The following is a 57671-nucleotide window of genomic DNA, read 5'->3' on the forward strand; positions in this document are numbered from 1 at the left end:
CAGCGCCCCTAAACGCAGCTTGCGCTTGTGCCGCGCATACTCCAGCACCTGGCAGCCTTCCAGTTGAAAGGCGCTCAGATCGGGCATCTCTTTGCCCGGCACGCGAGCGCATAACCACTGTTCCGTAACAGCATGTTTATCTTTTTGCCCAGCGAAGCTGACTTCACGGGCATGAATTTTCAGGAATTTCGCCAGTGCATCCGCCACAAAACGGGTATTGCAGCCGTTTTTGAGGATTCTAACCAGAATATGCTCACCTTCACCATCAGGCTCAAAGCCCAAATCTTCCACCACCACAAAGTCTTCCGGATTGGCTTTCAGCAGCCCGGTGCCTTGCGGTTTACCGTGGAGGTAAGTGAGATTATCAAACTCAATCATTTTGTTGCCTTAATGAGTAGCGCCACCGCTTCACAGGCAATCCCTTCCCCACGTCCGGTAAATCCCAGTTTTTCCGTAGTAGTGGCTTTCACGTTAACATCATCCATATGGCAGCCGAGATCTTCGGCAATAAACACGCGCATTTGTGGAATGTGCGGCAACATCCTCGGTGCCTGAGCGATGATAGTGACATCGACGTTGCCGAGGGCATAACCTTTCGCCTGAATACGACGCCAGGCTTCGCGCAACAGCTCGCGGCTGTCGGCACCTTTAAATGCCGGATCGGTATCCGGGAACAGCTTGCCTATATCTCCCAGCGCCGCCGCGCCAAGCAATGCATCGGTCAACGCATGGAGCGCCACGTCGCCATCAGAATGCGCCAGCAGCCCTTTTTCGTAAGGAATGCGTACGCCACCAATGATAATTGGGCCTTCACCGCCAAAGGCGTGTACGTCAAAACCGTGTCCAATTCGCATTATGTATTCTCCTGATGGATGGTTCGGGTGAGGTAAAATTCGGCCAGCGCCAAATCCTCCGGGCGCGTTACCTTGATGTTATCCGCGCGGCCTTCAACAAGTTGCGGATGAAAACCGCAATATTCCAGCGCCGAGGCCTCATCGGTAATGGTAGCGCCTTCATTTAGAGCGCGCGTCAGGCAGTCATGTAACAGCTCACGAGGGAAAAATTGCGGCGTCAGCGCGTGCCATAAGCCGTTGCGATCAACGGTATGAGCAATGGCATTTTTGCCCGGTTCGGCACGTTTCATCGTATCGCGCACCGTCGCAGCGAGGATCCCTCCCGTGCGGCTGGTTTCGCTCAACGCCAACAATCGCGCGAGGTCATCCTGATGCAGACAAGGACGAGCGGCGTCATGCACCAATACCCACTGCGCGTCGCCAGCGGCTTTCAGACCTGCCAGCACGGAATCGGCACGCTCTTCACCACCATCAACAACCGTGATTCGTGGATGATTCGCCAGAGGAAGTTGTGCAAAGCGGCTATCGCCAGGACTTATGGCAATGACGACACGTTTCACCCTGGGATGCGCCAGCAGCGCATGCACCGAGTGTTCAAGAATGGTTTGATTACCGATTGAGAGATATTGCTTAGGACATTCCGTTTGCATTCGGCGGCCAAATCCGGCCGCCGGAACCACGGCGCAAACATCCAAATGAGTGGTTGCCATGTTAATTCCCGGGCTGATTTATCGATTGTTTTGCCCCGCAGACTGTGCGCGCTTTGACGCGTCAGGCACCAGACGATAAAACGTTTCGCCCGGCCTGGTCATGCTGAGTTCATTACGCGCACGCTCTTCGAGCGCCTCCTGGCCGCCATTGAGATCGTCAATTTCGGCAAAAAGCTGATCGTTTCGCGCTTTAAGTTTCGCGTTTGTAGCTTGCTGTGCCGCCACATCATTATTGACGCGAGTATAGTCATGTATACCGTTCTTACCGAACCACAGCGAATACTGTAGCCAGACCAGAATAGCCAGCAACAGCAGCGTTAGTTTACCCATCCTGCCCCCTGAAAAACGGCATCTTCATCCCATGCATCCGAAGACGACTCTACATCCTCTGTTGGGGATACCGCGACAACGCGGGCAAATGTACCACATTTGTCCATTGTTACGTATACCCAGGGCGTGCAGAACATAATCTCATTATTAGTTACGGATTGAATTATGAACAGAATAGAGAGGAAAGAACAATTAACCCAGTAGCCACATAAACAGCGCACCAAACATAATGCCAACCGTCGCCAGAGTGAAAACAATACTGTAGCGTAGCTTTCCGTCCATCAATGAATGCAGTGCAATCCCCACCACCACTGCGACGGGCATCAGCGCCAGAAAGAAAGGCCAGGTGTAGATAAAAAAGAGCAGCGTGTTAGAGCCATAAATCAACATCGGAATTGCCAACGCGCACAGCCACGATAAAAAACCAACCACAGCGCCTGGCAGCGACCATGTGGTGTCTTCAACCTCAGTAAGGCCGTCGTTATTTGTTAATGTAATGTTGTGGCTGTTACGCATATCTGATCCTGTTACTTTGACGAACCGGGCATGAAAACCCGGTGGTGTCTCAGGATCTGATAATATCGTTCTGTCTCAACAGATCTAATAATTGCTGTACCAAATTTGTTACTAATTGTTCACCATTGAGATGAATTTCTGCCGATTCAGGCGCTTCGTAAACGGAATCTATTCCCGTAAAGTTGCGCAGTTCACCGGCACGCGCTTTCTTATATAAACCTTTTGGATCGCGGGCTTCGCAAATCGCCAGCGGCGTATCGACAAACACTTCGATAAAGCGCCCTTCTCCTACGCGTTCGCGAACCATCTGGCGTTCGGCGCGGTGTGGCGAGATAAATGCGGTCAGCACCACCAGTCCGGCTTCAACCATCAAATTCGCCACTTCACCGACGCGACGGATATTCTCTTTACGGTCGGCATCGCTAAAACCGAGATCGCTGCATAATCCGTGGCGAACGTTGTCGCCATCCAGCAGATACGTACTGACGCCAAGTTTATGTAACGCCTCCTCCAGCGCCCCCGCGACGGTTGATTTACCGGAACCAGAGAGGCCGGTAAACCACAGCACAACACCACGATGACCGTGGTGCTGTTCGCGTTGTTGCGGAGTTACTGGGTGGCTATGCCAGACGACGTTTTCGTCATGCAGAGCCATTATTTATCTCCCAGTAAATCGCGCGCACCCCAATGCGGGAAATGGCGGCGAACCAGGGCATTCAATTCCAGTTCGAATGCACTGAATTCAGATGGCGCAGCAGTTGCCTGGCTAACTGGTTCGTGCACCATACCGGCACCTACGGTCACATTACTCAGGCGATCGATAAAAATCAGCCCACCGGTAACCGGGTTTTGCTGATAACGATCTAACACCAGTGGCTCGTCAAAGGTGAGATCTACCAGGCCGATGCCGTTCAGCGGCAGGTTTTCAACTTCGCGTTGGGTAAGGTTATTGATATCAACCTGATAACGAATGCCATCAACACGAGCACGCGTCTTCTTACCGGCAATTTTGATGTCATAACTCTGGCCCGGGGAAAGCGGCTGTTCCGCCATCCATACCACATCCACCGACGCGCTCTGCACAGCCGGTAACGCTTCGTCTGCCGCCAGCAGCAGATCGCCACGGCTGATGTCGATCTCATCCGTCAGCACCAGGGTGATCGCTTCTCCGGCAAAGGCTTCTTCGCGATCGCCATCAAAAGTCACGATCCGCGCGACGTTTGATTCCACACCAGAGGGCAGCACTTTGACACGTTGCCCGACTTCCACGCGACCGGATGCCAGCGTTCCGGCGTAGCCACGAAAATCGAGATTCGGACGGTTAACGTACTGCACCGGGAAGCGCATTGGCTGAGCATCCACCACTCGCTGGATCTCCACGGTTTCCAGCACTTCCAGCAGTGTCGGACCGCTGTACCACGACATACTTTCACTTTGCGAAGCCACGTTGTCGCCTTCCAGTGCGGAGAGCGGCACAAAGCGGATATCCAGATTACCCGGCAGCTGCCCGGCAAAAGTCAGATAATCTTCACGAATACGGGTGAACGTCTCTTCACTGTAATCCACCAGATCCATTTTGTTGATCGCCACGACCAGATGTTTGATCCCCAACAGTGTGGAGATAAAACTATGACGACGGGTTTGATCGAGCACGCCTTTACGGGCATCGATCAGTAAGATCGCCAGTTCACATGTCGATGCGCCAGTCGCCATATTGCGGGTGTACTGCTCGTGCCCTGGGGTGTCGGCGATAATAAATTTACGCTTCTCGGTAGAGAAATAGCGGTAGGCCACATCAATAGTGATGCCCTGTTCGCGCTCAGCTTGCAGGCCGTCCACCAGCAGTGCCAGATCCAGCTTTTCGCCCTGGGTGCCGTGACGCTTACTGTCGTTATGCAGCGATGAGAGCTGATCTTCGTAGATTTGGCGGGTATCGTGTAGCAGGCGACCAATCAGGGTACTTTTGCCGTCATCGACGCTACCACAGGTCAGAAAACGCAGCAGGCTTTTATGTTGTTGCGCAATCATCCAGGCTTCGACGCCGCCTTCATTGGCGATTTGTTGTGCAAGTGCGGTGTTCATCTTAAAAATACCCCTGACGTTTTTTCAGCTCCATAGACCCCGCCTGGTCGCGGTCAATCACGCGGCCCTGACGTTCACTGGTGGTGGAAACCAGCATCTCTTCGATGATCTCCGGCAGTGTTTGCGCATTTGATTCCACCGCGCCGGTCAGCGGCCAACAGCCCAGTGTGCGGAAACGCACCATCCGTTTTTTAATCACTTCGCCCGGTTGCAGGTCGATACGGTTGTCATCAATCATCATCAACATACCGTCGCGTTCCAGAACCGGACGTTCCGCAGCAAGATACAGCGGAACAATGTCGATATTTTCCAGCCAGATGTATTGCCAGATATCCTGCTCGGTCCAGTTAGAGAGCGGGAAGACGCGGATGCTTTCGCCTTTGTTAATTTGCCCGTTGTAGTTGTGCCACAGCTCCGGGCGCTGATTTTTCGGATCCCAGCGATGGAAGCGGTCACGGAAAGAGTAGATTCGCTCTTTAGCGCGGGATTTCTCTTCGTCACGGCGCGCACCACCGAAGGCGGCATCAAAACCGTATTTGTTCAGCGCCTGTTTCAGGCCTTCAGTTTTCATAATATCGGTATGTTTCGCGCTGCCGTGTACGAATGGATTAATCCCCATCGCCACGCCTTCCGGGTTTTTATGCACCAGCAGCTCGCAGCCGTAGGCTTTCGCCGTACGATCGCGGAACTCATACATCTCGCGGAATTTCCAGCCGGTATCGACATGCAGCAACGGGAAAGGCAGCGTACCTGGATAAAACGCCTTGCGCGCCAGATGCAGCATGACGCTGGAATCTTTACCGATAGAGTAGAGCATCACCGGATTTGAGAATTCTGCAGCCACCTCGCGAATAATGTGGATGCTTTCCGCCTCCAGTTGCCGCAGGTGGGTAAGTCGTTTTTGATCCATAACCGTTCCTTTGCAATACCGCTATTTTCTTGCCATCAGATGTTTCGACTATAGGGAGCGTAAGAGAACGAATGAAATTACCAATTAGAATGAGTAGTTCCTTAACGGAATAACGATTTGGCAAAGCTAATATCAAAAAGTGCTTAAGGCACCGGATTTCGGGCGTTTAGGAAGATTTGAAATTGTTTTAGCGCAGCAGCAGTTTCATACTATGGCGGTAAAAAAATTTGCATGGTATTTAAGGACTCACTATGTTTTCCGCATTGCGCCACCGTACCGCTGCCCTGGCGCTCGGCGTATGCTTTATTCTCCCCGTACACGCCTCGTCACCTAAACCTGGCGATTTTGCTAATACCCAGGCACGACATATTGCTACTTTCTTTCCGGGACGCATGACCGGAACTCCTGCAGAAATGTTATCTGCCGATTATATTCGCCAACAGTTTCAGCAAATGGGTTATCGCAGTGATATTCGGACATTTAATAGTCGGTATATTTATACCGCCCGCGATAATCGCAAGAGCTGGCATAACGTGACGGGAAGTACGGTGATTGCCGCTCATGAAGGCAAAGCGCCGCAGCAGATCATCATTATGGCGCATCTGGATACTTACGCCCCGCTGAGCGATGCTGACGCCGATGCCAATCTCGGCGGGCTAACGTTACAAGGAATGGATGATAACGCCGCAGGTTTAGGTGTCATGCTGGAACTGGCTGAACGCCTGAAAAATACGCCTACCGAGTATGGTATTCGATTTGTGGCGACCAGCGGCGAAGAGGAAGGAAAATTAGGCGCTGAGAATTTACTCAAGCGGATGAGTGACACCGAAAAGAAAAATACGCTGCTGGTGATTAATCTCGATAACTTAATTGTTGGCGATAAGCTGTATTTCAACAGTGGCGTAAAAACACCTGAAGCAGTAAGGAAATTAACGCGCGACCGGGCGCTGGCAATTGCCCGCAGCCATGGAATTGCCGCCACCACAAATCCAGGTTTGAATAAAAACTATCCGAAAGGCACCGGGTGTTGTAATGACGCAGAAATATTCGACAAAGCCGGTATTGCTGTACTTTCGGTGGAAGCGACTAACTGGAATCTTGGCAATAAGGATGGTTATCAGCAACGCGCAAAAACAGCCGCATTCCCTGCAGGAAATAGCTGGCATGACGTAAGACTGGATAATCAACAGCATATTGATAAGGCACTTCCTGGAAGAATAGAACGCCGCTGCCGTGATGTTATGCGGATAATGCTACCGTTGGTGAAGGAGCTGGCGAAGGCATCTTAATGGGTTTGAAATGATTACTCCCTTGCCTGCAGGAAATCAATGCCACCAGAAACAGAGTATAAAAAAGGGTGCAGGAGACCAAACAATCACAATTCAGTACGCGGGGTTTTACCCCGCGTGGTGGCTACTTCTTCGATTCGTAAGCGAGAACTGCCTTAAACTCCATACCACGTTCTCTGATACTCAACTCACACAACGAGTCACCTACCATCAACGTGAATCCCAGTACTGTACAACACAGTACGATGATTGCCACAAGGGCATATTTTGTCAGCATGTCTTGCCTCCCTGCAAAGAAGAGACTAACATCCGAATTGCTACGTTCGAACGCGAGCCTCAGGTTGATAGAAATATCGCCTGGGGCTTTTGCCCATCTGGAACCTCGCGAATGCTTAACGCCAGACAGCCTCAAGCACCCAATGCCATTCTATACCTGTTAATTCTCCCTGCGACGTTCTCGTTTTAATGCCGGAATGCTGCTCGCAAAATAAAAACGCCCCCATCATTTCTGACAGAGGCGTTTAATTTATCCGGCAATATTTACCCTTCGTGTAATCCACATTCCCTTTTTAAGCCAAAGAAACGCGTTTCTTCTTCCGCCATGCCGGGTTCCCATTTACGGGTTGTATGGGTATCGCCCACCGATAAATATCCTTCATCCCATAATGGGTGATATTTCAGGCCATGTTTTTGCAGGTACTGATAAATAGTTCGGTTATCCCAGTCGATAATCGGCAGCACTTTAAATACGCCACGCTGAATTGCCAGCACCGGTAAATTGGCGCGGCTGCCGGATTGTTCACGGCGCAGGCCAGCAAACCAGGTTTGCGCATTCAGTTCTTTCAGCGCCCGGTTCATCGGTTCGACTTTGTTGATGTCATTGTACTTTTCAATGCCTTCAACGCCCTGCTCCCACAGTTTGCCGTAGCGTGCTTCCTGCCAGGCGGCGCTTTCGGTAGCACGGTACACTTTCAGGTTGAGCTTGAGTTTGTCCGTTAACTCGTCAATAAAGCGGTAGGTTTCCGGGAACAGATAGCCAGTATCGGTGAGGATCACTGGAATATCCGGGCGAATCTGATTCACCAGATGCAGACTCACCGCCGCCTGAATGCCAAAGCTGGAAGAAAGTACATATTCACCGGGCAGATTATCCAGCGCCCAGGCTACGCGGCCTTCAGCGTCCAGTTTTTCCAGTTGGGCGTTAGTTTCCGCCAGCGCCAGAATCCGGTCTACCTTTGGCAGTTCGTTCAGGGCGTTTAGATCGAGTTTGGACATAAGTTCCTCACTGTTTGCCTTGCCTGATGCAACGCTTACACATCTTATCAGGCCTACAAGACCGGGCTAATGGTTAATCCCACAAATCGCGCGCCGGATCGAGCACCGGGCGAATGATGCCCGCACGCACCGTAAAGTCGCCGAAGCCTTCACCCGCTTCGCGCTCTTTCGCCCAGCGCCCTATCAGTTCATCAAGCGACGCCAGGATTTCCGGCTCGGTGATGTTTTCTTTATACATCCGTGGGATACGTGTCCCAATGCGGTTGCCGCCAAGATGCAGGTTGTAGCGCCCCGGCGCTTTACCCACCAGGCCCACTTCCGCCAGCATCGCGCGACCACAACCGTTCGGGCAGCCTGTTACACGCATCACGATATGCTCATCGCTGACACCATGTTTCGCCATTAAATTATCGATGTTGTCGATAAAAGACGGCAGGAAACGCTCCGCTTCCGCCATCGCCAGCGGGCAAGTCGGGAATGACACGCAGGCCATTGAGTTTTCACGCTGCGGCGTGACGGCATTCATTAACCCGCTTTCTTTGGCGATCTTCTCGATCTTCGCTTTCTCGCTTTCCGGCACGCCGGCGATGATCAGATTCTGGTTCGCCGTAATGCGGAAATCACCTTTGTGGATCTTTGCGATCTCCAGCAAGCCGGTTTTCAGCGGCCGCCCCGGATAATCAAGAATTCGACCATTTTCGATAAACAGCGTCAGGTGCCAGTTATCATCAATGCCCTTAACCCAGCCAATACGATCGCCGCGTCCGGTAAACTCATACGGGCGAATCGGCTCGAATTTGATCCCCGCGCGACGTTCAACTTCCGCTTTAAATGTCTCAACCCCCACCCGCTCCAGCGTGTATTTGGTTTTGGCATTTTTACGATCGGTTCGGTTACCCCAGTCACGCTGAGTTGTCACGACGGCTTCCGCCACCGCCAGCGTATGCTCCAGCGGCAGATAGCCAAACTCACTCGCCGTGCGGGCGTAGGTTTTCTTGTTGCCGTGTTCAATGGAAAGCCCACCGCCCACCAGCAGGTTAAAGCCCACCAGCTTGCCGTTTTCGGCGATCGCCACGAAGTTCATGTCGTTGGCGTGCAGATCGATATCGTTCTGCGGCGGGATCACTACCGTGGTTTTGAACTTACGCGGCAGGTAGGTCTGACCAAGGATCGGCTCTTCATCAGTAGTGGCGACTTTTTCCTGATCGAGCCAGATCTCCGCATACGCGCGGGTACGAGGCAGCAGATGTTCAGAAATTTTCTTCGCCCATTCATATGCTTCCGCATGCAGCTGCGACTCGTAAGGGTTCGAGGTGCAGAGTACGTTACGGTTCATGTCGTTGGCGGTCGCCAGCGCATCAAGACCGACTGAGTGCAGCATCTGATGCACCGGTTTGACGTTCTTTTTCAGAATGCCGTGGAACTGGAATGTCTGGCGGTTGGTCAGGCGAATGCTGCCATAGATGGTGTTTTCACCGGCAAATTTGTCGATCGCCTGCCACTGTTTAGTGGTAATCACCCCACCCGGCAGACGACAGCGAAGCAGCATCGCGTGGCGCGGCTCCAGCTTCTGTTCAGCACGTTCGGCGCGAATGTCGCGGTCATCCTGCTGATACATGCCGTGGAAGCGGATCAGCAGGAAGTTATCGCCCTTAAAACCGCCGGTCAGACCGTCGTTTAAATCTTCCGCAATGGTGCCGCGCAGGTAGTTGCTTTCAAGCTTCATGCGCTCGGCGTCTGTCAGTTTTCCTTCGACCACTAAAGGCCCTGGATGTTTTTCGCTCATTAGTAGACATCTCGCTGATAACGGCGCTCTACGCGCAGCTCACTTAAAAATTCATCCGCCGCTTCGGTGTCCATGCCACCAAATTCGGCAATCACTTCCAGAAGTGCCTGCTCAACGTCTTTCGCCATGCGATTAGCGTCGCCGCAGACATAAATGTGGGCACCGTCATTGATCCAGCGCCACAGCTCTGCGCCCTGTTCGCGCAGTTTGTCTTGTACGTAAATTTTTTCTTTTTGATCGCGCGACCAGGCGAGATCGATGCGCGTCAGCACGCCTTCTTTGACGTAACGCTGCCATTCCACCTGGTAGAGGAAATCTTCCGTAAAGTGTGGGTTGCCAAAGAATAGCCAGTTATTACCCGGCACTTCGTCGGCAGCACGCTGCTGCATAAAGGCACGGAACGGCGCGATGCCGGTGCCAGGGCCAATCATGATCACCGGGGTTTCCGGATTGGTTGGCAGGCGGAAGTTGTCGTTATGTTCGATAAAGACGCGGACTTCACCCTCTTCTTCCACACGATCCGCGAGGAAGCTGGAGGCACCACCGGCACGGGCACGGCCTTCCACGTCGTAACGCACCACACCAACGGTAACGTGCACTTCGTTCTCGACTTCCGCCTGCGAGGAGGCGATGGAATACAGGCGCGGGGTCAGCGGGCGCAGCAGATTAATCAGCGCTTCGGCATCCAGTTGCGCCGGAGAGAAACGCACCATGTCGACAATCGGCGTCGTCGCGGCGTAATGCTGTAATTTCGCTTTATCGCCCACCAGCGGCAGCAGCGTTTCGCTGCGGGTAAGCGTGGCATAGTTCTCAACAATGTTGGCGGTGTTGACGGTCAGTTCGAAGTGCCACTGTAGCGCTTCGTTCAGAGGCAACGTTTTGCCCTCGACGGTGACAGGTTCATCGCCTTTCAGCCACAGCAGTTCGACAAGTTCTTTCACCAGTGCCGGATCGTTCTGATACCAGACGCCCAGCGCGTCACCCGGCTGGTAACGCAGGCCAGAGTCACCTAAGTCAATTTCAATGTGACGAACGTCTTTTTCAGAGTTACGCCCGGTAATTTTCTGGTTAACAGAGAGGCTCGCCACCAGCGGCGCGTCTTTGCTATACGGGCTGGTGTGGATTTCATTTACCGTGCCAGTAGCGACGGATTGCGAAGGTGCCGCGACAGGCGCACGCGATTTAAGCGCATCAACCACGCGGGCGCGCCACTCGCTGGCAGCAGCCTGGTATTCAACGTCGGCATCGACACGGTCGAGCAGGCGTTCACCGCCCAGTTCCGCCAGCTTACTGTCAAAATCTTTCCCGGACTGGCAGAAAAATTCATAAGAGCTATCGCCGAGGCTAAACACGGCAAACGCGGTGTTTTCCAGCTTTGGCGCTTTTTTGGAGAACAGGAACTTATGCAGCGCGACGGCTTCTTCCGGCGGTTCCCCTTCCCCTTGCGTTGACGTCACCACGATAAGCAGTTTTTCGCTGGCGATTTGTTTGAATTTATAGTCACCCGCGTTCACCAGCTTAACGTTCAGTTTTGCCGCTAATAAATCATCGCGTAATGCTTCAGCAACCCGGCGCGCATTGCCGGTTTGCGAGGCGGAGATAATAGTTATACCCGGCATTTCTGCGGCGGGCGCTGGCGTCGCTGCAAGCGCAGCAGGCTGCTGGTTGAGCACGCCCCAGAAATAGCCAGAAACCCAGGCAAGCTGGGTAGGAGTTAAATCGGTCGTGGCCGCCTGAAGGCGTGCCAGTTGCTCCGGGTTCAACGGAAGCAACGCGGAAGGTGGGACCTGTGTCGTCATGCGTCGTTATGTTCCAGTAAGCAAAGCTGTTTCTGCGCCCTGTCAGCGCCCATAAAACAGAAGAGAAGGTAAGGTTAACGGGGTGAACGGTGTGGATTAAAGACGGGATAGCGATAACTAATAACCAAATCGACTAACCTGTTTTAGCAATAGTCTTTAACAACAAAATAGATTAACCAACCCAATGAAAAACAAATGAATATTGCCCATCAATAAGATAAATCAGCGATTTTGCGCAACAAAGTCGTTTTAGATAATGCGAAAAAACAGCCTTTCCGGTACTCTACGGCGGTTTTATCGTCATGTAGAGAAATTATGATGTCCACCACGTTATTTAAAGATTTCACCTTCGAAGCCGCTCACCGCTTGCCGCACGTCCCACAAGGGCATAAATGTGGTCGCCTGCACGGGCATTCCTTTATGGTGCGACTGGAAATTACCGGGGAAGTCGATCCGCATACGGGCTGGATTATCGATTTCGCTGAACTGAAAGCGGCGTTTAAACCAACTTATGAGCGCCTCGATCACCATTATCTCAATGATATTCCAGGTCTGGAAAACCCAACCAGCGAAGTTTTAGCAAAATGGATTTGGGATCAGGTTAAACCCGTTGTGCCGCTGTTAAGTGCGGTGATGGTAAAAGAAACCTGCACCGCAGGTTGTATCTATCGCGGCGAATGATAAGAGTGTGTCGGCGGTCAATTTCCCTTAAGTAACGCTATGTTAGGGTGTTGTGTTCTGGATATCTGGGGCATGACATGGAAGACGACTGCGACATTATTATTATCGGTGCCGGAATTGCTGGCACCGCTTGCGCGTTACGCTGCGCGCGAGCGGGTTTATCCGTTTTGTTACTGGAACGAGCGGAGATTCCCGGCAGCAAAAATCTTTCCGGCGGGCGGCTATACACCCATGCGCTCGCGGAACTCCTCCCGCAATTTCACCTGACCGCGCCCCTTGAACGACGCATCACTCACGAAAGTCTTTCTCTGTTAACGCCAGATGGCGCAACGACGTTTTCCAGCTTACAGCCCGGCGGTGAATCCTGGAGTGTATTACGTGCACGATTCGATCCGTGGCTGGTTGCCGAAGCCGAAAAAGAAGGTGTCGAATGCATCCCCGGTGCGACGGTAGATGCACTGTATGAAGAAAACGGCAGGGTGTGTGGTGTCATTTGTGGTGACGATATTCTTCGCGCCCGTTATGTGGTGCTGGCAGAAGGTGCCAACAGCGTCCTGGCGGAACGCCACGGGTTAGTGACTCGTCCTGCTGGCGAAGCGATGGCATTGGGGATCAAAGAAGTGCTGACGCTGGAACCATCCGCTATTGAAGAACGTTTTCATCTGGAGAATAACGAAGGCGCAGCGTTGTTGTTCAGCGGCGGGATCTGTGATGACTTACCCGGCGGCGCATTTCTTTATACTAATCAACAAACGCTCTCGTTAGGGATTGTTTGCCCGCTCTCCTCCCTTACGCAAAGTCGTGTTCCGGCAAGCGAGCTGCTGGCTCGCTTTAAAACGCATCCGGCAGTGCGCCCGCTTATCAAAAACACGGAATCACTGGAGTATGGTGCGCATCTGGTGCCAGAAGGTGGCCTGCGCAGTATGCCGGTGCAATACGCCGGTAACGGCTGGCTGCTGGTGGGCGATGCGTTGCGCAGTTGCGTCAATACCGGAATTTCCGTGCGCGGTATGGATATGGCGCTAACTGGCGCGCAGGCGGCGGCACAAACGCTGATAAGCGCCTGCCAGCACCGCGAGCCGCAAAATCTGTTTCCGCTTTATCATCACAACGTAGAGCGCAGCCTGCTGTGGGATGTTCTACAGCGTTATCAGCATGTTCCGGCGCTTTTGCAACGCCCTGGCTGGTATCGGGTGTGGTCTGGGTTAATGCAGGATATTTCCCGTGATTTATGGGATCAGGGGAATACACCTGTTCCACCGCTGCGCCAGTTGCTCTGGCGTCATTTACGTCGTCACGGCTTGTGGCATCTGACGGGCGATGTTATCAGGAGTCTGCGATGTCTGTAGCCCGTAATCTCTGGCGCGCTGCCGATGCGCCGCACATTGTTCCAGCTGACTCCGTTGAGCGCCAGACGGCACAACGGTTGATTAACGCCTGTCCAGCAGGTCTTTTTTCGCTCACACCTGAAGGTGGCTTACGTGTTGATTATCACGGCTGCCTGGAGTGTGGCACCTGCCGTTTGCTGTGCGACGAATCAACACTACAACAGTGGCGCTATCCGCCTTCCGGATTCGGCATCACCTACCGCTTTGGATAAATAATAAGGATAATTTATGCCCCTCTTACACCTGCTCCGCCAGAATCCGGTGATTGCTGCCGTTAAAGATAATGCCAGCCTGCAACTGGCAATCGACTCTGAATGCCAGTTTATTTCCGTGTTGTACGGCAATATCTGCACCATTAGTAATATCGTTAAAAAGATTAAGAACGCCGGGAAATATGCTTTTATTCATGTTGATTTGCTGGAAGGCGCGTCAAATAAAGAAGTGGTGATTCAGTTTTTGAAACTGGTAACCGAGGCGGACGGAATTATCAGTACCAAAGCCTCAATGCTGAAAGCAGCAAGAGCGGAAGGTTTTTTCTGTATTCATCGACTGTTTATTGTTGATTCGATTTCGTTTCACAACATTGATAAGCAAGTTGCGCAATCGAATCCGGATTGTATTGAGATCCTGCCAGGCTGCATGCCTAAAGTGCTGGGCTGGGTGACGGAGAAAATCCGCCAACCGCTGATTGCTGGCGGGCTGGTGTGCGATGAAGAAGATGCGCGTAATGCGATTAACGCGGGTGTTGTGGCGCTTTCCACCACGAATACTGGGGTCTGGACGTTAGCGAAAAAATTGCTTTGACGGGATAATCGTAACAAGTTGAATTTGGTGTGATTTGTAGGCTGCACGCCACATCCGACATTCAGCGCCTGATGCGACGCTTGACGCGTCTTATCAGGCCTACAAGTCCCCAGCCCAGAACCATCGGCAGGATCATCCGGCAGCACGTTATTGGCAATCTGCGTGAATGTTTGTCACCAGTGCCTCCAGCACCACTTTCCAGTCATCAACCACGCCAACATCTGCCTGTGAAAATACCGCTGCACTGGCGTCATGATTAATCGCCACCACAAACTTGCTATTGCGTACGCCCGCCATTAACGCTGCTGCGCCGGAAGCGCCAACAACAATACACACCTCAGGTGCCAGCAGATGTCCGGAAATACCAATCACTTTTTCGGCATCAACGCCACCGTTCATCACTCGTGCCCGACTGTAGCCCACTTCGGCTCCCATCTTTTCTGCCAGCATAGCGATTTCCTGGTTATCTGCCTCTCCGCCCTGCCCCACCACCAGCACCCGTCTGGCCTCAGCTAATGGGTCACGGGTAACATTTTTCAGGTTTTCGACGCTGATAAGCCAGTCTGGAAGCGCGCCGGGAACAATGTTCAGTTGCTGCATCCCAGAGGGCAACGTGGCGTTTTTATCTGCTCCCGCCTGACGTGCCAGCGAAAGGCATAGCGGGCGTTTTTCTGTTTGCAGCGTCGCCGTCAACGCATTTCCCCAGTGGGATTTGCGCACGCTTACGGTTGGAATATCTAACGAAGTCACCTGGCAGATGCTTGCACCATGTAAACGCCAGGCCAGCCGGGTCGACAGTTCATCGCCAAACGCGCCCGGAGGAAAAAGGACAACCTCCGCAGGCGTTCGTTGCCACTGTTCCACCAGCGCATCCAGCACCTGTTCCGCAACCATCGGCTGTGGTTCTATTTGCCAATGCGTTAGTGTGCTGCCGCTGAAATCCTGCGCCGCCAGCCAGCCCGCCATTGCGGCATGTTCCTGATTTATTGTCACAATTGCGATATTCATGGCTGCATCCTTTGGCGTAAATAGTCCTGCCATAGCTTTTGCGCTTTTTCTGCAACCGTTTGCCCATCAATCAGCGCCGCTCTGCGTCGTTGCTCTGGCCTTGCCAGTTGCAGGCACTGTATCGCTGGCGCTTCCGCGGCAACAGTTTCGCGGGTAATCTCCGCTTTCCCCGCCGCCATTCGCTGGCGCATTCCCGGTACTGGCAAGGCCACTTCACCACACTGACGCACGGCAATCACCGCAGGCAAGCGAACCCGGCAACAGCGCACCCCATGTTCAGTACGCTGTTCGAGGGTGATAAACGGTGCGTCGAGAGTAAAGCGCTCCACCTGGGTGAAGCAGGGCCAGACCAGCATTTCCGCCAGCAAAAATGGCGTTTGCCCATTCTGCCCTTCGCTGCTTTGGCAGCCAGTAATTATCAGATCCAGCGGATTCTGGTACTGCCATTCGGCAATATGGCGAGCGACAAATTCCGGCGCAAAGCGCAGATCTGCCGCCGTCTCCAGCAATACAGCTTCCTCAAACCCAAGTGCCATGAGATAGCGCAGCCAGTGCAACGCCCGTTCATCCCCCATGCTCAACGCGGTTAAAGACATCGGCGTACCGTTTTTTCTCTGCGCCAACAGCAGCGCGGCAGCGGCCTGTTCATCAGCACCGAGTAAACTTCGCAGTAGCGAAACATCCGGTCCGCTATTACCCTGAGCCGCCGCCAGCCACTCTTTTTCCGCCAGCATCCCGGCATCCGGTTCGGCTTTAAACGCTAACAGTATGTTCATTCGCACCTCCTACATTTCCCGCCGCCACCAGCGGGAGTGCTTTGGTTTCTGGTGCCCATAGCCAGGTCACAACAAAACCAACCAACAACACTGCCGCCAGGAGCAATAAGGTGGCTTGCATTCCCCACTGTGCCAGCACCCACGGCAGCAGGCCAGTACTTACCGCCGCCCCCAACCGACTCATGGCGGTGGCAAAACCGACGCCCAGCGAGCGAATGTCAGTAGGAAAACTTTCCGCAGGCAAAATGCCCACCAGATTACTGACTGCCGAAATGGTGGTGCTGAAGAGAACAAAAAGCAGCAGCGTTAATGAACTGCCGGAAGGCAAACAGGCCATCACTACCAGCGTTGCCGCCAGCAGCAAAAAACTTCCCAGTAAAAATCTGCGATGCGCTAACAAGTGGGTCAACACTAACCCTAATAACGCGCCAACAATTAACAACGCATTAAGCATCAGGCTGGCAGTCAGCGCATCTTCCAGACCAATAGTTTGGGCGATGGTCGGCAGCCAGGTATAAATCACAAACCATGGGATTACGAGGCAGACAAAGAAGACGCTGTTAAACGCCGTGCGCCGCCAGTAGCGCGAAGAGAACAAGGTTTTGATGTGTTTATGGGTCGCCGTTGCCACTTCATCGCCCAGTAAAACATGCGGGCCAAAATAGCGATGAACGATAGCGTGAGCTTCTGCAAAACGCCCCTGGCGCAGTAGCCAGCGTGGCGATTCCGGCGTGCCCCAACGTAGCAGCGTAATCAGCAAGGCTGGTAACGCCGCTGATGCCAACAGCCAGCGCCAGGCCTCCGGGCTTTCGGAAATAAAGTGATGTCCGGCAATACTTGCCAGCACATAGCCTACGGTCCACACCACACTGAATGCGCCCAGCAAAATACCGCGATGGCGGCGCGGGGAAAATTCAGCCAGCAAGGTGTGACCGACTGAGTAATCGCCTCCCAGCCCAATGCCGATCAAAATGCGCAATCCAATAAGATGCTCTGGCGTGGTGGCAAAAAACTGTAAAAACGAAGCAAGCGTAATCAGCATAAAACTGAAGGTGAAGATTTTTTGCCGCCCGATATGGTCGGAGATCCACCCCAAAACCAGGCTGCCAAGAAACAAACCAAGTAACGCCGAGCCGCCGATCATTCCCGCCATAAACGGCGTCAGTTGCATGGCGGGCGTAAGCTGAATAATGGCGTAACCAATAACGCCGAGGACATAACCGTCGGTCAGGTGTGCGCCGAAAGTGAGCGCAGCAATTCGACAGTGAAAACGGTTAAGCGGTAAATCATCCATTCGCACCGGTGAAGTGTTCATCTTTACCCCTTCATTGTCCGGTAATAAGAACGGCTTCTCGCCTGAGAAGCCGAAAAGGCAACGCCCCGTCATCGCGGAACGCTGCCTGACACATTATTTTTCAATCGGATAGATAGTACCCGTGTTCATAATGCCATTAGGATCGAACTGCTTTTTCAGCCCTTCCAGCAACGCCCACGCGCTGCCGTGTTCCAGTTTGCTCCAGTGAACGCGATGTTTACCGATACCGTGGTGGTGCACCATCGAACCGCCGAGACGAATGGTTTCTTCGCAGATGATTTTGTTGAGCGGATTGTGGTATTTGTCGATTTCCTCTTCCGGCTTACAGTCAACGACGTTGTAGTCGTAGACGAAGTACATGTTGGTGCCGTTCTGATAGCTATGAGAGGAGTGACCGCCCAGCATGGTGATGTCGTCGGCGTGCGGGAACTCGGTACGAATACGGTTAATAACGCTTTCGTAGATTTCGTGAATGCAGCTCCAGCAGCCGGACACTTCAGTGGTAAAGCCCATGTTGCCGGTTTTGAGGATCTGCACACGTTCGGCAGCTACTTTATCCGGTCCCCAGTTCAGGTTGTTAAACCAGGTTTCGATCAGCTTGCTGTCCACGCGCTGGCATTGCGGGTAGCGGGCAACGATTTCCGCAATCCCTTCGCCCGTAGCCTGTGCGATGCGCGGATTGCCTTCAGCCATAAAGATCAGCACACATTTTCCGTCGGCAAAATGGGTGAAGTGCTGCGTACCATCTTCAGCGTCATACAGGCGAGCGATCGACGGACGATACCCTTCCACCATGATTTCACGCAGGATGTTGAAGCCGGTTTTCATGTCTTCCAGCACATAGCCATAGAAGAGATTGTTTTCCGGCGTAAATTTGAAGATTTTCACTGTGACTTCAGTGATATAGCATAGTGCACCTTCGTTGCCGATGATGATATGACGAATGTCCGGGCCAGCCGCGCGACGTGGCACGTTTTTAATGCGTGTGACGGTGCCATCTGCCAGCACCGCTTCCAGACCAACGACCATATCCTCGATTGCGCCGTAGAGTGTGGAAAACTGCCCGATACTGCGGGTCGCCACCAGGCCGCCCATCTGCGCCAGCGGCTTTGACTGCGGAGAATGCCCCGTGGTGTAACCTTTTTCACGCAACGCGTTTTCCAGCACCTCCAGCGGAACGCCACATTGCGCCGTGGCCTGCATATTCTCAATATCAATATTAATGATTTGATTCATGGCGGAGCCGTCGAGCACCACCGAGTTTTCCACAACGGTTTCCAGCCCACCTTCGGTGGCGGAAGCACCGGTACGTGGCACACCGTTAATTTTGTGCGCATTCATAAAATTCAGCACACGGGATACTTGTTCTGTAGAACCGAGTTTTACGACCGCTGCCGGAATTGGCAAAGTATAAATGCCATGAATATCCGGAAATTTACGAAAACGGTCAATACTGTTCTTCTTTAATACTGTTTCATCGGTAATTACGCGATCTGCACCAACAATTTCCTTTAGCTGGTCGACAATCGCTACGCGAGATAAAGACATAGTAATTCCTTCCTGATAATAAAAATGGAATATTCATTAATAAGAGAAAACAGAAACCACCGTTATGAATTAGCGCACTAAATAACCGCCATCAACCACTAATAAATGTCCGTTGACATAATTCGATGCCGGACTTGCGAGGAATACGGCTGCACCCATTAAATCCTGAGTATCACCCCAACGGTTTGCCGGAATATGATCAAGAACACGCTGGTTAGTTTCTGGATTACTACGGGTCGCCAGCGTAATATCGGTTGCATAATAACCAGGAGCAATACCATTCACCTGAATATTATATTGGCCTAATTCATCGCAATAGGCTTTGGTGAATCCGGCAAGAGCATGTTTAGTGGCAGAATAAGCAGGTGACCATTGACCACCTAAGTAAGAGAACAATGAACAGATATTAATGATTTTACCGCTTTTCTGCGGGATCATAATTTTTGCCGCTTCGTAGCTTAACTCGAATGCGGCGGTCAGGTTCACGTCAATCATCGGGTCCCAGTCGGCACGACCAAAGTCCAGCACCTTATTCAGCTTACAAATACCGGCATTGTTAACCAGAATATCTACGGTACCGAAGCGCTCACAGCAGGCAGCGATAATCTTCTGCGGCGCGCCTTCTGCGGTGATATCCACCTGCATAAAATCAACTTCGACACCCTGTTTTTCAATCATTTCCTTAGTTTCGCCGTTATCTTTGACGAAACTAGGAATAAAGACATTTGCGCCAGCTTTGGCCAACGCCATGGCAAATGCCTGGCCTAAACCGCTATTCCCGCCGGTAACAATTGCTGTTTTACCTTTCAGGGAGAAAAAATCCATTGAGAACGCATTGAGAGATTCGATTGACATAGTTAGCTCCAATTTCCGTAAGGCAAAAAAAAAGAAAGGTAACTTCCCCCGCGAGAGGGAAGTTACCTTTCTCATTATCTCTGGTAACTGGAGATAATTTTTAGCATAAGGACATAACTGCTAATGTGATCGTAATCACAGTGTGATGTTCGTATTGTCAAATAATTTAAAAAAGCAGAAGCGTGATTACTCTCACACAACACCTCTGCTTTCCATGTTATTTCTTATTGCAATTACTAGAGACCTGAGAAAAGTAATCCACCTGAAAGGGCGGCTTACTTTTCTCTTTTTTTTGTCTATTACAAATGGGAATACGATATGCAACACAACTCATATCGCCGTTGGATAACCCTCGCGATAATTAGTTTTAGCGGCGGCGTTAGTTTCGACCTGGCTTATTTACGTTATATTTATCAAATTCCCATGGCAAAATTTATGGGATTCAGCAATACCGAGATAGGTTTAATAATGAGTACCTTTGGTATTGCGGCTATTATTCTTTATGCCCCCAGCGGCGTTATTGCCGATAAATTTTCACACCGCAAAATGATTACTTCCGCGATGATCATTACCGGATTACTGGGTCTGTTAATGGCAACATATCCACCACTGTGGGTAATGCTCTGTATTCAGGTCGCCTTTGCGATAACGACGATTTTAATGCTGTGGTCGGTGTCGATTAAAGCCGCATCGTTGCTGGGCGATCATAGCGAGCAAGGGAAAATTATGGGCTGGATGGAAGGGCTGCGCGGCGTCGGTGTAATGTCGCTGGCGGTGTTTACCATGTGGGTCTTTTCTCGCTTTGCACCGGATGACAGCGCCAGCCTGAAAACGGTCATTATTATCTATAGTGTGGTTTACATTCTGCTGGGCATTTTGTGTTGGTTTTTTGTTAGCGATAACAACAATCTGCGCAGTGCCAATAACGAAGAAAAACAGTCATTCCAGCTTAGCGACATCCTGGCCGTTTTGCGCATCAGCACCACCTGGTATTGCAGCATGGTGATTTTTGGTGTCTTCACCATCTACGCCATTCTGAGTTACTCCACCAACTATCTGACCGAAATGTACGGCATGTCACTGGTGGCGGCGAGCTACATGGGGATTGTGATCAACAAAATCTTCCGCGCGTTATGCGGCCCACTTGGCGGCATTATCACCACCTACAGCAAAGTGAAATCCCCTACCCGCGTGGTCCAAATCCTTTCCATCATCGGTTTGCTGGCATTGACAGCCCTGCTCGTCACGAACTCTAACCCGCAATCGGTCGCTATGGGGATTGGCTTGATTTTATTACTGGGATTCACCTGTTACGCCTCACGCGGGCTGTATTGGGCCTGCCCTGGCGAAGCGAGAACACCGTCTTACATTATGGGCACCACGGTAGGTATTTGTTCGGTGATTGGATTTCTGCCGGATGTCTTCGTTTACCCGATTATCGGCTACTGGCAAGACACCCTGCCCGCTGCAGAAGCCTACCGCAACATGTGGCTAATGGGCATGGCGGCGCTTGGCATGGTGATCATCTTTACCTTTTTGCTGTTCCAAAAAATTCGTACTGCTGATAGCGCCCCCGCAATGGCTAGCAGCAAGTAAGCCAGGAAAATTACAGGAGAAAAATCATGTCGAAAAAATACATCATAGGGATTGATGGCGGAAGTCAGAGCACAAAAGTGGTGATGTACGATCTGGAAGGTAATGTGGTTTGCGAAGGCAAAGGCTTATTGCAGCCGATGCACACGCCAGATGCCGATACCGCAGAACATCCTGACGACGATTTATGGGCATCACTATGTTTTGCCAGTCACGATTTGATGAGCCAGTTTGCCGGAAATAAAGAAGATATTGTCGGCATTGGCCTGGGCTCAATCCGTTGCTGCCGTGCGTTATTGAAAGCCGATGGTACGCCAGCCGCGCCGTTGATTAGCTGGCAGGATGCACGCGTTACACGCCCTTACGAACACACTAATCCTGACGTGGCCTATGTCACCTCTTTTTCGGGTTATCTGACACATCGCTTAACCGGCGAGTTTAAAGACAATATCGCCAACTATTTTGGTCAGTGGCCGGTGGATTATAAGAGCTGGGCATGGAGTGAAAATGCCGCGGTAATGGAAAAGTTTAATATCCCCCGCCAGATGCTTTTTGACGTGCAAATGCCGGGCACTGTTCTTGGGCATATCACACCACAAGCTGCGCTGGCGACACATTTCCCGGCTGGGCTGCCGGTTGTTTGTACCACCAGTGATAAACCGGTAGAAGCTCTGGGAGCCGGGTTACTGGATGATGAAACGGCGGTAATTTCTCTTGGCACCTATATCGCGCTGATGATGAACGGCAAAGCACTACCGAAAGATCCGGTCGCGTACTGGCCGATTATGTCTTCTATTCCGCAAACATTGCTGTATGAAGGTTACGGTATCCGCAAAGGCATGTGGACAGTGAGCTGGCTGCGCGACATGTTAGGCGAGTCGTTAATTCAGGATGCCAAAGCACAGGATCTTTCACCGGAAGATTTGCTCAACAAAAAAGCGTCTTGCGTGCCACCTGGTTGTAATGGGCTGATGACGGTACTGGACTGGCTGACCAATCCGTGGGAACCGTACAAACGCGGGATTATGATCGGTTTTGATTCCAGCATGGATTACGCATGGATATATCGTTCGATACTGGAAAGCGTGGCGCTGACGCTGAAGAATAATTACGACAATATGTGTCATGAAATGAATCACTTTGCAAAGCATGTGATCATTACTGGCGGCGGTTCGAACAGCGATCTGTTTATGCAGATTTTTGCCGACGTGTTCAACCTTCCGGCACGCCGAAACGCCATTAACGGTTGTGCAAGTCTGGGGGCTGCGATCAATACGGCGGTAGGTCTGGGGCTATACCCGGATTACACAACGGCTGTCGATAAAATGGTTCGCGTGAAAGATATCTTCATACCGATTGAGAGCAATGCCAAACGCTACGACGCGATGAATAAAGGCATTTTCAAAGACCTAACCAAACATACTGATGTGATCCTGAAAAAATCGTATGAAGTGATGCATGGGGAATTGGGGAATGCGGATTCGATCCAGAGCTGGTCGAATGCGTAAGTGAGGAAGGCCGGGCGGGAAACTGTCCGGCCTGAACATACCTGAATGGTTATCCCCGCTGGTGCGGGGAACTCTCTAAACATAACCTATTATTAATTAATTATTTTTTAAGACAGTCACAATCTACCAACTTTACAGTATCACACAAACAACACATCCATTATGTTAAAGAGCACTTAATCCATTGATTAAAAAGATAAATATTTACAATGACTCTATTCAAACTAAAATCTACCAAACTTTACCGCAATAATTTTCACTCCAGCGAAAAATTAACGCCACAGAATTTGTAGAGAATGATAATGATTAGTCCAGAATGGGCAAAATGGAGGTTTTTCAGAGACGACAAAGAATATAAATGAGTAGAAGTCTTTACAGATTCCACCCATTTATAACGCTTATAAATGTTTAATCAGGCAATATTCAAATATTTATGTGTCTGCATCGACAAACGCCAGTTGCGCGCAATGCAGGTATCGATACATAAACGCGTAGCATCTTCCTTCTGGCTAATTGGCTGAAGTGCAATGACTCGCGGTTTATCATCGGTCAGCGTCGCCAGCAATTCATCCAGTGCTTCAATATCACGTACGCGTCCTACTGGGTGTTTGATTTCGTTGGCTCGCTCCAGGGCTTGTGACAACACTTCATAGCCACCGCGCATATTTAGCTTTGGTGATACGGTAACCCAGGTATTCGGTGTGCAGCGTACTTCATGAGTACCACTGGTTTCGATCTGGCAGCTAAAACCGTTCTTTTCGAGCAGGTCAGTCAGTGGCAGCAAATCATGAATGCAAGGCTCACCACCCGTAATCACCACATGACGCGCGGTGTATCCCTGACGGCCAATGACAGCCAGCAAATCTTCACTGCTCGCCGCCCCCCACTTATCACTCTCTTTGGTCTTCGCCAGAATGCTGAAAAGGGAGACTTCCCGATCCTCAAGCTTTTCCCAGGTGTGTTTGGTGTCGCACCAGGCACAGCCAACCGGACATCCCTGTAAACGAATAAAAATGGCGGGGACGCCGGTAAAGTAACCCTCACCTTGCAGGGTCTGGAACATCTCGTTAATCGGGTACTGCATAGCATTCTCTGTGAAGTGGATAATTGTTAATTATTGCAGATCCTGCCACAACAATCATGTCTTATTAACATTCTGTTACAGGCAGGTTTGATGCAAAAATTGGCTCAGATCATTAAGAATAAAATGAAGCGGCGTATTATGTTTTCAAGGATTAAATGAAAGGGATTTAAACATGTTTAGAATATTCATCGCGTTTATATTTATTTTCAATTTATCAGGTTGCGGTTATAACGATATTCAAACCTATGATGAACAGGTTAATGCCTCCTGGTCAGAAGTATTAAATCAATATCAACGTCGCACCGATCTTATTCCTAATCTTGTCGCTAGTATTAAAGGTTACTCCAGCCATGAACAAGAGGTACTAGAAGCCGTAACATTGGCACGTAGTCAGGCTAATCGCGCCAGTAGCGATCTTCAGAAAACTCCGGGAGATGAACAAAAATTACAAGCCTGGCAACAGGCGCAGGCGCAGGTGACTCGCACTCTCGGGCAGTTAACGATTATTAGTGAGCGTTACCCTCAGTTAAAGGCTCAAGAGCTCTATCAAAACTTAATGGTACAGCTCGAAGGAAGTGAAAATAGAATTGCCGTTGCGCGAGGAAGATATATTAAAGCCATTGAACAATATAATGTCACTATCCGCAAATTCCCCGCTGTATTAACCGCACAGGTCATGGATTACACACCAAAGAAAAATTATTTGCCGGATGATGTCACCGCAGTAAGTAAAGCCCCAACAATAGATTTTAGCCAGAATGCTAATGCTCATTAAGCGGGGACGTTCTATGCGAAATTTTATCTTCCTTATGGCTTTCTTCTGTTCATCTGTGTTTGCTACACAAATTCCAGTACCTGAATCACCCAGGTATGTGAATGACTTAACCGGCACATTAACAAACAGCGAAGTAAACACCCTGACCAACCAGATTAAAGCCCTGACGCAAAAAAACCACGCACAGTTGGTCGTGTTAGTGGTTGATACAACAGGCGATGAAACCATTGAGCAGTACGCAACGCGGGTATTCGATAGCTGGAAACCGGGTGATAAAGACCGTGATGATGGCGTTCTACTGTTAGTCGCCTGGCAGGATCATACCGTGCGTATTGAAATCGGTTACGGGCTGGAAGGTATTATTACGGATGCACAGTCCGGGAAAATTATTCGCAACAGTATTATTCCGGCATTTAAAAAAGGCGACCTGGCTGGTGGTTTACAAAAGGGGATCAACGATATTGAAAGTCGCCTGACGGGGAATAATTCAGCAACGATAACACCGACCGATCACCCTTTGCCCTTTAGCGGTTGGTGGGCTTTATTAGTCTGGGCGATAATACTGACGTTTATTTCTGCCAGAGGATATATCAAAACGTTGGGAGTAATTTGCTTCGCAGCCATTGTACTGGCCTTTGTTTTACCTATAGCAGGTTTCAGCGGAAGCTGGGGAGTACTCACAACATTACTCTGCTTCGCCACACCGTTTCTGGCAGTTGCCATCGCTTTTACCCCCTTCGGCAAAAAGGTTCGGGATTCGATGCGTGATGCCAACCAGCCATCACGCCATACAAGAAGCAATTCTTCCTCCCACTATTCATCATCGTCATCCTCTTCATTCGACAATGACAATTTTAGCGGTGGTGGCGGTTCATCTGGTGGCGGTGGCGCTTCCGGGCGCTGGTAACAAAAGGAATTGATATGCGTATTTTTCTCTTACTTCTGATGCTATGCGGTTTTCAGGTATTCGCTGAACGATTGCCTTCAGTGACTGACTTAACCGGGACATTAACGACAGAAGAACAAAGTGCTTTAAATCAACAATTACAGACTCTCGAGCAGCAAAACCACTTCCAGGTGGCCGTGTTGGTTACGCCGACAACAGGGGGCAAAAACATTAAACTTGCAGCCTCGCAGAGATACGGGGTATATCACTGGAAACCCGTTGGAGAGAAGCGATATGGCGAAGGTATCTTAATTCTCGTCGTTTGGCCGGAAGGGCTGGCGTCAATGAAGATTGGACATGGACTGGAACAGATGTTGCCGCCGGAACAAGCTGCGCAAATTGTTCGTTACCATATGCAGCCAGAATTCGAAAAAAACAATCTCTTTGCTGGATTAACGGGCGGAATTGAAAGCATCGCACAGTTTACCCATATCAAAGCGAACCTTAGCCCTTTGGATGCTTTAGCCAATCATCTGTTTGCTAATCCGCAACTTTCGCTGCCATGCCTTGCCTGGACAGTGCTGATGATCGTTGCCATCATTGTCCTCTGGCGATTTACCAGCCGTCCAGGACCTGGCATATGGATGATATCAATGATTACACCTACGGTCTGGTTTTTCTGCTTTCAGGACGATGTCATCATTCGGCGGGTGTCGGTCGTTTGTTTTAGTTTATTTTTCGCAGCAATCTGCTGGCAGCGTCTCGCAGTAGTTTTTAATATGTGCCGCGTATTTCCTATGATGCTGGCCCCAAAAAATAAAAACGCTAAAGTGAAAAAACAAAAGAAGACTCCGCAATTTCGTGAATCAGGACGAAATTCATTGTTTGTCGTGATGCTGATAATTATTGTGGGATGGTGCCTGGTGTTCGCCAGTAATAAAGATATTGCATTCATCTCAACAATTATTGGGTTAATTGATCATTTTATCGGCCCAATAACCATTGCTGGCATCGTTCTGCTGATCATTGTGGCCAAATTTACTGGCAATCTTAAGCTGGGGTCAGGAGAAAAAAGCAACAGGAAAACGGGGAATCGTAATGCTCATGCTCATTCTCGCTCTTCGTCGAGAAATTCTTTCCGCGGTGGTGGCGGTTCTTCAGGAGGCGGCGGTTCATCCGACCGTTGGTGATCGTAATGCGCTTAATCTTTATTCTATTCACTTTGTGGTGCCTTCCTGGGCTTGCCCAGCAAATTGCTGTGCCGGAACTGCGCCAACAGGTGACCGATATTACTGGTACGTTAAGCACTTCTGAACAACAATCACTGACACAGCAACTGCAGGATATTACACATAAAACACGGGCGCAGGTCGCTGTATTAGTAGTGCCGTCCACCGGAGACGATTCCATTGAACAATATGCTACAAGGGTTTTTGACAATTGGCGTTTAGGAGATGCCAAACGTAATGATGGGATACTGATCATTGTTGCCTGGTCGGATCGTACTGTCCGCATCCAGGTAGGTTATGGGCTGGAAGAAAAGGTAACCGATGCTCTGGCTGGCAATATCATCCGTAGCATCATGATACCCGCCTTTAAAAAACAAAAATTAGCTAAGGGATTAGAGTTAGCTATAATCGCTTTGAATAACCAACTCACTTCACAACACCAATATTCGTCTAATCCTTCAGAAAGTGAATCAGCGTCTTCCAGTGATCATTACTACTTTGCTATTTTTTGGGTATTTGCAGTGATGTTCTTCCCTTTCTGGTTTTTTCATCAAGGCAATAATTTTTGTCGGGCATTTAAAAGCAGTGTTTGTATTTCAACAGTCTATCTTATAGATTTATTCCTGTTCTCCGATCAAACTTTTTCCATTGCTGTATTTTCCTTCTTTTTTGCTTTCACCATCATTATGGTCTTTACCTGGTTATGTGTCCCACAGAAAAAAGCATCAGGTAGAAGTTATCATTCAGACAGCGGCGGTTCTGGTGGCGGCTCAAGTGGCGGCGGATTTAGCGGAGGTGGCGGTTCTTCTGGCGGTGGCGGCGCGTCTGGCCGCTGGTAACTCAGCCATAAAAAATGCCAGCCCGAAGGCTGGCATTTTTAAATCAGATAAAGTCAGACTTATGCCTGGCCTTTGATCTCTTTACGACCGTTGTACGGTGCTTTTTCGCCCAGAGCTTCTTCGATACGAATCAGCTGGTTGTATTTAGCAACACGGTCAGAACGGCTCATGGAACCCGTTTTGATCTGGCCTGCAGCAGTACCAACAGCCAGGTCAGCGATGGTAGCATCTTCAGTTTCACCAGAACGGTGAGAGATAACTGCAGTGTAGCCAGCGTCTTTCGCCATCTTAATAGCAGCCAGGGTTTCGGTCAGAGAACCGATCTGGTTGAATTTGATCAGGATGGAGTTAGCGATGCCTTTTTCGATACCTTCTTTCAGGATCTTGGTGTTGGTTACGAACAGGTCGTCACCAACCAGCTGGATTTTGTCGCCCAGAACTTTGGTCTGGTATGCGAAACCGTCCCAGTCAGATTCGTCCAGACCGTCTTCGATGGAAACGATCGGGTACTGTTTGGTCAGTTCTTCCAGGAAGTGAGTGAATTCTTCAGAGGTGAATGCTTTGTTGCCTTCGCCAGCCAGAACGTATTTACCGTCTTTGTAGAATTCAGAAGCTGCGCAGTCCATCGCCAGAGTGATGTCTTTGCCCAGTTCATAGCCAGCAGCTTTAACAGCTTCAGCGATAACAGCCAGAGCTTCAGCGTTGGAACCCAGGTTCGGCGCATAGCCACCTTCGTCACCAACAGCAGTGTTCATGCCTTTCGCTTTCAGAACTTTTGCCAGGTGATGGAAAACTTCAGAACCCATGCGGATGGCTTCTTTCACAGTTTTCGCGCCAACCGGCTGAATCATGAATTCCTGGATATCAACGTTGTTGTCAGCGTGCTCACCACCGTTGATGATGTTCATCATCGGAACCGGCATAGAGTATTTGCCCGGAGTGCCGTTCAGTTCAGCGATGTGCTCGTACAGCGGCATACCTTTAGCAGCTGCAGCAGCTTTGGCGTTAGCCAGAGATACAGCCAGGATTGCATTCGCGCCGAATTTGGATTTGTTTTCGGTGCCGTCCAGGTCGATCATGATCTTGTCAATGCCAGCCTGATCTTTAGCATCTTTGCCAATCAGCGCCTGAGCGATCGGGCCGTTTACCGCAGCAACAGCTTTGGTTACGCCTTTACCCAGGAAACGGGATTTGTCGCCATCGCGCAGTTCCAGAGCTTCACGGGAACCAGTAGAAGCACCTGACGGAGCAGCTGCCATACCGACGAAACCACCCTCCAGATGTACTTCGGCTTCAACAGTCGGGTTACCACGGGAGTCGATGATTTCACGACCGATGATTTTTACGATTTTGGACATTAGGTTTTCCTCAAGTCACTAGTTAAACTGAAACTCCAGACAAACAACGCGTACCCAGGGTACGCGTTGCCGTTCTAACTTTTTTACTTACTTCGCCTGACGTTTCTGGAACTCGCTGGCGGCTTTCACAAAGCCTGCAAACAGCGGGTGACCATCACGTGGAGTAGAAGTAAACTCCGGATGGAACTGGCAAGCCACGAACCACGGATGATTCGGAACTTCGATGATCTCGACCAACTGATCATCCCCGGAACGGCCCGCAACGCGCAGACCTGCATCTTCAATCTGTTTCAACAGCATGTTGTTGACTTCGTAACGGTGACGATGACGCTCAACAATTGTCGGCGCATTGTACAGCTGGCGAACCAGGCTATCGTCAACCAACTGGCACTGCTGTGCGCCGAGACGCATGGTACCGCCGAGATCGCTCTTCTCGCTACGAACTTCAACGTTGCCGTTTTCATCGCGCCACTCGGTAATCAGCGCCACAACCGGGTACTTACAGTCTGGCACAAATTCCGTAGAGTTGGCGTTCTCCATGTTGGCAACATGGCGAGCGTAATCAATTAACGCCACCTGCATACCCAGGCAAATGCCCAGATAAGGAATATTGTTCTCACGCGCAAAACGCGCGGTCGTAATCATGCCTTCTACGCCACGATAGCCGAAACCGCCAGGTACGAGGATTGCGTCCAGACCTTTAAGGATTTCAACGCCGCGCGTTTCAACATCTTGTGAATCGATCAGTTTGATGTTGACGCTGACACGATTCTTCAGCCCACCGTGTTTCAGTGCTTCGATCACGGATTTGTATGCATCCGGCAGCTCAATGTATTTGCCGACCATACCAATGGTGACTTCACTTACCGGATTCGCTTCTTCGAAGATAACCTGTTCCCATTCGGACAGATTCGCTTCCGGGCAGTTTAAGCTGAATCGTTTACAAATATAATCGTCCAGCCCCTGAGATTTCAACAGGCCCGGAATTTTATAGATGGAATCGACGTCTTTCAGAGAAATAACCGCTTTTTCCGGAACATTACAGAACAATGCAATCTTCGCACGTTCGTTCGCCGGAACGGCGCGATCTGAACGACAAATCAGGATATCAGGCTGGATACCGATTGAAAGCAGCTCTTTTACAGAGTGCTGAGTCGGTTTGGTTTTGACTTCACCAGACGCTGCCATGTACGGCACCAGCGTCAGGTGCATAAACAGGGTGTGCTCACGGCCAATTTCAACAGCCATCTGGCGAATCGCTTCGAGGAACGGCAGGGATTCGATATCACCTACAGTACCGCCGATTTCGACCAGTACTACGTCATGACCTTCGCCGCCTTCCAGCACGCGCTCTTTGATAGCGTTAGTGATGTGCGGAATAACCTGTACGGTTGCGCCGAGATAGTCACCGCGGCGTTCTTTACGCAGAACGTCAGAGTAGATACGACCCGTGGTGAAGTTGTTGCGGCGGCTCATTTTGGTACGAATGAAACGCTCGTAGTGCCCCAGGTCCAGGTCGGTTTCAGCGCCGTCTTCAGTAACGAACACTTCCCCGTGTTGGATTGGGCTCATAGTACCTGGATCGACGTTGATGTACGGATCCAGTTTCATGATGGTCACATTGAGGCCACGGGCTTCAAGAATGGCTGCGAGGGAGGCTGCGGCAATGCCTTTACCCAGAGAGGATACGACCCCGCCGGTCACAAAAATATAGTTCGTTGTCATGCTGAACCTGAGAAGTTAGGTTGAAAAGACGATGGAATAACCAGGACGGGAAAGCAGTATACCCGAACATGACCTGTGCCACAAACTTTCATTATCCCTCCTCTTCGCCAGCGCACTATTGAAATCAGGAGTGAGAAAATAGCCCCTTTGGGGTAAATGTTTTTGACGCAAATCAAGCGCTTGTCATTTAAAAAATGACACAAATCGCGCTTGACCGCGTAATTCCCTTAGAGATCAATTTCCTGCCGTTTTACCTGTTGCCAGACTTCTTCCATTGTTTCGAGGTCAACACCTGTCATTTCCAGTCCACGCGCGGCAACAATACGCTCCACTTCGCGAAAACGACGCTCGAATTTTTCGTTCGCTTTTTGCAATGCGATTTCCGCTTTTGTCCCTAAATGACGAGCCAGATTGACCGTGGCAAACAGCAGGTCACCCATTTCCTCCTCCAGTTTAGCCTGGTCGACAACAGCCTGCCGCGCCTCGTACATCACCTCGTCGATCTCTTCGTAGACTTTATCTACTACCGGACCAAGCGTCGTCCAGTCGAAACCAACGTTGGCGCAACGTTTCTGGATTTTTTGCGCACGCATTAAAGCCGGTAAACTACGAGGAATATCGTCCAGCGCCGAATGCTGCGCTTTCTGCGCGCGCTCTTCGGTTTTGATTTGCTCCCAACGGGCAAGCACTTCACTACTATTTTCGGCAGAACTGTCAGCAAAAACATGCGGATGGCGACGCTCTAATTTATCGCTAATAGCAGCGCAAATATCATTAAAGTCAAAGCGCCCTTCTTCCTGAGCCATTTGTGCGTAAAACACCACCTGGAACAGCAGATCGCCCAGTTCACCGCGCAGATCGTCAAAATCTTCACGGGCGATGGCGTCCAGCACCTCGTAGGTTTCTTCAAGGGTGTAAGGCGCAATGGTGGCAAATGTCTGCTCTTTATCCCACGGGCAGCCGTTTTCCGGGTCGCGCAGGCGCTGCATGATGGTGAGCAAACGGTCGATTTGATTCATTGAATTGTCCTGAAAATTGCGGGTCCGTCAGGTGTAAACCTGTGACCAGAATAGAAGTGAGTTAGTAACACCTACCCAATCAGCACGTTAATTTTGGCTTTAATGAGTTGTAATTCCTCTGGGGCAACTGTTCCTTTCTTCGTTGCTCCTCTTGCCCGCCAGGCGATACTTTTTACCTGATCAGCTAACGCTACGCCATCACGTTCCTGACCGGATAGAACAACTTCGAACGGATATCCTTTTGATTGCGTTGTACAAGGAACACACAGACACATACCTGTTTTGTTGTTGTACATGAACGGACTCAGGACAACAGCCGGACGATGTCCGGCTTGCTCGCTACCTTTTGTCGGGTCAAAATCAACCCAAATCAGATCGCCCGTATCGGGTACGTATCGGCTTACCATTACCAGACTTCCTTATCTTTCGGCTCCCCCCAGTCGATATTCTCGTGGAGGTTTTCCGGCGTGATGTCGTTGACCAGTTCAGCAAGCGTAAATACGGGCTCTTTACGCACTGGCTCAATAATTAATTTGCCATCCACCAGGTCAATCTTCACTTCATCATCAATATTCAGATTGAGCGCCTGCATTAACGTAGCCGGGATCCGCACCGCCGGTGAATTTCCCCAACGCTTTACGCTACTGTGGATCATAACCCTTTCCTCAAACCGCGATCATATGTAGATACAGTATATATCAATCTACATTGTAGATACGAGCAAGTTTCGGCCTAACTCCCGTGCAACCGACGCGCGTCGATAACATCCGGTACCTGGTTGAGTTTACCCAGCACGCGCCCCAGCACTTGCAGGTTGTAAATCTCAATGGTCATGTCGATGGTCGCCAGTTGCTGTTTGGTGTCGCTACGGCTGGCAACGCCAAGTACGTTCACCTTCTCGTTGGCGAGAATGGTCGTGATATCACGTAACAACCCACTACGATCATTAGCCACCACGCGGACCACCAGCGAATATCCGGCGGAGTAGCTCTCGCCCCATACCGCGTCAACAATGCGTTCTGGCGCATGGGAGCGCAGTTCCGCCAATTGTTCGCAATCGGCGCGGTGTACTGAAATACCGCGCCCCTGGGTAATGAAGCCGACAATCTCATCTCCAGGAATCGGCTGGCAGCAGCGCGCGATGTGGTGCATCAGGTTACCGACCCCTTCTACCACCACACGACCGTTATCTTTACTGCGGTTTTGCGGCGTGTAGCTTTTTTGCTGAAGCTGTTTCAGCGCGGCGGCGTCCTGCTCTTCGGCACTCGGCTTATTAAATTGCGATTGCAGGAAGTTCACCATCTGATTGAGACGGATATCCCCGCCACCAATCGCCGCCAGCAACTCGTCGACATCATTGAAGTTGTAACGCGGCAGCAGATGTTTTTCTGCTTCTTTCAGGCTGATCCCCAGATGTTCCAGCTCGTCGTCAAGAATTTGCCGCCCAGCCAGAATGTTTTTGTCACGGTCCTGTTTACGGAACCAGGCGTGAATTTTCGAACGCCCACGGCTGGTTGTGACGTAACCGAGGTTTGGGTTTAACCAGTCACGGCTGGGGTTCGGCTGTTTCTGGGTGATAATTTCAATCTGGTCGCCCATCTGCAGCTGGTAGGTGAACGGCACAATGCGCCCGCCAATTTTTGCCCCGATGCAGCGGTGTCCGACATCACTGTGGATGTGGTAAGCGAAGTCCAGCGGCGTTGATCCCGCAGGCAAATCAACGACATCACCTTTCGGCGTAAAGACGTACACTCGGTCGTCAAAGACCTGACTACGTACTTCGTCGAGCATTTCGCCGGAATCAGCCATCTCTTCCTGCCACGCAATCAGTTTACGCAGCCAGGCAATCCGGTCTTCATGTCCCGAACGTGCGCCGCCAGCAGCCGCGCCCTCTTTATATTTCCAGTGCGCAGCAACACCCAACTCTGCATCTTCATGCATCTGTTTGGTGCGGATTTGGATCTCAACGGTTTTGCCACCCGGCCCCAGAACCACGGTATGAATGGACTGATAACCGTTTGGTTTCGGGTTAGCGACGTAATCGTCAAACTCATCCGGCAGGTGGCGATAGTGAGTGTGCACTATCCCCAGTGCGGCATAACAATCCTGTAAACGCTCGGCGACAATACGTACCGCACGCACATCAAACAGCTCATCGAAGGCGAGGTTCTTTTTCTGCATTTTGCGCCAGATACTGTAGATGTGTTTCGGACGGCCATACACTTCAGCTTTAACGCCTTCAGCTTTCATCTCAGCGCGCAGATGGCCGACAAACTCTTCGATATAGTGTTCGCGGTCGAGACGGCGTTCATGCAGCAGTTTTGCGATGCGTTTGTATTCGGTCGGGTGGAGATAACGGAAGCAGTAATCTTCCAGCTCCCATTTCAGTTGCCCAATCCCAAGACGGTTCGCCAACGGCGCGTAGATATTGGTGCACTCTTTTGCCGCCAGTACGCGTTCATCTTCCGGCGCATCTTTTACTTCGCGCAGGTGAGCAATACGCTCCGCCAGTTTGATGACCACGCAGCGAAAATCATCGACCATCGCCAATAACATCCGGCGAACGTTATCGACCTGTTCGGAGGAAACAGAATCAGTGTGCGTCGCTTTCAGCTGGCGGATCGCCGCCATATCACGCACGCCGTGAATAAGGTTAACGACCGACTTACCGACGCTCTCACGCAGCACATCTTCGCTGACTACGTTGGCATCAGCCAGAGGGAACAGCAGCGCCGCCCGCAGCGTGTCAATGTCCATACTTAATGTCGAGAGGATCTCCACCATCTCAACACCACGCCACAATAACAGACTGGCATCCGGATGCCCCTGCGTCTGTTGCAGACAATACGCCCAGGTTTCGGCTAAGCACTCACACGACTTCTGGCTGGTAATACCCAGACTTGCGATCCATTTTTCCGGATCAAATTCACCAGCCTTATTGATATGTGCACTTCTTACCGCAACCATCGTCCTCTCCTTTAGGGACCAGACCTGCCGAAATCGGCAAATCGTAACTATTTAACGCGCGAGAAAAGTACCATCGATTCCAGATGTCCCGTGTGTGGGAACATATCCAGCATCGCCAGTCGCGCAATGGTATATCCTGCTTTTAATAACGCTTCGCTATCCCGAGCCAGCGTTGCAGGGTTACAGGATACATAAACTATACGAATAGGTTCCAGTTTTATAATTTGCTGCATAACACCTGCGGCACCTGCTCGCGCCGGGTCCAACAACACTTTATCGAAGCCGTTTTTCGCCCACGGCTGCTTTGTGACATCTTCTTCAAGATTTTCGTGATAAAACGTCACATTCTGTAAGCCATTAAGACGCGCATTCTGCTGGCCTTTTTCCACCAGCGCCGGAACACCTTCTACACCCACCACACTGGCAGCTTGTGTCGCCAATGGCAGTGTAAAGTTGCCCATACCGCAGAACAGATCCAGTACGCGATCTTCAGGTTCCACATCCAGCCATTCCAACGCACGCGCTACCATTTTCTGGTTCACACCCGCATTGACCTGAATAAAATCGCGCGGGCTAAAAGTTAAGCGCAACCCATTTGAGTCATACCAGGGCATCTCACCAGAGACGGTTTCGAGTATCTCACTATCGGGGGCGAGATACAGATCCAGGCCTTCAGAATGCGAAAAGCATTCCAGTTTTTCGCGATCTGCCGAACTTAGCGGTGCGGTATGGCGCAAAATCATTAGCGTGCCGCTGGTTGCCTGTACCAGTTCAACATGACCAAGATGGCGCATAGCTTGTAAGCTGCCCAGGCATGCCCTGACTTTGGGCAGCAATGCTTCAAGTTGGGGCACTAAAATGGGGCATTGTTTCACGTCGACAATGTCACTGGAGCCCGCTTTGCGAAACCCCATCTGAAGTTGCTGTGTTTTCGGTAAGTAGTTCAGACTTAAACGCGCGCGACGGCGATAGCCCCAGGGAACATCGGCGATCACTTCAGAGACTTCGTGTTTCATTAATCGGGCGAGTGCCGCACTTTTGCTTCGCTGCTGTAAATCCACACTGGCGTGTTGTTGCTGACAGCCGCCGCATACGCCAAAATGAGGACAGCGTGGCGTTTCGCGTTCCGGGCTATCGCTTAATCGGCGTACGACTTTAGCGCGGGCATACTGTTTTTTATCTTCAGTAACAGTAACTTCCGCGTTTTCCTGCGGCAATAATCCGGGGATAAATAATGTTTTGCCGTTATGTCGCGCCACACCCTGACCAAAAGAGTCGAGGTCGTTGACTGAAACGGTTATGATCTGACGCGTCGTCGTGCGTCGTTTTGCAGAGTAGAATTGCGCCATTGGCGAGACTTTCTCAATTTAACAGTGTGACCTTAATTGTCCCATAACGGAACTCCATGACCAACTACAGCCTGCGCGCACGCATGATGATTCTGATCCTGGCACCGACCGTCCTTATTGGTTTATTGCTGAGTATCTTTTTCGTCGTGCATCGCTATAACGACTTGCAGCGTCAACTGGAAGATGCCGGTGCCAGTATTATTGAGCCGCTTGCAGTTTCTACTGAATATGGCATGAGCCTGCAAAATCGCGAATCTATCGGTCAGTTAATAAGCGTACTGCATCGTCGCCATTCCGATATTGTTCGCGCGATTTCGGTTTATGATGAAAATAACCGACTCTTTGTCACCTCCAATTTTCATCTTGATCCCTCATCAATGCAGCTCGGCAGCAACGTGCCGTTTCCTCGCCAGCTCACTGTCACTCGTGACGGCGATATTATGATCCTCCGCACGCCGATTATTTCTGAAAGTTACTCCCCCGACGAATCGCCCAGTAGCGATGCCAAAAATAGTCAAAATATGCTGGGATATATTGCGCTGGAGCTGGATCTTAAATCGGTTCGCTTGCAGCAATATAAAGAGATCTTTATTTCCAGCGTGATGATGCTGTTTTGTATCGGTATTGCGCTTATTTTTGGCTGGCGCTTAATGCGCGATGTAACCGGTCCGATTCGCAACATGGTGAATACCGTCGACCGCATCCGTCGCGGGCAACTCGACAGCCGGGTGGAAGGATTTATGCTCGGCGAGCTGGATATGCTGAAAAACGGTATCAACTCGATGGCAATGTCGCTGGCGGCTTATCACGAAGAGATGCAACACAATATCGACCAGGCGACGTCCGATCTGCGTGAGACGCTGGAGCAAATGGAGATTCAGAACGTTGAGTTGGATCTGGCGAAAAAGCGCGCCCAGGAAGCGGCGCGTATTAAATCCGAGTTTCTGGCAAATATGTCACACGAGCTGCGTACACCACTGAATGGTGTTATTGGCTTTACCCGCCTGACGCTGAAAACAGAATTAACACCAACGCAGCGCGATCACCTGAATACGATTGAACGTTCGGCAAATAATTTGCTGGCAATTATTAATGATGTTCTCGACTTCTCGAAACTGGAAGCCGGTAAGCTGATTCTGGAAAGTATTCCATTCCCACTACGCAGCACGCTGGATGAAGTCGTTACCCTGCTGGCACATTCTTCTCACGATAAAGGGCTGGAACTGACGCTCAATATTAAAAGCGACGTGCCTGATAACGTGATCGGCGACCCACTACGATTACAGCAAATCATCACTAACCTGGTAGGGAATGCAATTAAATTCACCGAGAATGGCAACATCGATATTCTGGTAGAAAAACGTGCGCTGAGTAATACCAAAGTGCAGATTGAAGTGCAGATTCGGGATACCGGCATTGGTATTCCTGAACGCGATCAATCGCGCTTATTCCAGGCCTTCAGACAGGCTGATGCCAGTATTTCCCGCCGTCATGGTGGCACCGGGCTGGGGCTGGTGATTACACAAAAACTGGTTAATGAAATGGGCGGCGATATTTCGTTCCATAGCCTGCCGAATCGTGGTTCAACTTTCTGGTTCCACATTAATCTCGATCTGAACCCGAACATTATTATCGAAGGGCCATCCACCCAGTGCCTCGCTGGTAAGCGCCTGGCCTATGTCGAACCAAACTCCGCAGCAGCACAATGCACGCTGGATATTTTAAGTGAAACGCCGCTGGAAGTGGTTTATAGCCCAACGTTCTCCGCGCTGCCTCCCGCGCATTACGACATGATGTTATTAGGCATAGCGGTGACCTTCCGCGAGCCGCTAACAATGCAACATGAGCGATTAGCGAAAGCAGTATCGATGACCGATTTCCTGATGCTGGCACTTCCTTGCCATGCACAAGTCAATGCTGAAAAACTTAAGCAAGATGGTATCGGCGCGTGTCTGCTGAAACCATTAACACCTACGCGCCTGTTGCCTGCCCTGACGGAATTTTGTCATCACAAACAAAACACGCTTTTGCCTGTAACCGATGAAAGTAAGCTGGCAATGACAGTCATGGCGGTTGATGACAACCCCGCTAACCTGAAACTTATCGGCGCATTGCTGGAAGATATGGTGCAACATGTGGAACTTTGCGATAGCGGGCATCAGGCGGTTGAACGGGCGAAACAGATGCCGTTCGATTTAATCTTAATGGATATTCAAATGCCGGACATGGACGGCATTCGGGCATGTGAGCTCATCCACCAGCTCCCGCATCAGCAGCAAACGCCGGTTATCGCGGTAACGGCGCATGCGATGGCCGGGCAAAAAGAGAAACTGCTTGGCGCGGGGATGAGTGATTATCTGGCCAAACCGATCGAAGAAGAGCGATTGCATAATTTGCTGTTGCGCTACAAGCCTGGCAGCGGTATTTCCTCTCGCGTCGTGACGCCCGAAGTCAACGAAATTGTGGTCAACCCGAATGCGACCCTCGACTGGCAACTGGCACTACGCCAGGCAGCAGGAAAAACCGATTTAGCGCGCGATATGCTGCAAATGTTACTCGATTTCCTGCCTGAAGTTCGCAACAAAGTTGAGGAACAGCTGGTTGGAGAAAACCCGGAAGGCCTGGTTGATTTGATTCATAAACTGCATGGCAGTTGCGGCTATAGCGGTGTACCGCGTATGAAGAATCTCTGCCAACTGATCGAACAACAGCTACGTAGCGGTACTAAAGAAGAAGATTTAGAGCCGGAGCTGCTGGAACTGTTGGACGAGATGGATAATGTAGCGCGCGAAGCCAGCAAAATTCTCGGGTAATGGACGTCTTGTCGAGTAGCAACCGGATTTTTATGACGCTGGTTTCAGATTGGTGACAAGTGCCTGTGTTTATGCCGGATGCGGCGTTAACGCCTTATCCGGCCTGCAAAACCAATTAAATTCAATGAATTAAAAAATGATGTAGCCCTGATACGTAGCGCAACAGGCAATTTTGCGTTTGGCATCAGTCTCAAACCGGCTCCAGATAGAGCCGGTTTTGGTTTTCTGTCTTAACGCACCATGCACGGACGCTTGTTATCGAACGTCCAGCCGGGGATCAGGTACTGCATTCCCATCGCATCGTCACGCGCGCCAAGCCCGTGTTTCTGATACAGCTCGTGCGCTTTCATCACTTGATCCATATCGATTTCTACACCCAGCCCCGGTTTTTCTGGCACCTGAACCAGACCGCCTTTGATCTCTAACGGTTCTTTGGTCAGGCGCTGATTACCTTCCTGCCAGATCCAGTGCGTATCAATCGCGGTGATTTTACCCGGTGCGGCAGCGGCAACATGGGTAAACATCGCCAGGGAAATATCGAAGTGGTTGTTGGAGTGTGAACCCCAGGTCAGGCCAAATTCATGACACATTTGCGCCACACGTACCGAACCTTGCATCGTCCAGAAATGCGGATCCGCAAGCGGGATATCAACGGATTGCAACGAGAGCGTATGGCCCATCTGCCGCCAGTCGGTGGCGATCATATTGGTTGCGGTCGGCAGGCCAGTTGCGCGACGGAACTCTGCCATCACTTCACGCCCGGAGAAACCTTGCTCCGCACCACACGGATCTTCTGCATAAGCCAGCGAACCTTTCAGGTATGTACCGATTTTAATCGCTTCGTTCAGCGACCAGGCACCGTTAGGATCGAGCGTAATACGCGCCTGCGGGAAACGTTGCGCCAGTGCCACAATAGATTCGGCTTCTTCTTCCCCGGCCAGTACACCGCCTTTCAGTTTGAAATCGTTGAAGCCATATTTTTCATACGCCGCTTCCGCCAGGCGCACCACCGCATCCGGCGTCATCGCTTCTTCATGACGCAGGCGATACCAGTCGCATGAGTCATCCGGCTGGCTTTGATACGGCAGCGGTGTAGCTTTGCGATTGCCGACGAAGAACAGATAACCGAGCATTTCGACTTCGCTACGCTGTTGACCATCGCCCAGCAGCGATGCCACGTTTACCCCCAGATGCTGCCCCAGCAGATCCAGCATTGCCGCTTCTATCCCGGTAACTACATGAATAGTGGTACGCAAATCAAATGTCTGCAAACCGCGCCCACCGGCATCACGATCGGCAAAAGTATTACGCACCAGCGTCAGAACGTTTTTGTATTCACCCAGCGTTTTACCCACCACCAGCGGAATCGCATCTTCCAGCGTTTTACGGATTTTCTCGCCGCCGGGAATTTCCCCTACGCCAGTGTGACCGGAATTATCTTTGATAATCACAATATTACGCGTGAAGAACGGTGCATGTGCACCACTCAGATTCATCAGCATACTGTCATGACCCGCCACCGGGATGACCTGCATTTCAGTAACAACAGGCGTCGTAAATTGAGAACTCATATTTATGTCCTTTTTCAGAATCAATGACGGCCGAAAACGGGACGTTTACGGTCAAAGGTCCAGCCGGGGATCAGGTACTGCATCGGGCCTGCGTCGTTACGCGCACCGCCAGGCAGACGTTTATAGGCCTCATGTGCCTTTTGTACCTGTTCCCAGTCCAGTTCCACGCCCAGACCGGGCGCATCAGGAACGGCAATTTTTCCGTTTTTAATCTCCAGCGGATTTTTGGTCAGACGACAATCGCCCTCCTGCCAAATCCAGTGGGTATCGATAGCGGTAGGATTACCCGGTGCCGCCGCGCCCACATGGGTAAACATCGCCAGAGAGATATCAAAGTGGTTATTAGAATGGCAGCCCCAGGTCAGCCCCCAGTCGTCGCAAAGTTGTGCCACGCGGACTGCACCGGAAAGCGTCCAGAAGTGCGGATCGGCAAGTGGAATATCTACCGCATTGAGCATCACCGCATGACCCATTTCGCGCCAGTTGGTGGCGATCATGTTGGTCGCGACGGGCAAGCCGGTCGCCCGTCGAAACTCCGCCATCACTTCACGACCGGAGAAACCCTGCTCAGCGCCGCACGGGTCTTCCGCATAGGTAAGAACATCATTCAGCCCTTTGCACAGAGAAATGGCTTCATCAAGCAGCCAGGCACCATTGGGATCAACGGTAATCCGCGCATCAGGGAAGCGTTTCTTCAATGCACGAACAGTGTCGATTTCTTGCTCGCCAGGTAACACGCCACCCTTAAGTTTGAAATCTTTAAAGCCATAGCGATCCTGTGAGGCTTCCGCCAGACGCACAACGGCTTCGCTGTTCATCGCTTTCTGATGCCGCAACTGATACCACTCATGGTTGCCCGGCGTATTTTCCAGATAAGGAAGATCGGTTTTGGTCCGATCACCGATATAAAACAGATAACCGAGAACGGTAATAGCATCACGTTGCTTGCCTGGCCCTAACAGTTCGCAGACCGGAACATTCAGCGCCTGACCTAACAGGTCAAGCAAAGCGGCTTCCAGCGCCGCCACGGCATTAACGCGCAATTCAAAAGTCCAGGCACCTTTGCCGAAGGTATCAAAATCGGCTGCCTGATTACCTTTATGCACCTGCTGAACCACTTTATTCAGGCGCGCAACTTCCTGGCCCAGCACCATCGGAATAGCCTCGACCAGTGTTTGATAAATCACCTCTCCGCCCGGCGCTTCACCAATGCCGGTATGCCCGGCGTTATCGGTGAGTACCACAATATTGCGGGTGAAATATGCGTTATGTGCACCACCAATATTAAGCAACATGCTGTCATGTCCGGCGACCGGAATGACTTTCATATCAGTAATAACAGGACTGGATTGTGTCGTCATCTTATTGCCCCGCGACAGGTTTCAGCTCAATACGCTTGATATCGCCCACCAGCACCAGGTAGCTGAGTACCGCGATTAAGGCATGAACACCAACATAAATCAGCGCCCCATTAAAGGAGCCAGTCGTGCCAACGATATAACCAATTGCGATTGGCGTGACGATGCCAGAAATGTTACCAAACATGTTGAACAGGCCACCGGAAAGACCGCTGATCTCTTTTGGCGCAGTATCAGCCATTACAGCCCAACCCAGCGCCCCGATCCCCTTACCGAAGAAGGCCAGCGCCATAAAGCCGATGATCATCCACTCAACGTTGACGTAGTTGCAGAACACCATCACCATCGACAACAACATGCCCATCACGATCGGTGTTTTACGCGCAATGTTCAGTGAACCCGTGCGACGCATCAGCCAGTCGGAAATAATCCCACCCAGCACACCGCCGATAAAACCGCAAACCGCCGGAACGGAAGCCACAAAGCCCGCTTTCAGAATCGACATCCCGCGCGCCTGCACCAGATAAACCGGGAACCAGGTAATGAAAAAGTAAGTCAGGGCGTTGATACAGTACTGACCGATATAAACGCCGATCATCATCCGTGACCCGAGCAGCTGTTTGATCTGCCCCCACTTCACGCTGAACGGCACTTTAACTTTGGTGTTTTGCTGATCCATATTGATCAGCGCGCCACCCGCGGCGATGTACTCCAGCTCTTTCTGATTTACGCCCGGATGTTGATTTGGCTCGTGGATGACTTTCAACCAGATAAAGCTGATGACAATGCCCAGACCGCCCATAAAGAAGAAGACGTGTGACCAGCCCACTTCATGAGTTAGCCAGCCCATAATCGGCGCGAAGATAACCGTTGCGAAGTATTGGGCGGAGTTAAAAATCGACACCGCCGTTCCCCTTTCCTGCGCCGGAAACCAGGCCGCAACAATGCGGCTGTTGCCAGGGAAAGATGGCGCTTCAGCAAGCCCGACCAGGAAGCGCAGTGTAAACAGGGCAACGATAATGCCGAATCCACTAAAGATATCGACGAAGCCTTGCAGCAAGGTAAACATCGACCAGATAAAGATCGACCAGAAGTAGACGCGTTTTGAACCAAAACGATCCAGCAACCAGCCACCAGGGATCTGCCCGATAACATACGCCCATGAGAAGGCAGAGAACACATAGCCCATTCCCACGGGATCAAGGCCGATATCTTTGGCCATTTCCGAACCGGCAATAGAAAGCGTAGCGCGGTCGCCGTAGTTGAAGGATGTGACGATAAACAACATCACCACTATCCAGTAACGAGCATTCGTGCGTTTTTCCACACTGCTCGCAGCCTGACTTAAAGAACTCATTGTTGCACTCCTGAAAATTCGCGTTAGCCACGCTCACTCTGGACTGCGACATCGCCAGGAAATCAGAGGTGACGTAGGGTGTTTTTTGCCGTTTTTATAGGTCGTTCGCCGAATACGGCGCGTGTTTATATCTGGCAATAGCAGTATAAAAAGCGCGCCATAGCGGCTCACCGTGCAACAACACAACATTAATGCGTTCAATGAGGCCCGATTTTGGCATTAGCCCTGGACGGTGGAATCCACTTCACGGAAATGAAAACAAGAACAAGAAAGGAAGGGTTAAAACGAAGAAATAAAGAAGAGTATGAAATGGATCGCTTGACTCCAGGCAAACGCCAGTAAAAATCCGCGCTATGAAGCAGTTTTTACTGGCATTTGCCTGAAAAGATTCGATTCAGCACCGCTAAAACGGCATTTACCGCTCGCTGAACATATCAGGACAACATCGTGCCCCAATGTTCGACCCACGGATTTGATTCCGTTTCCGGTTCCGGGTTCTCACTGGCGTCAATCAACAGCATTTCGCCAACCCGCTGAGCGCTCTGTTCCTGCAACAAGGCATCGAACTGTTTGCCGCCATTGCAGAAATTCACATAACTACTGTCGCCGAGCGCAATCACGCCATAACGCAGATTCGGCTGGAAGCCCAGACTATCTTTGATTCCCTGAAAGAGTGGCACAATGCTATCAGGAAGGTCGCCCTGCCCGGTCGTGGACGTAACCACCAGAACATACTTATCCTGATAGGGCAGCCAGTCGCTTAATTCAGGATCTTCAAATACCGTTGCTTTGTGGCCCTGCGCGGTCAGAATCGCTTCCGCTTCTTCGGCCACTAACAGTGAATTCCCGTACATGGTGCCGACAAAAATACCAATTTCCGCCATACCGTTTTCTCCCTGGATTAGGAACTTATCTCTCCATCCTGACCCGATGGCGCACTGAACTCAACCCTTTCATTTTCAGGAAGCAGACCGCGCCAGCCAAATTGTGATAATGCCTGCATCCAGGTGTCGTCCAGGCCCGCGTGAATAGCCAGCGGCTCGCCAGTAAAAGGATGCGTCAATGACAACTGACTGGCATGCAGCATTAACCGCTGAAGGCCAAAATGCTCAGCGCCGCTGCGATTCTGGCGTAAATCACCATGTTTGCTGTCGCCAATAATCGGGTGCCGCAAATGGGCAAGATGGCGACGAAGCTGGTGCTTGCGTCCAGTTTTCGGCTCCAGTTCCACCAGGCCGTAGCGCGTGGTCGGGTAACGTCCGGTCGCTACCGGCATTTCTACGGTCGCCAGACCGCGATAATGCGTCACTGCTGGCTGCGGGCCTTTATCTTCGCGGGCAAATTTATCAGCGATTTTGTCCAGTTCTTCCACCAGTGGATAATCCAGCACCGCTTCTTCCATCAACCAGCCACGCACAATCGCATGGTAACGTTTCTGGATTTGGTGCTGTTCAAACTGTTGTGCCAGCAGCCGTCCGGCTTCGCTGGATAATCCCATCAACAACACACCAGAAGTTGGTCGGTCCAGACGATGAGCAGTAAAAACATGCTGGCCTATCTGGTCACGCACGGTTTGCATGACCACTACTTTCTCGTCGCGATCCAGCCAGCTGCGGTGAACCAGCCAGCCGGAGGGTTTATTTACCGCAACCAGCCATTCATCCTGATAGAGTATTTCCAGCATTAGCTCGCATCATCCGCAAAAAGAGCATCCAGTTTCTCCAGCTCAGCCAAAATAAGCGCGCGTTGCGGATGATCAGTCGCCAGCGCCATTTCATAATAGGGCGCAACAGCAAAAGCGCCCGGTAACGGCTGGTTGTTATCTAACAAATCGTGCATTCGCGGGATCAGCACCCACTGCAACCACTCCAGTGGTTCCATGGTGTCCATAAAGAACGGTTGAGTACTGTTAAATTGATGCGGCAGGGGTTCATCGTTTCGCCAGTGCTGATGTTCACGCAGTAACGCTTCAAGCGCCTGCAACTGGAGACGAACGCGGTCATGAGTGGTCATAAAGCAACCTCAATAAGAAAAACTGCCGCGAAGAATAGCAGGAATAAAAAAAGGGAGCACTGTATTCACAGTGCTCCCGGTTCGTTTCGCAGCATTCCGGCTACTTTTGTTGCTCCCTGCTCATCCTTGACAACTTTTCCTCTGGCCTTGCGGCCAATCGTTCATCCTGAACTATTGCTTCCTGCTCACACCACCCCGATGTGATACTTCATCCTGAAGTGTTCCTGGCCTTCCTGACCCACCGAATCATCCTGACCGGTTCTCATTCTCCATCCTGGAGGTGTCCTTTAACGCGTCCTGCGTCATCCTCTTCGCTTCATCCAGAAGCCTTTCCCTGAAACACCATCCTGGTGTGTCCTTCAGAAGTGTCATCATCCTGATGTTCACTTCGTTGTCTGACTCCCTGTCGACGAAGATAGAATCGTCTTTTTCTCGAAGTCTTACAAGGCGCTTACAGACAATGCCTTAAGGAAAATTTCATATGAAAGTTAAGAATTAACAAGCAACATGTTGTTTTTAAATGAGAATAACGATTCTTATCTTTTTAAGTATTCGCTTATTTCCTGGCGATCTCCTACAGAGTCTGTAAGAGATCTCTCACAACCAGATGGGGTATTTGGATTACAGAAGAGGCTTAAGTTGATTAAGGAATTCCGCAAGATTTGAGGCTAAATGCGTCCGTTTACGTGTTCCCAGCGTCTCTTTGCACACTTCACCGGAGAGATTACACACCGAGATGACCTCTAACTCTTCTTCCAGCGTCGCGATAAATAGCGTGGGCGGCAGTTTTAGCCTTTTCTGAGTCACCAGATGACCAATCAGATTTTCCTGCACCCGACGGAAGTCGTCTTCACTCCAGGTTTGCAGCAATGTCAGTTTGATATCGCCAAACTGCGCGTGCATATCCCCGGCAAACTGAGTCGTATAAAAGGTATGAATCGTGGGTTGTATCACAATATCAAAAGCGCGTTCAACCGCGTTTACATTTTGTTCCCCGGTAAACGGCTGGGGTTGCCAGTATACGGCATCTTCGGTAGTTGAAATAATGCACGGTGAAGGAACGCCGTACAGTTCCTCACTTAACGGCCAGCTTTTATGCTCTTCATGCCACGCATCGCAGTAGCGTGCAGTAAAATCTTTCAGGGCTTGTGCGGTCAAATCGTCCACTAATTTCTCTCTTCACTTAAACCAGATACACTTGTCGTTTAGTTTATCTGGTTTATGACGGTGAAACATGTCTTCTTATGCAAACCATCAGGCACTTGCGGGCCTGACACTTGGAAAATCAACCGATTACCGGGATACCTATGACGCCAGCCTACTGCAAGGCGTTCCACGCAGCCTGAATCGCGACCCGCTGGGTCTGAAAGCGGATAACCTGCCTTTTCACGGTACGGATATCTGGACGCTGTATGAACTTTCCTGGCTGAATGCGAAAGGTTTGCCGCAGGTCGCTGTCGGTCATGTTGAACTTGATTACACCAGCGTAAATCTGATTGAGTCGAAGAGTTTTAAGCTCTATCTCAACAGTTTTAACCAGACGCGTTTTAATAACTGGGATGAGGTGCGCCAGACGCTGGAGCGCGACTTAAGCACTTGCGCCCAGGGTAAGGTTAGCGTGGCGTTATATCGTCTTGATGAACTGGAAGGCCAGCCGATAGGTCATTTCAATGGCACCTGCATTGATGACCAGGATATCACTATCGATAACTATGAATTCACTACTGACTATCTGGAGAATGCCACCAGCGGTGAAAAAGTAGTGGAAGAGACGCTTGTCAGCCACCTGCTGAAATCAAACTGCCTGATCACCCATCAACCAGATTGGGGTTCCATCCAAATTCAGTATCGTGGACGCCAAATTGACAGAGAAAAACTGCTGCGTTACCTGGTCTCTTTCCGTCATCACAACGAGTTCCACGAACAGTGCGTGGAACGCATCTTTAATGACCTGTTACGCTTCTGCCAGCCAGAAAAATTGAGCGTTTACGCACGTTATACCCGTCGTGGCGGTCTGGACATTAACCCGTGGCGCAGTAATAACGATTTTGTCCCATCGACCACAAGACTGGTTCGGCAATAAATTTTTTCTCAATTTTGCGTGCTGGATTCACGCAGAAGGTTGTGAAAGGTCATCAGGCAGGGCTATTGTAATCAAAGGGAATGACGATATTCGTCCCATAAGGAGTTTTTCTTGATTACACATATTAGCCCGCTTGGCTCCATGGATATGTTGTCGCAGCTGGAAGTGGATATGCTTAAACGCACCGCCAGCAGCGACCTCTATCAACTGTTTCGCAACTGTTCACTTGCCGTACTGAACTCCGGTAGTTTGACCGATAACAGCAAAGAATTGCTGTCTCGTTTTGAAAATTTCGATATTAACGTCCTGCGCCGTGAACGCGGCGTAAAGCTGGAACTGATAAATCCCCCGGAAGAGGCTTTTGTCGATGGGCGAATTATTCGCGCTTTGCAGGCCAACTTGTTCGCGGTTCTGCGTGACATTCTCTTCGTTTATGGGCAAATTCATAACACCGTTCGTTTTCCCAACCTGAATCTCGACAACTCCGTCCACATCACTAACCTGGTCTTTTCCATCTTGCGTAACGCTCGCGCGCTGCATGTCGGTGAAGCGCCAAATATGGTGGTCTGCTGGGGCGGTCACTCAATTAACGAAAACGAGTATTTGTATGCCCGTCGCGTCGGGAATCAGCTGGGCCTGCGTGAGCTGAATATCTGCACCGGCTGTGGTCCGGGAGCGATGGAAGCGCCGATGAAAGGTGCTGCGGTCGGACACGCGCAGCAGCGTTACAAAGACAGTCGCTTTATTGGTATGACAGAGCCGTCGATTATCGCCGCTGAACCGCCTAACCCGCTGGTCAACGAATTGATCATCATGCCGGATATCGAAAAACGTCTGGAAGCGTTTGTCCGTATCGCTCACGGTATCATTATCTTCCCTGGCGGTGTGGGTACAGCAGAAGAGTTGCTGTATTTGCTGGGAATTTTAATGAACCCGGCCAACAAAGATCAGGTTTTACCATTGATCCTCACCGGCCCGAAAGAGAGCGCCGACTACTTCCGCGTACTGGACGAGTTTGTCGTGCATACGCTGGGTGAAAACGCGCGCCGCCATTACCGCGTCATCATTGATGACGCCGCTGAAGTCGCTCGTCAGATGAAAAAATCGATGCCGCTGGTGAAAGAAAATCGCCGCGACACTGGTGACGCTTACAGCTTTAACTGGTCAATGCGCATTGCGCCAGATTTGCAAATGCCGTTTGAGCCGTCTCACGAGAATATGGCTAATCTGAAGCTTTACCCGGATCAACCCGTTGAAGTGCTGGCTGCCGACCTGCGCCGTGCGTTCTCCGGTATTGTGGCGGGTAATGTAAAAGAAGTCGGTATTCGCGCCATTGAAGAGTTTGGTCCTTACAAAATCAACGGCGATAAAGAGATTATGCGTCGTATGGACGACCTGCTACAGGGTTTTGTTGCCCAGCATCGTATGAAGTTGCCAGGCTCAGCCTACATCCCTTGCTACGAAATCTGCACGTAATCTCCCCTCCCCCAGTGACGTTTGTTGCCGGGTTTTCTCGTTTTTGGTCACTTACTCATCAACTCATTTCATTTGTTATATGAATGTTTATTGCCACCCTCACGCGACAAATATCATCACAGTTAATATGTCATACAATTTATGTTGAAACGCAAACGTTTCCCTATTTTCATAAACCATATTTTATTGCCATGAAAAAGAAATTATCGCCATGATTGACTAAAAGTATTGATTTTTTCAGTTCAACCTACATATATTGCGCGCCCCGTAAGAAGTCAGATGTCGTTTAATGGGCAAATATTGCCCTTAAATTCTCTTTTACTTTTGATTTACAGAGTAAAGCGTTGGGATTATCTATCTTCCAAGTAGATTATTGTATTTGGGATCAAGATCACTGATAGATACATAACTTGTGTGTATCTTTCCGCCCTCAAATTATTACGGTGGAAAATGATTAAGCCATCGCCGATAGACAGATTTCATTTTTACGGTCAGGCACCTTCCCGGGCTGAACTGGCTAAAAGCTGAATTATTTGCATTCCTCCAGGAGAAATAGATGGAAACGACTCAAACCAGCACGATTGCGTCGAAAGACTCTCGTAGTGCCTGGCGCAAGACAGACACCATGTGGATGCTGGGCCTTTACGGCACGGCAATCGGCGCGGGCGTGCTGTTCCTGCCAATCAACGCTGGTGTTGGCGGTATGATCCCGCTGATCATCATGGCTATCCTTGCGTTCCCGATGACGTTTTTTGCTCACCGCGGCCTGACTCGCTTCGTACTGTCTGGTAAAAACCCGGGCGAAGACATCACCGAGGTTGTAGAAGAACACTTTGGTATTGGCGCAGGTAAACTGATTACCCTGCTCTACTTCTTCGCTATCTACCCGATCCTGCTGGTTTATAGCGTGGCAATCACCAATACAGTTGAAAGCTTCATGTCTCACCAGCTGGGTATGACGCCACCGCCGCGTGCGATTCTGTCGCTGATCCTGATCGTGGGTATGATGACCATCGTTCGCTTCGGTGAGCAGATGATCGTTAAAGCGATGAGTATTCTGGTATTCCCGTTTGTTGGCGTACTGATGCTGCTGGCTCTGTACTTGATCCCGCAGTGGAACGGCGCAGCACTGGAAACGCTGTCTCTGGACACTGCATCTGCAACCGGAAACGGTCTGTGGATGACCCTGTGGCTGGCAATTCCGGTAATGGTGTTCTCGTTCAACCACTCTCCGATCATCTCTTCTTTCGCCGTTGCGAAGCGTGAAGAGTACGGCGATATGGCAGAACAGAAATGCTCGAAGATCCTGGCATTCGCACACATCATGATGGTGCTGACCGTAATGTTCTTCGTCTTCAGCTGCGTACTGAGCCTGACTCCGGCAGACCTGGCTGCGGCTAAAGAGCAGAACATCTCGATTCTGTCTTACCTGGCTAACCACTTTAACGCGCCGATCATCGCGTGGATGGCTCCGATTATCGCGATTATCGCTATCACCAAATCCTTCCTCGGCCACTACCTGGGCGCACGTGAAGGCTTCAACGGTATGGTGATTAAATCTCTGCGTGGTAAAGGTAAGTCTATCGAAATCAACAAGCTGAACCGTATCACTGCGCTGTTCATGCTGGTAACGACCTGGATTGTTGCCACCCTGAACCCGAGCATCCTGGGTATGATTGAAACCCTGGGCGGCCCAATCATCGCGATGATCCTGTTCCTGATGCCGATGTACGCAATCCAGAAAGTACCGGCAATGCGTAAGTACAGCGGTCACATCAGCAACGTATTCGTTGTCGTGATGGGTCTGATTGCAATCTCCGCAATCTTCTACTCTCTGTTCAGCTAAGTCCTTTCGCGCCGCTTTCGGGCGGCGCTTCCTCCGTTTTAACGCGATGTATTTCCTATGATTAGCGTATTCGATATTTTCAAAATCGGCATTGGCCCTTCCAGTTCTCATACCGTTGGACCAATGAAAGCGGGTAAACAATTTACCGACGATCTGATTGCCCGTAACCTGCTTAAAGACGTGACCCGCGTGGTGGTTGACGTGTACGGCTCGCTCTCTCTGACCGGTAAAGGCCACCACACAGATATCGCCATAATTATGGGTCTGGCGGGTAACCTGCCGGATACCGTGGATATCGATTCCATCCCTGGTTTTATTCAGGATGTGAATACTCATGGTCGCCTGATGCTGGCAAACGGTCAGCATGAAGTGGAGTTCCCGGTTGATCAGTGCATGAACTTCCATGCCGACAACCTTTCTCTGCATGAAAACGGTATGCGCATTACCGCGCTGGCGGGCGATAAAGTCGTTTACAGCCAGACTTATTACTCTATCGGCGGTGGCTTTATTGTTGATGAAGAACATTTTGGTCAGCAGGATAGCGCACCGGTTGAAGTTCCTTATCCGTACAGTTCAGCAGCCGATCTGCAAAAACATTGTCAGGAAACCGGGCTGTCACTCTCTGGCCTGATGATGAAAAACGAGCTGGCGCTGCACAGCAAAGAAGAGCTGGAACAGCACCTGGCTAACGTCTGGGAAGTCATGCGTGGCGGTATTGAGCGCGGTATTTCTACCGAAGGCGTGTTACCTGGCAAACTGCGCGTTCCACGCCGTGCTGCGGCACTACGCCGGATGCTGGTCAGCCAGGATAAAACCACCACTGACCCGATGGCGGTTGTTGACTGGATCAACATGTTTGCACTGGCAGTGAACGAAGAGAATGCTGCTGGCGGTCGCGTGGTGACTGCGCCGACTAACGGTGCGTGCGGGATTATTCCGGCCGTGCTGGCGTACTACGACAAGTTTATCCGCGAAGTGAACGCTAACTCACTGGCTCGTTACCTGCTGGTAGCCAGCGCCATTGGTTCTCTTTATAAGATGAACGCCTCGATTTCTGGTGCCGAAGTCGGCTGCCAGGGTGAAGTCGGCGTGGCGTGCTCAATGGCGGCAGCTGGTCTGGCAGAACTGTTAGGCGCAAGCCCGGCGCAGGTATGCATCGCGGCGGAAATCGCCATGGAGCACAACCTCGGTCTGACGTGTGACCCGGTCGCCGGGCAGGTACAGGTGCCGTGCATCGAGCGTAACGCCATTGCGGCAGTGAAAGCAGTAAACGCTGCACGTATGGCGCTGCGCCGTACCAGCGAGCCACGCGTCTGCCTCGATAAAGTTATCGAAACTATGTACGAAACAGGTAAAGATATGAACGCCAAGTACCGCGAAACCTCTCGCGGCGGCCTGGCAATGAAGATCGTTGCCTGCGATTAATCGCTCTCCAGAGGCCTCTTTTTGCGAGGCCTCTTCCCGATTTCTCATCCAGCCATAGCCTGTTCTGGCATCGAATGTTACCCTTATCGCCTGATCTTTAAGGGGGTTATCGTGGCTGTTCATTTGCTTATTGTCGATGCACTGAATCTTATTCGTCGCATTCATGCCGTTCAGGGTTCGCCCTGTGTCGAAACCTGCCAGCACGCGCTCGATCAGCTCATTATGCACAGCCAGCCAACCCACGCGGTCGCCGTTTTTGATGATGAAAACCGCAGTAGCGGCTGGCGTCATCAGCGTTTACCAGATTACAAAGCGGGTCGACCGCCAATGCCGGAAGAGTTGCACAACGAGATGCCTGCATTACGCGCCGCCTTTGAGCAACGCGGCGTCCCGTGCTGGTCCGCCAGCGGCAACGAAGCCGATGACTTAGCCGCCACGCTGGCGGTCAAAGTGACACAGGCCGGGCATCAGGCAACGATTGTTTCGACAGATAAAGGCTACTGTCAGTTACTTTCACCGACATTACGTATTCGTGATTACTTCCAGAAACGTTGGCTGGATGCGCCATTTATCGATAAAGAATTTGGCGTTCAACCGCAGCAGTTGCCCGATTACTGGGGGCTTGCGGGGATCAGCAGTTCAAAGGTACCGGGTGTTGCGGGGATCGGACCAAAAAGCGCCACACAGCTACTGGTCGAGTTTCAGAGTCTGGAAGGGATATATGAGAATCTGGATGCGGTTGCCGAAAAGTGGCGCAAAAAATTAGAAACCCATAAAGAGATGGCGTTTCTGTGCCGCGATATTGCCCGCTTACAAACCGATATGCATATCGACGGCAATTTACAGCAATTGCGGTTGGTAAGGTAACGGCGTGCCGGATGCAAACGATTATCAACACATTGAATTTAATGCACTTATATGCCGGATAAGACGCGGCTAGCGTCGCATCCGGCATTATCACATCAGCGTATTTACCAGGCGGTATGGTAAAGCTCTACAATATCCTCAAGCGTTGCTTCACGCGGGTTGCCACCGGTACAAACATCATCCAGTGCCGCCTGCGCCAGTGCCGAAATGTCTTCCTTGCGTACACCAACATCACGTAAATGTGGCGGAATACCGACATCACGGTTGAGAGCAAACACCGCTTCAACAGCGGCATTACGCGCCTCTTCCAGGCTCATACCTTCCACTTTCACGCCCATAACGCGCGCGATATCGCGGTACTTCTCACCGGTAAAGTCAGCGTTATAGCGCATGACATGCGGTAACAGGATGGCATTTGCAACACCGTGTGGCGTGTTGTAAAACGCGCCCAGTGGATGCGCCATACCATGCACCAACCCTAACCCAACATTCGAGAATCCCATACCCGCAACATACTGCCCGAGCGCCATTTCTTCTCCGGCATCCTTATCACCAGCAACCGATCCTCGCAGCGCCCCAGCAATGATTTCAATCGCTTTAATGTGCAGCGCATCGGTTAGCGCCCACGCGCCACGGGTAATATACCCCTCAATAGCATGAGTGAGCGCATCGACACCCGTCGCGGCTTTCAGCGCTGGAGGCATACCATCCATCATGTCAGCGTCAATAAACGCCACCTGCGGGATATCATGCGGATCAACGCAAACAAACTTGCGCCGTTTCTCTTCGTCAGTGATCACGTAGTTAATGGTCACTTCTGCCGCAGTGCCTGCTGTGGTGGGGATTGCCAGAATCGGTACACTGGGTTTATTGGTCGGGGAAAGCCCTTCCAGGCTACGCACATCGGCAAACTCCGGGTTGTTGCTGATAATGCCAATCGCTTTACACGTATCCTGTGGAGAACCACCACCAATAGCGATCAGGTAATCCGCGCCGCTATTCTGGAATACATCGAGCCCTTCTTTGACGACAGTAATTGTTGGGTTAGGTACTACGCCGTCGTAAATCGCCCATGCCAGTCCTGCCGCATCCATCTTATCGATCACTTTCGCCACCACGCCGCATTGCACCAGCGTTTTATCGGTGACGATCAGCGCCTTCTGATAACCACGGCGTTTCACCTCATCGGTTAAAGACCCAACAGCCCCCCGACCAAACCATGCCGTTTCGTTCAGAATCATTCTGTTAGCCATCATCCTTCTCCTTGTTGCTTTACGAAATTACTCTTCAATCCGTAACCCGTAGGTTTTGAATTTCTCCAGCACTACGGCAATCTCTTCATCGCTCAGCACTGGCACCGGGTCCGTAATCGCCAGGGTCGTCAGGTAAAGTTGTGCCAGCACTTCAACTTCATGCGCCAGCCATAACGCTTTCTCCAGATTCGCCTCACAAGCGATAAGCCCATGATGTTGTAACAAAGTTGCCTTACGATTTTTGAGAGCCAGCGCAACATGTTCAGAAAGTTCGCGTGTTCCAAAGGTCGCATAAGGCGCGCAAGGAATAGAATTACCGCCAGCCGCCGCAATCATGTAGTGAATCGCGGGGATCGGTCGGTTAAGAATGGAAACTGCCGTACAATGAACGGCATGATTGTGAACAACCGCGTTGGCATCCGGTCTGCTTTGATAGGCCGCCATATGGAAACGCCACTCGCTTGAGGGGAGCTTTCCTTCCTCATGTTTGCCGTTGCCATCAATAAAGACAATATGCGACTCCGTCAGTTTTTCATATGGAATACCTGTAGGCGTAATCAGCATCCCATCCTGATAACGTACACTGACGTTACCCGCTGTCCCCTGGTTCAGCCCCAGGCGAGTCATTTCCAGGCAAGTGTCAATAATCTGACGAGCAAGTTTATTTCGTTCCATTAGCTACCTCTCTCTGATTCAAAACAGGGCAATAATGTTGTTCCTTTCACACTATTGAATTAGCCGTTTAATTACCCACCATCTTCTTCCTGATTAACCAGAAAGAAATTCACAAGCTTATATTTTGTGACCTGGTTCAACTAATCACAGTAAATAACTGCAAGTTCTCTTTTTATAACTCCATTAAAAATGACCGCTCTTAAAAATATTTATCAAAACGGTCATTTTTCTACTCCTCCCAGCCAGGAATGCCCGTTTTCGGCACAAACAATTAATACGGTCATCTGGTTTGTGTTTTTTATGATTTATTTTCTGAAACGGGCATGAAATTTCGATTATTAAAGTGATGGTAGTCACATAAAGTCACCTTCCAGCTAATAAGTGTGACCGCCGTCATATTACAGACCGTTTTTTATTTGAAAATGAATCCATGAGTTCATTTCAGACAGGCAAATATTCACTGATATGAAGCCCGAACTCGCTGGTTTTGCACTTTTGAAAACATAACCGATTACGTGCTTAAGCTTCTGAACCTAAGAGGATGCTATGGGAAACACATCAATACAAACGCAGAGTTACCGTGCGGTAGATAAAGATGCAGGGCAGAGCAGAAGTTACATTATTCCATTCGCACTGCTGTGCTCACTGTTTTTTCTTTGGGCGGTAGCCAATAACCTTAACGACATTTTATTGCCTCAATTCCAGCAGGCTTTTACGCTGACAAATTTCCAGGCTGGCCTGATCCAATCGGCCTTTTACTTTGGTTATTTCATTATCCCAATCCCTGCCGGGATATTGATGAAAAAACTCAGTTATAAAGCAGGGATTATTACCGGATTGTTTTTATATGCCTTCGGCGCTGCATTATTCTGGCCCGCCGCAGAAATAATGAACTACACCTTGTTTTTAGTTGGCCTATTTATTATTGCAGCCGGATTAGGTTGTCTGGAAACTGCCGCAAACCCTTTTGTTACGGTATTAGGGCCGGAAAGCAGTGGTCACTTCCGCTTAAATCTTGCGCAAACATTTAACTCATTTGGCGCAATTATCGCGGTTGTCTTTGGGCAAAGTCTTATTTTGTCTAACGTGCCACATCAATCGCAAGACGTTCTCGATAAAATGTCTCCAGAGCAATTGAGTGCGTATAAACACAGCCTGGTATTATCGGTACAGACACCTTATATGATCATCGTGGCTATCGTGTTACTGGTCGCCCTGCTGATCATGCTGACGAAATTCCCGGCATTGCAGAGTGATAATCACAGTGACGCCAAACAAGGATCGTTCTCCGCATCGCTTTCTCGCCTGGCGCGTATTCGCCACTGGCGCTGGGCAGTATTAGCGCAATTCTGCTACGTTGGCGCACAAACGGCCTGCTGGAGCTATTTAATTCGCTACGCTGTAGAAGAAATTCCAGGTATGACAGCAGGCTTTGCCGCTAACTATTTAACCGGAACCATGGTGTGCTTCTTTATTGGTCGTTTCACCGGTACCTGGCTCATCAGTCGCTTCGCACCACACAAAGTCCTGGCAGCCTACGCATTAATCGCTATGGCACTGTGCCTGATCTCAGCCTTCGCTGGCGGTCATGTGGGTTTAATAGCCCTGACTTTATGCAGTGCCTTTATGTCGATTCAGTACCCAACAATCTTCTCGCTGGGCATTAAGAATCTCGGCCAGGACACCAAATACGGTTCGTCCTTCATCGTTATGACCATTATTGGCGGCGGTATTGTCACTCCGGTCATGGGGTTTGTCAGTGACGCAGCGGGCAACATCCCCACTGCCGAACTGATCCCGGCACTCTGCTTCGCAGTCATCTTTATCTTTGCCCGTTTCCGTTCTCAAACGGCAACTAACTGAACATATTTTCCGAATAAAGTGAGGAATCAGTAATGAAAAAAATCAGCTTACCGAAAATTGGTATCCGCCCGGTTATTGACGGTCGTCGCATGGGTGTTCGTGAGTCGCTTGAAGAACAAACAATGAATATGGCGAAAGCCACGGCTGCACTGCTGACCGAGAAACTGCGCCATGCCTGTGGAGCTGCCGTCGAGTGTGTCATTTCCGATACCTGTATCGCGGGTATGGCTGAAGCCGCTGCTTGCGAAGAAAAATTCAGCAGTCAGAATGTAGGCCTCACCATTACGGTAACCCCTTGCTGGTGCTATGGCAGTGAAACCATCGATATGGATCCAACCCGCCCGAAAGCCATTTGGGGCTTTAACGGCACTGAACGTCCCGGCGCTGTTTACCTGGCAGCGGCTCTGGCAGCTCACAGCCAGAAAGGCATCCCGGCATTCTCCATTTACGGTCATGACGTTCAGGATGCCGATGACACATCGATTCCTGCCGATGTTGAAGAAAAACTGCTGCGCTTTGCCCGCGCCGGTTTAGCAGTCGCCAGCATGAAAGGTAAAAGCTATCTGTCGCTGGGCGGCGTTTCGATGGGTATCGCCGGTTCCATCGTTGATCACAACTTCTTTGAATCCTGGCTGGGAATGAAAGTCCAGGCGGTGGATATGACCGAACTGCGTCGCCGTATCGATCAGAAGATTTACGACGAAGCCGAACTGGAAATGGCGCTGGCCTGGGCTGATAAAAACTTCCGCTATGGCGAAGATGAAAATAACAAACAGTATCAACGCAATGCCGAGCAAAGCCGCGCAGTTCTGC

Annotated in this window: 52 protein-coding genes and 1 pseudogene (2 of these 53 cut by a window edge); 19 read left to right on the plus strand and 34 right to left on the minus strand. The window is 50.6% G+C overall.

Translation table 11 applies throughout. The features are described from left to right. The 8 genes from truD to cysD form a co-directional block, all read right to left on the minus strand. A protein-coding gene (truD, locus tag ACJHYO_RS00615; RefSeq protein ID WP_000568931.1) for a tRNA pseudouridine(13) synthase TruD crosses the window boundary here: on the minus strand, nucleotides 1–378 show its start. Its footprint begins 672 nt before the window's first position; only the first 378 of its 1050 coding nucleotides appear in the window; it begins with the start codon at nucleotides 376–378; its stop codon lies beyond the left edge, outside the window. Further along, nucleotides 375–854 (minus strand): 2-C-methyl-D-erythritol 2,4-cyclodiphosphate synthase, encoded by a 480-nt coding sequence (gene ispF / locus ACJHYO_RS00620; RefSeq protein ID WP_001219238.1) that lies wholly within the window; start codon nucleotides 852–854, stop codon nucleotides 375–377. The genes truD and ispF overlap by 4 nt, the downstream gene beginning before the upstream one ends. Next, the gene (gene ispD / locus ACJHYO_RS00625; protein ID WP_085455502.1) at nucleotides 854–1564 is read right to left on the minus strand and encodes a 2-C-methyl-D-erythritol 4-phosphate cytidylyltransferase; all 711 of its coding nucleotides are present in this window, start codon (nucleotides 1562–1564) and stop codon (nucleotides 854–856) included. Before ispD ends, ispF begins: the two co-directional genes overlap by 1 nt. Nucleotides 1565–1582: 18 nt before the next feature. Continuing rightward, nucleotides 1583–1894 carry a cell division protein FtsB gene (ftsB, locus tag ACJHYO_RS00630; RefSeq protein WP_000517479.1) on the minus strand — a complete coding sequence of 104 codons (312 nt, stop codon included), beginning with the start codon at nucleotides 1892–1894 and terminating at the stop codon, nucleotides 1583–1585. A 192-nt stretch (nucleotides 1895–2086) separates the two neighbouring features. Continuing rightward, nucleotides 2087–2410, minus strand: coding sequence for a DUF3561 family protein (locus tag ACJHYO_RS00635; protein ID WP_001246100.1), 324 nt, complete (start codon nucleotides 2408–2410; stop codon nucleotides 2087–2089). Between the two features lie 49 nt (nucleotides 2411–2459). Continuing rightward, a complete protein-coding gene (gene cysC, locus ACJHYO_RS00640; protein ID WP_001173653.1) occupies nucleotides 2460–3065 on the minus strand; it encodes an adenylyl-sulfate kinase in 606 nt (201 codons plus the stop codon). Next, nucleotides 3065–4492 (minus strand): sulfate adenylyltransferase subunit CysN, encoded by a 1428-nt coding sequence (gene cysN / locus ACJHYO_RS00645; protein ID WP_001090377.1) that lies wholly within the window; start codon nucleotides 4490–4492, stop codon nucleotides 3065–3067. Before cysN ends, cysC begins: the two co-directional genes overlap by 1 nt. Before the next feature lies 1 nt (nucleotide 4493). Further along, nucleotides 4494–5402, minus strand: a complete 909-nt coding sequence (gene cysD, locus ACJHYO_RS00650; protein ID WP_000372392.1) for a sulfate adenylyltransferase subunit CysD — start codon at nucleotides 5400–5402, stop codon at nucleotides 4494–4496. Between the two features lie 251 nt (nucleotides 5403–5653). Here cysD and iap point away from each other — a divergent pair, with 251 nt between their 5' ends. Then, a complete protein-coding gene (gene iap / locus ACJHYO_RS00655) occupies nucleotides 5654–6691 on the plus strand; it encodes an alkaline phosphatase isozyme conversion aminopeptidase (protein WP_000490426.1) in 1038 nt (345 codons plus the stop codon). A gap of 124 nt (nucleotides 6692–6815) precedes the next feature. On the opposite strand, the gene ACJHYO_RS00660 is transcribed toward iap, so the two are convergent. The 4 genes from ACJHYO_RS00660 to cysJ all read right to left on the minus strand — a co-directional run bounded on the left by ACJHYO_RS00660 (nucleotide 6816) and on the right by cysJ (nucleotide 11551). Then, nucleotides 6816–6968: a Hok/Gef family protein gene (locus ACJHYO_RS00660; protein ID WP_000956458.1), complete on the minus strand. Its 153-nt coding sequence runs from the start codon at nucleotides 6966–6968 to the stop codon at nucleotides 6816–6818. Between the two features lie 263 nt (nucleotides 6969–7231). Beyond that, nucleotides 7232–7966, minus strand: coding sequence for a phosphoadenosine phosphosulfate reductase (gene cysH / locus ACJHYO_RS00665; protein ID WP_000039862.1), 735 nt, complete (start codon nucleotides 7964–7966; stop codon nucleotides 7232–7234). A 73-nt stretch (nucleotides 7967–8039) separates the two neighbouring features. Further along, nucleotides 8040–9752: an assimilatory sulfite reductase (NADPH) hemoprotein subunit gene (cysI, locus tag ACJHYO_RS00670; RefSeq protein ID WP_001290706.1), complete on the minus strand. Its 1713-nt coding sequence runs from the start codon at nucleotides 9750–9752 to the stop codon at nucleotides 8040–8042. Continuing rightward, nucleotides 9752–11551: an NADPH-dependent assimilatory sulfite reductase flavoprotein subunit gene (cysJ, locus tag ACJHYO_RS00675; protein WP_085455503.1), complete on the minus strand. Its 1800-nt coding sequence runs from the start codon at nucleotides 11549–11551 to the stop codon at nucleotides 9752–9754. The genes cysI and cysJ overlap by 1 nt, the downstream gene beginning before the upstream one ends. A gap of 318 nt (nucleotides 11552–11869) precedes the next feature. Between cysJ and queD the strand changes: the two genes are divergently transcribed. From queD to ACJHYO_RS00695, 4 genes are all read left to right on the plus strand, one after another. Then, nucleotides 11870–12232 (plus strand): 6-carboxytetrahydropterin synthase QueD, encoded by a 363-nt coding sequence (gene queD, locus ACJHYO_RS00680; RefSeq protein WP_000108301.1) that lies wholly within the window; start codon nucleotides 11870–11872, stop codon nucleotides 12230–12232. A 77-nt stretch (nucleotides 12233–12309) separates the two neighbouring features. Further along, the gene (locus ACJHYO_RS00685) at nucleotides 12310–13581 is read left to right on the plus strand and encodes an FAD-dependent oxidoreductase (protein WP_021512443.1); all 1272 of its coding nucleotides are present in this window, start codon (nucleotides 12310–12312) and stop codon (nucleotides 13579–13581) included. Continuing rightward, the gene (locus ACJHYO_RS00690; protein WP_000109512.1) at nucleotides 13572–13832 is read left to right on the plus strand and encodes a ferredoxin family protein; all 261 of its coding nucleotides are present in this window, start codon (nucleotides 13572–13574) and stop codon (nucleotides 13830–13832) included. The genes ACJHYO_RS00685 and ACJHYO_RS00690 overlap by 10 nt, the downstream gene beginning before the upstream one ends. 16 nt (nucleotides 13833–13848) lie before the next feature. After that, nucleotides 13849–14424: a glycerol-3-phosphate responsive antiterminator gene (locus ACJHYO_RS00695; protein ID WP_001130266.1), complete on the plus strand. Its 576-nt coding sequence runs from the start codon at nucleotides 13849–13851 to the stop codon at nucleotides 14422–14424. A gap of 147 nt (nucleotides 14425–14571) precedes the next feature. Here ACJHYO_RS00695 and ACJHYO_RS00700 read toward each other — a convergent pair whose 3' ends face one another. From ACJHYO_RS00700 to ACJHYO_RS00720, 5 genes are all read right to left on the minus strand, one after another. Further along, a complete protein-coding gene (locus ACJHYO_RS00700; protein ID WP_001331615.1) occupies nucleotides 14572–15432 on the minus strand; it encodes an electron transfer flavoprotein subunit alpha/FixB family protein in 861 nt (286 codons plus the stop codon). After that, entirely contained in the window at nucleotides 15429–16208 is a 780-nt protein-coding gene (locus ACJHYO_RS00705; protein ID WP_085455504.1) for an electron transfer flavoprotein subunit beta/FixA family protein, read from the minus strand. Before ACJHYO_RS00705 ends, ACJHYO_RS00700 begins: the two co-directional genes overlap by 4 nt. Further along, nucleotides 16186–17595: an MFS transporter gene (locus tag ACJHYO_RS00710; protein ID WP_000147677.1), complete on the minus strand. Its 1410-nt coding sequence runs from the start codon at nucleotides 17593–17595 to the stop codon at nucleotides 16186–16188. Before ACJHYO_RS00710 ends, ACJHYO_RS00705 begins: the two co-directional genes overlap by 23 nt. A gap of 21 nt (nucleotides 17596–17616) precedes the next feature. Next, on the minus strand, nucleotides 17617–19071 hold the full coding sequence (locus tag ACJHYO_RS00715) for an FAD-binding oxidoreductase (protein WP_085455505.1): 1455 nt from the start codon (nucleotides 19069–19071) through the stop codon (nucleotides 17617–17619). A 69-nt stretch (nucleotides 19072–19140) separates the two neighbouring features. Continuing rightward, on the minus strand, nucleotides 19141–19926 hold the full coding sequence (locus ACJHYO_RS00720; protein ID WP_000021342.1) for an SDR family oxidoreductase: 786 nt from the start codon (nucleotides 19924–19926) through the stop codon (nucleotides 19141–19143). Between the two features lie 318 nt (nucleotides 19927–20244). Between ACJHYO_RS00720 and ACJHYO_RS00725 the strand changes: the two genes are divergently transcribed. Both ACJHYO_RS00725 and ACJHYO_RS00730 read left to right on the plus strand, forming a co-directional pair. After that, nucleotides 20245–21522 carry an MFS transporter gene (locus tag ACJHYO_RS00725; RefSeq protein WP_021580985.1) on the plus strand — a complete coding sequence of 426 codons (1278 nt, stop codon included), beginning with the start codon at nucleotides 20245–20247 and terminating at the stop codon, nucleotides 21520–21522. A gap of 26 nt (nucleotides 21523–21548) precedes the next feature. Beyond that, on the plus strand, nucleotides 21549–23027 hold the full coding sequence (locus tag ACJHYO_RS00730) for an FGGY-family carbohydrate kinase (RefSeq protein ID WP_000039739.1): 1479 nt from the start codon (nucleotides 21549–21551) through the stop codon (nucleotides 23025–23027). Nucleotides 23028–23439: 412 nt separating this feature from the next. On the opposite strand, the gene queE is transcribed toward ACJHYO_RS00730, so the two are convergent. Beyond that, nucleotides 23440–24111, minus strand: coding sequence for a 7-carboxy-7-deazaguanine synthase QueE (gene queE, locus ACJHYO_RS00735; protein ID WP_001199974.1), 672 nt, complete (start codon nucleotides 24109–24111; stop codon nucleotides 23440–23442). A 172-nt stretch (nucleotides 24112–24283) separates the two neighbouring features. Here queE and ACJHYO_RS00740 point away from each other — a divergent pair, with 172 nt between their 5' ends. The 4 genes and pseudogenes from ACJHYO_RS00740 to ACJHYO_RS00755 all read left to right on the plus strand — a co-directional run bounded on the left by ACJHYO_RS00740 (nucleotide 24284) and on the right by ACJHYO_RS00755 (nucleotide 27840). Further along, nucleotides 24284–24886: a LemA family protein gene (locus tag ACJHYO_RS00740; protein WP_085455506.1), complete on the plus strand. Its 603-nt coding sequence runs from the start codon at nucleotides 24284–24286 to the stop codon at nucleotides 24884–24886. A gap of 13 nt (nucleotides 24887–24899) precedes the next feature. Next, nucleotides 24900–25571 (plus strand): annotated as a pseudogene (locus ACJHYO_RS00745) (TPM domain-containing protein); the annotation flags it as partial. Nucleotides 25572–25807: 236 nt separating this feature from the next. Further along, the gene (locus ACJHYO_RS00750) at nucleotides 25808–26962 is read left to right on the plus strand and encodes a TPM domain-containing protein (RefSeq protein ID WP_001217980.1); all 1155 of its coding nucleotides are present in this window, start codon (nucleotides 25808–25810) and stop codon (nucleotides 26960–26962) included. Between the two features lie 5 nt (nucleotides 26963–26967). Then, nucleotides 26968–27840, plus strand: coding sequence for a TPM domain-containing protein (locus tag ACJHYO_RS00755; RefSeq protein ID WP_024187973.1), 873 nt, complete (start codon nucleotides 26968–26970; stop codon nucleotides 27838–27840). 59 nt (nucleotides 27841–27899) lie between these two features. On the opposite strand, the gene eno is transcribed toward ACJHYO_RS00755, so the two are convergent. The 7 genes from eno to rlmD all read right to left on the minus strand — a co-directional run bounded on the left by eno (nucleotide 27900) and on the right by rlmD (nucleotide 36258). Beyond that, nucleotides 27900–29198: a phosphopyruvate hydratase gene (gene eno, locus ACJHYO_RS00760; RefSeq protein ID WP_000036723.1), complete on the minus strand. Its 1299-nt coding sequence runs from the start codon at nucleotides 29196–29198 to the stop codon at nucleotides 27900–27902. A gap of 87 nt (nucleotides 29199–29285) precedes the next feature. Beyond that, nucleotides 29286–30923, minus strand: a complete 1638-nt coding sequence (pyrG, locus tag ACJHYO_RS00765; RefSeq protein ID WP_000210878.1) for a glutamine hydrolyzing CTP synthase — start codon at nucleotides 30921–30923, stop codon at nucleotides 29286–29288. Between the two features lie 227 nt (nucleotides 30924–31150). Further along, the gene (gene mazG / locus ACJHYO_RS00770) at nucleotides 31151–31942 is read right to left on the minus strand and encodes a nucleoside triphosphate pyrophosphohydrolase (protein WP_001071648.1); all 792 of its coding nucleotides are present in this window, start codon (nucleotides 31940–31942) and stop codon (nucleotides 31151–31153) included. Nucleotides 31943–32013: 71 nt separating this feature from the next. Further along, on the minus strand, nucleotides 32014–32349 hold the full coding sequence (gene mazF, locus ACJHYO_RS00775) for an endoribonuclease MazF (protein WP_000254750.1): 336 nt from the start codon (nucleotides 32347–32349) through the stop codon (nucleotides 32014–32016). Next, entirely contained in the window at nucleotides 32349–32597 is a 249-nt protein-coding gene (gene mazE / locus ACJHYO_RS00780) for a type II toxin-antitoxin system antitoxin MazE (protein ID WP_000581937.1), read from the minus strand. The genes mazF and mazE overlap by 1 nt, the downstream gene beginning before the upstream one ends. 77 nt (nucleotides 32598–32674) lie before the next feature. Then, a complete protein-coding gene (gene relA / locus ACJHYO_RS00785) occupies nucleotides 32675–34909 on the minus strand; it encodes a GTP diphosphokinase (protein ID WP_000226815.1) in 2235 nt (744 codons plus the stop codon). 47 nt (nucleotides 34910–34956) lie between these two features. Continuing rightward, complete coding sequence (gene rlmD, locus ACJHYO_RS00790) at nucleotides 34957–36258, minus strand: 23S rRNA (uracil(1939)-C(5))-methyltransferase RlmD (protein ID WP_000046817.1); 1302 nt, start codon at nucleotides 36256–36258, stop codon at nucleotides 34957–34959. A gap of 56 nt (nucleotides 36259–36314) precedes the next feature. Between rlmD and barA the strand changes: the two genes are divergently transcribed. Next, a complete protein-coding gene (barA, locus tag ACJHYO_RS00795; protein WP_000186431.1) occupies nucleotides 36315–39071 on the plus strand; it encodes a two-component sensor histidine kinase BarA in 2757 nt (918 codons plus the stop codon). Between the two features lie 230 nt (nucleotides 39072–39301). Here barA and gudD read toward each other — a convergent pair whose 3' ends face one another. From gudD to syd, 7 genes are all read right to left on the minus strand, one after another. Beyond that, a complete protein-coding gene (gene gudD / locus ACJHYO_RS00800) occupies nucleotides 39302–40642 on the minus strand; it encodes a glucarate dehydratase (protein WP_000098258.1) in 1341 nt (446 codons plus the stop codon). 20 nt (nucleotides 40643–40662) lie between these two features. Beyond that, nucleotides 40663–42003 carry an enolase C-terminal domain-like protein gene (locus ACJHYO_RS00805; protein ID WP_000211781.1) on the minus strand — a complete coding sequence of 447 codons (1341 nt, stop codon included), beginning with the start codon at nucleotides 42001–42003 and terminating at the stop codon, nucleotides 40663–40665. A gap of 1 nt (nucleotide 42004) precedes the next feature. Next, entirely contained in the window at nucleotides 42005–43357 is a 1353-nt protein-coding gene (gene gudP / locus ACJHYO_RS00810) for a galactarate/glucarate/glycerate transporter GudP (protein WP_000097082.1), read from the minus strand. Between the two features lie 434 nt (nucleotides 43358–43791). After that, a complete protein-coding gene (locus ACJHYO_RS00815) occupies nucleotides 43792–44241 on the minus strand; it encodes a flavodoxin (RefSeq protein WP_000807752.1) in 450 nt (149 codons plus the stop codon). Nucleotides 44242–44258: 17 nt separating this feature from the next. Further along, nucleotides 44259–45041 carry a tRNA pseudouridine(65) synthase TruC gene (gene truC / locus ACJHYO_RS00820; RefSeq protein WP_000889999.1) on the minus strand — a complete coding sequence of 261 codons (783 nt, stop codon included), beginning with the start codon at nucleotides 45039–45041 and terminating at the stop codon, nucleotides 44259–44261. Beyond that, nucleotides 45041–45370, minus strand: coding sequence for a YqcC family protein (locus tag ACJHYO_RS00825; protein ID WP_000206983.1), 330 nt, complete (start codon nucleotides 45368–45370; stop codon nucleotides 45041–45043). The genes truC and ACJHYO_RS00825 overlap by 1 nt, the downstream gene beginning before the upstream one ends. A 621-nt stretch (nucleotides 45371–45991) precedes the next feature. Next, nucleotides 45992–46537, minus strand: a complete 546-nt coding sequence (syd, locus tag ACJHYO_RS00830) for a SecY-interacting protein (RefSeq protein WP_000342431.1) — start codon at nucleotides 46535–46537, stop codon at nucleotides 45992–45994. Nucleotides 46538–46604: 67 nt separating this feature from the next. On the opposite strand from syd, the gene queF reads away from it, so the two are divergent. The 5 genes from queF (at nucleotide 46605) to xni (ending at nucleotide 53067) form a co-directional block, all read left to right on the plus strand. Further along, nucleotides 46605–47453 carry an NADPH-dependent 7-cyano-7-deazaguanine reductase QueF gene (gene queF, locus ACJHYO_RS00835; protein ID WP_000100429.1) on the plus strand — a complete coding sequence of 283 codons (849 nt, stop codon included), beginning with the start codon at nucleotides 46605–46607 and terminating at the stop codon, nucleotides 47451–47453. Nucleotides 47454–47564: 111 nt separating this feature from the next. Continuing rightward, a complete protein-coding gene (gene ppnN, locus ACJHYO_RS00840; protein WP_000628002.1) occupies nucleotides 47565–48929 on the plus strand; it encodes a nucleotide 5'-monophosphate nucleosidase PpnN in 1365 nt (454 codons plus the stop codon). A gap of 556 nt (nucleotides 48930–49485) precedes the next feature. After that, on the plus strand, nucleotides 49486–50775 hold the full coding sequence (gene sdaC, locus ACJHYO_RS00845; protein WP_000450473.1) for an HAAAP family serine/threonine permease SdaC: 1290 nt from the start codon (nucleotides 49486–49488) through the stop codon (nucleotides 50773–50775). 57 nt (nucleotides 50776–50832) lie between these two features. Next, nucleotides 50833–52200 (plus strand): L-serine ammonia-lyase II, encoded by a 1368-nt coding sequence (sdaB, locus tag ACJHYO_RS00850; RefSeq protein WP_000626404.1) that lies wholly within the window; start codon nucleotides 50833–50835, stop codon nucleotides 52198–52200. A gap of 111 nt (nucleotides 52201–52311) precedes the next feature. Then, a complete protein-coding gene (xni, locus tag ACJHYO_RS00855) occupies nucleotides 52312–53067 on the plus strand; it encodes a flap endonuclease Xni (RefSeq protein ID WP_001314086.1) in 756 nt (251 codons plus the stop codon). Between the two features lie 104 nt (nucleotides 53068–53171). Here xni and fucO read toward each other — a convergent pair whose 3' ends face one another. Beyond that, entirely contained in the window at nucleotides 53172–54320 is a 1149-nt protein-coding gene (gene fucO, locus ACJHYO_RS00860; RefSeq protein ID WP_410232404.1) for a lactaldehyde reductase, read from the minus strand. 27 nt (nucleotides 54321–54347) lie between these two features. Continuing rightward, entirely contained in the window at nucleotides 54348–54995 is a 648-nt protein-coding gene (gene fucA / locus ACJHYO_RS00865; RefSeq protein ID WP_000440772.1) for an L-fuculose-phosphate aldolase, read from the minus strand. 546 nt (nucleotides 54996–55541) lie between these two features. On the opposite strand from fucA, the gene fucP reads away from it, so the two are divergent. Next, on the plus strand, nucleotides 55542–56858 hold the full coding sequence (gene fucP / locus ACJHYO_RS00870) for an L-fucose:H+ symporter permease (protein ID WP_000528587.1): 1317 nt from the start codon (nucleotides 55542–55544) through the stop codon (nucleotides 56856–56858). A 32-nt stretch (nucleotides 56859–56890) separates the two neighbouring features. Then, nucleotides 56891–57671: the start of an L-fucose isomerase gene (fucI, locus tag ACJHYO_RS00875; RefSeq protein WP_000724161.1), read on the plus strand. The gene runs 995 nt beyond the window's last position; only the first 781 of its 1776 coding nucleotides appear in the window; the start codon lies at nucleotides 56891–56893; the stop codon falls past the right edge of the window.

Origin of the sequence: Escherichia sp. WS1118 (assembly GCF_046487695.1) — a bacterium.
Taxonomy (GTDB): domain Bacteria; phylum Pseudomonadota; class Gammaproteobacteria; order Enterobacterales; family Enterobacteriaceae; genus Escherichia; species Escherichia coli.

What these genes read in the sequence shown, in the direction of transcription:
- ACJHYO_RS00690 (WP_000109512.1), top strand. Translation starts at nt 13,572, where the DNA reads ATGTCTGTAGCCCGTAATCTCTGGCGCGCTGCCGATGCGCCGCACATT.
- mazF (WP_000254750.1), bottom strand. Translation starts at nt 32,349, where the DNA reads ATGGTAAGCCGATACGTACCCGATACGGGCGATCTGATTTGGGTTGAT.
- ACJHYO_RS00825 (WP_000206983.1), bottom strand. Translation starts at nt 45,370, where the DNA reads ATGACCACTCATGACCGCGTTCGTCTCCAGTTGCAGGCGCTTGAAGCG.
- cysH (WP_000039862.1), bottom strand. Translation starts at nt 7,966, where the DNA reads ATGTCCAAACTCGATCTAAACGCCCTGAACGAACTGCCAAAGGTAGAC.
- ACJHYO_RS00805 (WP_000211781.1), bottom strand. Translation starts at nt 42,003, where the DNA reads ATGACGACACAATCCAGTCCTGTTATTACTGATATGAAAGTCATTCCG.
- ACJHYO_RS00730 (WP_000039739.1), top strand. Translation starts at nt 21,549, where the DNA reads ATGTCGAAAAAATACATCATAGGGATTGATGGCGGAAGTCAGAGCACA.
- sdaC (WP_000450473.1), top strand. Translation starts at nt 49,486, where the DNA reads ATGGAAACGACTCAAACCAGCACGATTGCGTCGAAAGACTCTCGTAGT.
- gudP (WP_000097082.1), bottom strand. Translation starts at nt 43,357, where the DNA reads ATGAGTTCTTTAAGTCAGGCTGCGAGCAGTGTGGAAAAACGCACGAAT.
- ACJHYO_RS00755 (WP_024187973.1), top strand. Translation starts at nt 26,968, where the DNA reads ATGCGCTTAATCTTTATTCTATTCACTTTGTGGTGCCTTCCTGGGCTT.
- iap (WP_000490426.1), top strand. Translation starts at nt 5,654, where the DNA reads ATGTTTTCCGCATTGCGCCACCGTACCGCTGCCCTGGCGCTCGGCGTA.
- cysC (WP_001173653.1), bottom strand. Translation starts at nt 3,065, where the DNA reads ATGGCTCTGCATGACGAAAACGTCGTCTGGCATAGCCACCCAGTAACT.
- fucA (WP_000440772.1), bottom strand. Translation starts at nt 54,995, where the DNA reads ATGGAACGAAATAAACTTGCTCGTCAGATTATTGACACTTGCCTGGAA.
- ispF (WP_001219238.1), bottom strand. Translation starts at nt 854, where the DNA reads ATGCGAATTGGACACGGTTTTGACGTACACGCCTTTGGCGGTGAAGGC.
- ACJHYO_RS00705 (WP_085455504.1), bottom strand. Translation starts at nt 16,208, where the DNA reads ATGAACATACTGTTAGCGTTTAAAGCCGAACCGGATGCCGGGATGCTG.
- cysN (WP_001090377.1), bottom strand. Translation starts at nt 4,492, where the DNA reads ATGAACACCGCACTTGCACAACAAATCGCCAATGAAGGCGGCGTCGAA.
- eno (WP_000036723.1), bottom strand. Translation starts at nt 29,198, where the DNA reads ATGTCCAAAATCGTAAAAATCATCGGTCGTGAAATCATCGACTCCCGT.
- ACJHYO_RS00710 (WP_000147677.1), bottom strand. Translation starts at nt 17,595, where the DNA reads ATGACGGGGCGTTGCCTTTTCGGCTTCTCAGGCGAGAAGCCGTTCTTA.
- ACJHYO_RS00815 (WP_000807752.1), bottom strand. Translation starts at nt 44,241, where the DNA reads ATGGCGGAAATTGGTATTTTTGTCGGCACCATGTACGGGAATTCACTG.
- queF (WP_000100429.1), top strand. Translation starts at nt 46,605, where the DNA reads ATGTCTTCTTATGCAAACCATCAGGCACTTGCGGGCCTGACACTTGGA.
- ACJHYO_RS00720 (WP_000021342.1), bottom strand. Translation starts at nt 19,926, where the DNA reads ATGTCAATCGAATCTCTCAATGCGTTCTCAATGGATTTTTTCTCCCTG.
- cysI (WP_001290706.1), bottom strand. Translation starts at nt 9,752, where the DNA reads ATGAGCGAAAAACATCCAGGGCCTTTAGTGGTCGAAGGAAAACTGACA.
- sdaB (WP_000626404.1), top strand. Translation starts at nt 50,833, where the DNA reads ATGATTAGCGTATTCGATATTTTCAAAATCGGCATTGGCCCTTCCAGT.
- ACJHYO_RS00685 (WP_021512443.1), top strand. Translation starts at nt 12,310, where the DNA reads ATGGAAGACGACTGCGACATTATTATTATCGGTGCCGGAATTGCTGGC.
- ACJHYO_RS00635 (WP_001246100.1), bottom strand. Translation starts at nt 2,410, where the DNA reads ATGCGTAACAGCCACAACATTACATTAACAAATAACGACGGCCTTACT.
- ACJHYO_RS00725 (WP_021580985.1), top strand. Translation starts at nt 20,245, where the DNA reads ATGCAACACAACTCATATCGCCGTTGGATAACCCTCGCGATAATTAGT.
- ACJHYO_RS00700 (WP_001331615.1), bottom strand. Translation starts at nt 15,432, where the DNA reads ATGAATATCGCAATTGTGACAATAAATCAGGAACATGCCGCAATGGCG.
- cysJ (WP_085455503.1), bottom strand. Translation starts at nt 11,551, where the DNA reads ATGACGACACAGGTCCCACCTTCCGCGTTGCTTCCGTTGAACCCGGAG.
- ftsB (WP_000517479.1), bottom strand. Translation starts at nt 1,894, where the DNA reads ATGGGTAAACTAACGCTGCTGTTGCTGGCTATTCTGGTCTGGCTACAG.
- fucP (WP_000528587.1), top strand. Translation starts at nt 55,542, where the DNA reads ATGGGAAACACATCAATACAAACGCAGAGTTACCGTGCGGTAGATAAA.
- ispD (WP_085455502.1), bottom strand. Translation starts at nt 1,564, where the DNA reads ATGGCAACCACTCATTTGGATGTTTGCGCCGTGGTTCCGGCGGCCGGA.
- ACJHYO_RS00740 (WP_085455506.1), top strand. Translation starts at nt 24,284, where the DNA reads ATGTTTAGAATATTCATCGCGTTTATATTTATTTTCAATTTATCAGGT.
- gudD (WP_000098258.1), bottom strand. Translation starts at nt 40,642, where the DNA reads ATGAGTTCTCAATTTACGACGCCTGTTGTTACTGAAATGCAGGTCATC.
- mazG (WP_001071648.1), bottom strand. Translation starts at nt 31,942, where the DNA reads ATGAATCAAATCGACCGTTTGCTCACCATCATGCAGCGCCTGCGCGAC.
- ACJHYO_RS00715 (WP_085455505.1), bottom strand. Translation starts at nt 19,071, where the DNA reads ATGTCTTTATCTCGCGTAGCGATTGTCGACCAGCTAAAGGAAATTGTT.
- rlmD (WP_000046817.1), bottom strand. Translation starts at nt 36,258, where the DNA reads ATGGCGCAATTCTACTCTGCAAAACGACGCACGACGACGCGTCAGATC.
- mazE (WP_000581937.1), bottom strand. Translation starts at nt 32,597, where the DNA reads ATGATCCACAGTAGCGTAAAGCGTTGGGGAAATTCACCGGCGGTGCGG.
- pyrG (WP_000210878.1), bottom strand. Translation starts at nt 30,923, where the DNA reads ATGACAACGAACTATATTTTTGTGACCGGCGGGGTCGTATCCTCTCTG.
- barA (WP_000186431.1), top strand. Translation starts at nt 36,315, where the DNA reads ATGACCAACTACAGCCTGCGCGCACGCATGATGATTCTGATCCTGGCA.
- ACJHYO_RS00750 (WP_001217980.1), top strand. Translation starts at nt 25,808, where the DNA reads ATGCGTATTTTTCTCTTACTTCTGATGCTATGCGGTTTTCAGGTATTC.
- cysD (WP_000372392.1), bottom strand. Translation starts at nt 5,402, where the DNA reads ATGGATCAAAAACGACTTACCCACCTGCGGCAACTGGAGGCGGAAAGC.
- relA (WP_000226815.1), bottom strand. Translation starts at nt 34,909, where the DNA reads ATGGTTGCGGTAAGAAGTGCACATATCAATAAGGCTGGTGAATTTGAT.
- queE (WP_001199974.1), bottom strand. Translation starts at nt 24,111, where the DNA reads ATGCAGTACCCGATTAACGAGATGTTCCAGACCCTGCAAGGTGAGGGT.
- ACJHYO_RS00660 (WP_000956458.1), bottom strand. Translation starts at nt 6,968, where the DNA reads ATGCTGACAAAATATGCCCTTGTGGCAATCATCGTACTGTGTTGTACA.
- fucO (WP_410232404.1), bottom strand. Translation starts at nt 54,320, where the DNA reads ATGGCTAACAGAATGATTCTGAACGAAACGGCATGGTTTGGTCGGGGG.
- ACJHYO_RS00695 (WP_001130266.1), top strand. Translation starts at nt 13,849, where the DNA reads ATGCCCCTCTTACACCTGCTCCGCCAGAATCCGGTGATTGCTGCCGTT.
- queD (WP_000108301.1), top strand. Translation starts at nt 11,870, where the DNA reads ATGTCCACCACGTTATTTAAAGATTTCACCTTCGAAGCCGCTCACCGC.
- truC (WP_000889999.1), bottom strand. Translation starts at nt 45,041, where the DNA reads ATGCTGGAAATACTCTATCAGGATGAATGGCTGGTTGCGGTAAATAAA.